Origin of the sequence: Streptococcus infantarius subsp. infantarius ATCC BAA-102 (genome assembly GCF_000154985.1) — a bacterium.
Lineage (GTDB): Bacteria > Bacillota > Bacilli > Lactobacillales > Streptococcaceae > Streptococcus > Streptococcus infantarius.
Map to the genome: position 1 here is coordinate 1 of NZ_DS572690.1, position 57,671 is coordinate 57,671.

The 57,671-nt window shown below is 36.5% G+C and carries 49 protein-coding genes and 6 pseudogenes (1 of these 55 running past the window's edge); 52 read left to right on the plus strand and 3 right to left on the minus strand.

What is annotated here, in order from left to right; translation table 11 throughout:
- Positions 1-40 precede the first annotated feature (40 nt).
- Positions 41-955 (minus strand): UTP--glucose-1-phosphate uridylyltransferase GalU, encoded by a 915-nt coding sequence (gene galU, locus STRINF_RS04130; protein WP_039696218.1) that lies wholly within the window; start codon positions 953-955, stop codon positions 41-43.
- A gap of 65 nt (positions 956-1,020) precedes the next feature.
- Positions 1,021-2,037 (minus strand): NAD(P)H-dependent glycerol-3-phosphate dehydrogenase, encoded by a 1,017-nt coding sequence (locus STRINF_RS04135; RefSeq protein WP_006531761.1) that lies wholly within the window; start codon positions 2,035-2,037, stop codon positions 1,021-1,023.
- A 200-nt stretch (positions 2,038-2,237) separates the two neighbouring features.
- Between STRINF_RS04135 and STRINF_RS04140 the strand changes: the two genes are divergently transcribed.
- The 26 genes and pseudogenes from STRINF_RS04140 (at position 2,238) to STRINF_RS04255 (ending at position 25,375) form a co-directional block, all read left to right on the plus strand.
- Positions 2,238-3,005, plus strand: coding sequence for an epoxyqueuosine reductase QueH (locus STRINF_RS04140; RefSeq protein WP_043878332.1), 768 nt, complete (start codon positions 2,238-2,240; stop codon positions 3,003-3,005).
- Between the two features lie 26 nt (positions 3,006-3,031).
- Positions 3,032-3,478, plus strand: a complete 447-nt coding sequence (locus tag STRINF_RS04145) for a dUTP diphosphatase (protein WP_006531763.1) — start codon at positions 3,032-3,034, stop codon at positions 3,476-3,478.
- Positions 3,479-3,513: 35 nt separating this feature from the next.
- Positions 3,514-4,875 (plus strand): DNA repair protein RadA, encoded by a 1,362-nt coding sequence (radA, locus tag STRINF_RS04150; protein WP_043878333.1) that lies wholly within the window; start codon positions 3,514-3,516, stop codon positions 4,873-4,875.
- Positions 4,876-4,995: 120 nt separating this feature from the next.
- A complete protein-coding gene (locus tag STRINF_RS04155) occupies positions 4,996-5,496 on the plus strand; it encodes a beta-class carbonic anhydrase (protein ID WP_115283788.1) in 501 nt (166 codons plus the stop codon).
- A gap of 27 nt (positions 5,497-5,523) precedes the next feature.
- Positions 5,524-6,450 carry an aldo/keto reductase gene (locus STRINF_RS04160; protein ID WP_006531766.1) on the plus strand — a complete coding sequence of 309 codons (927 nt, stop codon included), beginning with the start codon at positions 5,524-5,526 and terminating at the stop codon, positions 6,448-6,450.
- A 38-nt stretch (positions 6,451-6,488) separates the two neighbouring features.
- Complete coding sequence (locus tag STRINF_RS04165) at positions 6,489-6,986, plus strand: LURP-one-related/scramblase family protein (protein ID WP_006531767.1); 498 nt, start codon at positions 6,489-6,491, stop codon at positions 6,984-6,986.
- A gap of 122 nt (positions 6,987-7,108) precedes the next feature.
- Positions 7,109-8,566 carry a glutamate--tRNA ligase gene (gene gltX / locus STRINF_RS04170; protein ID WP_006531768.1) on the plus strand — a complete coding sequence of 486 codons (1,458 nt, stop codon included), beginning with the start codon at positions 7,109-7,111 and terminating at the stop codon, positions 8,564-8,566.
- Between the two features lie 254 nt (positions 8,567-8,820).
- Positions 8,821-9,987: a CynX/NimT family MFS transporter gene (locus tag STRINF_RS04175; protein WP_006531769.1), complete on the plus strand. Its 1,167-nt coding sequence runs from the start codon at positions 8,821-8,823 to the stop codon at positions 9,985-9,987.
- Positions 9,988-10,207: 220 nt separating this feature from the next.
- Positions 10,208-11,398, plus strand: a complete 1,191-nt coding sequence (locus STRINF_RS04180; RefSeq protein WP_006531770.1) for an argininosuccinate synthase — start codon at positions 10,208-10,210, stop codon at positions 11,396-11,398.
- Positions 11,399-11,746: 348 nt separating this feature from the next.
- Positions 11,747-13,141 carry an argininosuccinate lyase gene (argH, locus tag STRINF_RS04185; RefSeq protein WP_006531771.1) on the plus strand — a complete coding sequence of 465 codons (1,395 nt, stop codon included), beginning with the start codon at positions 11,747-11,749 and terminating at the stop codon, positions 13,139-13,141.
- A 140-nt stretch (positions 13,142-13,281) separates the two neighbouring features.
- A complete protein-coding gene (rnpA, locus tag STRINF_RS04190; RefSeq protein ID WP_006531772.1) occupies positions 13,282-13,641 on the plus strand; it encodes a ribonuclease P protein component in 360 nt (119 codons plus the stop codon).
- Complete coding sequence (locus tag STRINF_RS04195; protein ID WP_006531773.1) at positions 13,625-14,440, plus strand: YidC/Oxa1 family membrane protein insertase; 816 nt, start codon at positions 13,625-13,627, stop codon at positions 14,438-14,440. The genes rnpA and STRINF_RS04195 overlap by 17 nt, the downstream gene beginning before the upstream one ends.
- Before the next feature lie 12 nt (positions 14,441-14,452).
- The gene (gene jag / locus STRINF_RS04200; RefSeq protein WP_006531774.1) at positions 14,453-15,460 is read left to right on the plus strand and encodes an RNA-binding cell elongation regulator Jag/EloR; all 1,008 of its coding nucleotides are present in this window, start codon (positions 14,453-14,455) and stop codon (positions 15,458-15,460) included.
- A gap of 121 nt (positions 15,461-15,581) precedes the next feature.
- Complete coding sequence (locus STRINF_RS04205; protein ID WP_006531775.1) at positions 15,582-16,433, plus strand: ABC transporter ATP-binding protein; 852 nt, start codon at positions 15,582-15,584, stop codon at positions 16,431-16,433.
- Between the two features lies 1 nt (position 16,434).
- Positions 16,435-17,274: an ABC transporter permease gene (locus STRINF_RS04210; protein WP_006531776.1), complete on the plus strand. Its 840-nt coding sequence runs from the start codon at positions 16,435-16,437 to the stop codon at positions 17,272-17,274.
- A 13-nt stretch (positions 17,275-17,287) separates the two neighbouring features.
- Positions 17,288-17,743 carry a LytTR family DNA-binding domain-containing protein gene (locus tag STRINF_RS04215; RefSeq protein ID WP_006531777.1) on the plus strand — a complete coding sequence of 152 codons (456 nt, stop codon included), beginning with the start codon at positions 17,288-17,290 and terminating at the stop codon, positions 17,741-17,743.
- 10 nt (positions 17,744-17,753) lie between these two features.
- A complete protein-coding gene (locus STRINF_RS04220; protein WP_006531778.1) occupies positions 17,754-18,155 on the plus strand; it encodes a DUF3021 domain-containing protein in 402 nt (133 codons plus the stop codon).
- Between the two features lie 182 nt (positions 18,156-18,337).
- Positions 18,338-18,499 carry a hypothetical protein gene (locus STRINF_RS10295; RefSeq protein WP_006531779.1) on the plus strand — a complete coding sequence of 54 codons (162 nt, stop codon included), beginning with the start codon at positions 18,338-18,340 and terminating at the stop codon, positions 18,497-18,499.
- Between the two features lie 100 nt (positions 18,500-18,599).
- Positions 18,600-18,713 (plus strand): annotated as a pseudogene (locus STRINF_RS10460) (replication initiator protein A); the annotation flags it as partial.
- Between the two features lie 230 nt (positions 18,714-18,943).
- A complete protein-coding gene (locus STRINF_RS10465) occupies positions 18,944-19,414 on the plus strand; it encodes a hypothetical protein (protein WP_223903588.1) in 471 nt (156 codons plus the stop codon).
- A complete protein-coding gene (locus STRINF_RS10300) occupies positions 19,407-19,565 on the plus strand; it encodes a hypothetical protein (protein WP_006531782.1) in 159 nt (52 codons plus the stop codon). Before STRINF_RS10465 ends, STRINF_RS10300 begins: the two co-directional genes overlap by 8 nt.
- A 239-nt stretch (positions 19,566-19,804) precedes the next feature.
- Entirely contained in the window at positions 19,805-20,131 is a 327-nt protein-coding gene (locus tag STRINF_RS04235; protein WP_014295381.1) for a hypothetical protein, read from the plus strand.
- Between the two features lie 12 nt (positions 20,132-20,143).
- Entirely contained in the window at positions 20,144-20,953 is an 810-nt protein-coding gene (locus STRINF_RS04240; protein WP_006531784.1) for an LPXTG cell wall anchor domain-containing protein, read from the plus strand.
- A 23-nt stretch (positions 20,954-20,976) separates the two neighbouring features.
- Positions 20,977-24,366, plus strand: a complete 3,390-nt coding sequence (locus STRINF_RS04245) for an SspB-related isopeptide-forming adhesin (protein WP_006531785.1) — start codon at positions 20,977-20,979, stop codon at positions 24,364-24,366.
- 189 nt (positions 24,367-24,555) lie between these two features.
- A complete protein-coding gene (locus tag STRINF_RS04250) occupies positions 24,556-24,783 on the plus strand; it encodes a hypothetical protein (protein ID WP_000379152.1) in 228 nt (75 codons plus the stop codon).
- A 79-nt stretch (positions 24,784-24,862) separates the two neighbouring features.
- Positions 24,863-25,375 carry a hypothetical protein gene (locus STRINF_RS04255; RefSeq protein WP_006531786.1) on the plus strand — a complete coding sequence of 171 codons (513 nt, stop codon included), beginning with the start codon at positions 24,863-24,865 and terminating at the stop codon, positions 25,373-25,375.
- Between the two features lie 21 nt (positions 25,376-25,396).
- Here the strand turns inward: STRINF_RS04255 and STRINF_RS04260 are convergent.
- Positions 25,397-26,646, minus strand: a pseudogene (locus STRINF_RS04260) (ISL3 family transposase).
- 243 nt (positions 26,647-26,889) lie between these two features.
- On the opposite strand from STRINF_RS04260, the gene STRINF_RS04265 reads away from it, so the two are divergent.
- From STRINF_RS04265 to STRINF_RS04390, 26 genes and pseudogenes are all read left to right on the plus strand, one after another.
- Positions 26,890-27,642 carry a hypothetical protein gene (locus tag STRINF_RS04265; protein WP_006531787.1) on the plus strand — a complete coding sequence of 251 codons (753 nt, stop codon included), beginning with the start codon at positions 26,890-26,892 and terminating at the stop codon, positions 27,640-27,642.
- Positions 27,643-27,695: 53 nt separating this feature from the next.
- Entirely contained in the window at positions 27,696-28,052 is a 357-nt protein-coding gene (locus STRINF_RS04270; RefSeq protein WP_006531788.1) for a PrgI family mobile element protein, read from the plus strand.
- Positions 28,027-30,387: a VirB4-like conjugal transfer ATPase, CD1110 family gene (locus STRINF_RS04275; protein WP_006531789.1), complete on the plus strand. Its 2,361-nt coding sequence runs from the start codon at positions 28,027-28,029 to the stop codon at positions 30,385-30,387. Before STRINF_RS04270 ends, STRINF_RS04275 begins: the two co-directional genes overlap by 26 nt.
- 36 nt (positions 30,388-30,423) lie before the next feature.
- On the plus strand, positions 30,424-33,087 hold the full coding sequence (locus tag STRINF_RS04280; protein WP_006531790.1) for a phage tail tip lysozyme: 2,664 nt from the start codon (positions 30,424-30,426) through the stop codon (positions 33,085-33,087).
- Positions 33,088-33,101: 14 nt separating this feature from the next.
- Complete coding sequence (locus STRINF_RS04285) at positions 33,102-33,707, plus strand: hypothetical protein (RefSeq protein ID WP_006531791.1); 606 nt, start codon at positions 33,102-33,104, stop codon at positions 33,705-33,707.
- Positions 33,708-33,719: 12 nt separating this feature from the next.
- The gene (locus STRINF_RS04290) at positions 33,720-34,106 is read left to right on the plus strand and encodes a single-stranded DNA-binding protein (RefSeq protein WP_006531792.1); all 387 of its coding nucleotides are present in this window, start codon (positions 33,720-33,722) and stop codon (positions 34,104-34,106) included.
- Between the two features lie 15 nt (positions 34,107-34,121).
- Positions 34,122-34,397, plus strand: coding sequence for a hypothetical protein (locus tag STRINF_RS04295; RefSeq protein ID WP_006531793.1), 276 nt, complete (start codon positions 34,122-34,124; stop codon positions 34,395-34,397).
- A pseudogene (locus STRINF_RS10870) lies at positions 34,397-35,207 on the plus strand (hypothetical protein). Before STRINF_RS04295 ends, STRINF_RS10870 begins: the two are co-directional and overlap by 1 nt.
- Positions 35,208-35,222: 15 nt before the next feature.
- Entirely contained in the window at positions 35,223-35,714 is a 492-nt protein-coding gene (locus STRINF_RS04305) for a DUF3801 domain-containing protein (RefSeq protein ID WP_006531796.1), read from the plus strand.
- A pseudogene (locus STRINF_RS04310) lies at positions 35,714-37,779 on the plus strand (VirD4-like conjugal transfer protein, CD1115 family). Before STRINF_RS04305 ends, STRINF_RS04310 begins: the two are co-directional and overlap by 1 nt.
- Positions 37,780-37,812: 33 nt before the next feature.
- The gene (locus STRINF_RS10305) at positions 37,813-37,956 is read left to right on the plus strand and encodes a hypothetical protein (protein WP_006531799.1); all 144 of its coding nucleotides are present in this window, start codon (positions 37,813-37,815) and stop codon (positions 37,954-37,956) included.
- Positions 37,957-38,010: 54 nt separating this feature from the next.
- The gene (locus STRINF_RS04315) at positions 38,011-39,747 is read left to right on the plus strand and encodes a DNA topoisomerase (protein WP_006531800.1); all 1,737 of its coding nucleotides are present in this window, start codon (positions 38,011-38,013) and stop codon (positions 39,745-39,747) included.
- 53 nt (positions 39,748-39,800) lie between these two features.
- A pseudogene (locus STRINF_RS10800) lies at positions 39,801-44,120 on the plus strand (PBECR4 domain-containing protein).
- Positions 44,121-44,177: 57 nt separating this feature from the next.
- A complete protein-coding gene (locus STRINF_RS04330; RefSeq protein WP_006531803.1) occupies positions 44,178-44,465 on the plus strand; it encodes a hypothetical protein in 288 nt (95 codons plus the stop codon).
- Positions 44,466-44,784: 319 nt separating this feature from the next.
- Entirely contained in the window at positions 44,785-45,159 is a 375-nt protein-coding gene (locus STRINF_RS04335) for a plasmid mobilization protein (RefSeq protein ID WP_006531804.1), read from the plus strand.
- Positions 45,131-46,759 (plus strand): helical hairpin domain-containing protein, encoded by a 1,629-nt coding sequence (locus STRINF_RS04340; RefSeq protein WP_006531805.1) that lies wholly within the window; start codon positions 45,131-45,133, stop codon positions 46,757-46,759. Before STRINF_RS04335 ends, STRINF_RS04340 begins: the two co-directional genes overlap by 29 nt.
- A gap of 254 nt (positions 46,760-47,013) precedes the next feature.
- Positions 47,014-47,169, plus strand: a complete 156-nt coding sequence (locus STRINF_RS04345; protein ID WP_223903587.1) for a type II toxin-antitoxin system HicA family toxin — start codon at positions 47,014-47,016, stop codon at positions 47,167-47,169.
- A 65-nt stretch (positions 47,170-47,234) separates the two neighbouring features.
- Positions 47,235-47,633 carry a type II toxin-antitoxin system HicB family antitoxin gene (locus tag STRINF_RS04350; RefSeq protein ID WP_006531807.1) on the plus strand — a complete coding sequence of 133 codons (399 nt, stop codon included), beginning with the start codon at positions 47,235-47,237 and terminating at the stop codon, positions 47,631-47,633.
- 149 nt (positions 47,634-47,782) lie between these two features.
- Positions 47,783-48,367 (plus strand): recombinase family protein, encoded by a 585-nt coding sequence (locus STRINF_RS04355; RefSeq protein WP_006531808.1) that lies wholly within the window; start codon positions 47,783-47,785, stop codon positions 48,365-48,367.
- A 120-nt stretch (positions 48,368-48,487) separates the two neighbouring features.
- Entirely contained in the window at positions 48,488-48,853 is a 366-nt protein-coding gene (locus tag STRINF_RS04360; RefSeq protein WP_006531809.1) for a hypothetical protein, read from the plus strand.
- Positions 48,854-48,856: 3 nt separating this feature from the next.
- On the plus strand, positions 48,857-49,654 hold the full coding sequence (locus STRINF_RS04365) for a ParA family protein (protein WP_006531810.1): 798 nt from the start codon (positions 48,857-48,859) through the stop codon (positions 49,652-49,654).
- Positions 49,655-49,704: 50 nt separating this feature from the next.
- Positions 49,705-49,929, plus strand: coding sequence for a hypothetical protein (locus STRINF_RS04370; protein WP_014295357.1), 225 nt, complete (start codon positions 49,705-49,707; stop codon positions 49,927-49,929).
- A 118-nt stretch (positions 49,930-50,047) separates the two neighbouring features.
- Positions 50,048-50,455: pseudogene (locus tag STRINF_RS04375) on the plus strand (hypothetical protein); the annotation flags it as partial.
- Between the two features lie 85 nt (positions 50,456-50,540).
- On the plus strand, positions 50,541-51,509 hold the full coding sequence (locus STRINF_RS04380; RefSeq protein ID WP_006531813.1) for a toll/interleukin-1 receptor domain-containing protein: 969 nt from the start codon (positions 50,541-50,543) through the stop codon (positions 51,507-51,509).
- A gap of 164 nt (positions 51,510-51,673) precedes the next feature.
- A protein-coding gene (locus tag STRINF_RS09860) for an IS3 family transposase (protein ID WP_115283786.1) occupies positions 51,674-52,835 on the plus strand; the annotation gives its coding sequence in 2 pieces (ribosomal slippage) (positions 51,674-51,939 and positions 51,938-52,835; 1,164 coding nt in all).
- Positions 52,836-53,185: 350 nt separating this feature from the next.
- A protein-coding gene (locus STRINF_RS04390) for a putative Ig domain-containing protein (protein WP_043878334.1) crosses the window boundary here: on the plus strand, positions 53,186-57,671 show its 5' portion. 4,892 nt of this gene lie beyond the right edge of the window; only the first 4,486 of its 9,378 coding nucleotides appear in the window; it begins with the start codon at positions 53,186-53,188; the stop codon falls past the right edge of the window.

Genomic DNA, 57,671 nt, shown 5'->3' on the forward strand with positions numbered 1-57,671 from the left:
CTAGACAAAGTCTAGAGGAACTTTTTTATGTTATAGCATATTATTTAGATTCTTTTTTAGTTGATTCAGCTTCCAATTTTTTACCCAAATCGATAAGATATTGTTTCATGTTATCTTTGATTTGTGGGTGTTGAAGCGCATAGTCAATAGAAGTTTTCATGAAGCCGAATTTATCACCGACATCATAGCGATCACCGTTAAATTGACGTGCAAAAACACGTTGTGTTTTGTTCAAAGTGTCGATAGCATCTGTCAATTGGATTTCATTACCAGCTCCAGGTTTTTGTGTTTCAAGAATATTGAAGATTTCTGGAGTAAGAAGATAGCGACCGATGATAGCAAGATCACTAGGTGCATCTTCAGGTGCTGGTTTTTCAACAAATGTTTCAACACTGTAAAGACCGTCTTTTCCTTCGCCTTGAGGTGCGATAACGCCGTAAGATGAAACTTCTTCGTGTGGCACAGGCATAACAGCAATTGTTGATGCATGTGTGTTTTCGTAGTCGTTAATCAATTGTTTTGTAAGTGGTACAGCTTTATCGTTGTTGATATCCATAAGGTCATCACCCAGCATAACGACGAATGGTTCGTTGCCTACAAAAGCTTTAGCTTGAAGGACAGCATCACCAAGTCCACGAGGGTGACTTTGACGGATGAAGTGAAGATTAATGGCTGTAGTGTCATTAACGAGTTTAAGAAGATCAGTTTTCCCTTTGTGTTCCAAATTGTATTCTAATTCGAAGTTTGAGTCAAAGTGGTCTTCGATAGAACGTTTTGATTTACCAGTAACAACCAAGATATCTTCAATACCTGATTTTAAGGCTTCTTCGACGATAAATTGGATGGTTGGTTTATCAACAATTGGAAGCATCTCTTTAGCGAGTGCTTTTGTAGCTGGCAAAAAACGAGTTCCAAGACCAGCTGCGGGAATAACGGCTTTTCTAACTTTTCTCATATTCATACGAGAACTCCTTTTCATAAATAAACTATGCTGAATTAAATTATACTATAGTTCTAATTTTAGTGCCATTCGTTTTCTGAACGGAAGTCATTTGACATCATGCCAAGAATGCTATCACGAACATCAGCACCTTCGTAGATGACTTTGTAGATAGCAGTTGTGATTGGCATGTAGACATCCAATTCTTTAGCTAACTCATAGGCAACTTTAGTTGTTGAAATCCCTTCGATAACCATTCCCATATTTTTCTCGATGTCTTCGAGTTTTTCACCGCGCCCAAGAGCATCACCAGCTCGCCAGTTACGAGAGTGAACAGATGTTCCTGTTACGATAAGGTCACCAACACCAGAAAGACCACTGTAAGTAAGTGGGTTAGCTCCCAATTTAACCCCGAGACGTGTGATTTCAGCAAGTCCACGTGTGATAACGGCTGCTTTAGCATTGTCACCGAAACCAAGACCGTGAAGTGCACCGGCACCAACAGCTATGATGTTTTTAAGTGCACCAGCTGTTTCCACACCAATAACATCAGTATTAGTGTAAAGGCGGAAGTAATTGTTGCTAAAGAGTTTTTGAACGTATTTAGCAGCTTCGTGATCTTTAGAAGCGGCAGTGATCAAGGTAATGTCTCGAACAATTGTTTCTTCAGCATGGCTTGGTCCAGAGACAACGACGATTTCAGAGCGCAATTTGGCAGGAATTTCTTCCTCAAGAATTGTTGAAAGACGTTCGTGTGTTCCAGGTTCAAGACCTTTAGAAGCGTGCATGATAACAGCTTTGTGATCAAGTGTTTCAGCGACTTGTTTTGCAACTAAACGTGTTACTTTTGTTGGGACAACAAATAAGATAGCATCAACGTCTGTAAGTGCTTCTTTCAAGTCAAGTGTCGCTTTGATATCTTCAGAGATTGTGATGTCTTTGAAATAGCGAGTGTTAGTATGTTTCGTATTTAATTCTTCGATTTGTTCTGGGATATTTCCCCATAGACAAACTTCATGTCCATTGTCGTTTAATACTTGTGCAAGAGCGGTTCCCCAAGAACCAGGCCCTAAGACAGCAACTTTTTGTCTTGTCATTTTTACTCCTCTCTTAAACGAGCAAGATTACAATCTCCATTATATCATAAGACGGCTATGTTTGTCTTTGTTTATAAAAAACACGTGATAATTGTCATTTTTTTGCTCTATTTTAATTAGAAATCTTTGTCATTTTTTTGAAAAATAACTTATGGTATAATGGGGTGACCTCATCAGTACTGGAAAGGAAGACTATTTTTGTGATTGATTTAGAAGAGATTTTATCACGAATGAATCCCAATCAAAAAATCAACTATGACCGTGTCATGCAACAAATGGCTAAACGTTGGGCGCAAGAAGAAGTAAGACCTAAAATTCTTGTTCACGTTTGCTGTGCGCCGTGTTCAACTTATACATTAGAATATTTGACGCAATACGCTGATGTGACGGTTTATTTTGCGAATTCTAATATTCATCCAAAGGATGAGTATCTTCGCCGTGCTTATGTGGTGCAAAAATTTATCTCAGAATTTAATGAAAAAGCAGGAAATAAGGTTGATTTCATCGAAGCACCTTATGACCCATCTGAATATTTTCAAAAGGTTCATGGCTTAGAAGACGAACCTGAAGGTGGCGAACGTTGTACGGCTTGTTTTGATTATCGCTTGGATAAAGCTGCTAAAATGGCAGTTGAGCTTGGATATGATTACTTTGCCAGTGCACTAACAATCAGTCCACACAAAAATTCTCAAGTCATCAACAGTGTTGGTATTGAAGTCCAAAAAGTTTATGCGACTAAATATTTGCCAAGTGATTTCAAGAAAAACAATGGCTACCGCCGTTCAGTTGAAATGTGTGAAGAATATGATATCTACCGTCAATGTTATTGTGGCTGTGTCTTTGCAGCAAAAATCCAAGGCGTTGATTTAAATCAAATCAAAAAAGAAGCTAAGGAATTCATGATAGGAAAAGACGGCGAAAAAGAATTCCCACACATTCGATTTACATTTGAAGGAAAAGAAATTTAATACGAATAAGTAATTAAGGAGATAACATGAGTAAAATTAGAGGGTTTGAATTGGTTTCACAATTCACAGATGAAGCATTGCTACCAAAACGCGAAACAGCGCATGCGGCTGGTTATGATTTGAAAGCAGCGGAAACGACAGAAATCGCACCTGGGGAAATCAAATTGGTGCCAACTGGTGTCAAAGCTTACATGCAAGCTGGCGAAGTGCTTTATCTCTTTGACCGTTCATCAAATCCACGTAAAAAAGGTTTGGTTTTGATTAATTCAGTTGGTGTTATCGATGGTGACTACTATGGCAATCCAGCCAATGAAGGTCACATCTTTGCGCAAATGAAAAATATTACAGATGAAACAGTTGTGGTTGAAGCTGGCGAACGCATTGTCCAAGGTGTTTTCATGCCTTTCTTGGTTGCTGATGGTGACGAAGCAGCTGGTGTGCGTACTGGTGGCTTTGGGTCAACAGGAAAATAAGGTTTAGAGTAAAAATATAAGGGAGGTAATGAGCTATCGCTAAGAAGAAAACAACGTTTATTTGTCAGGAGTGTGGCTATCATTCTCCTAAGTATTTAGGGCGTTGCCCAAACTGTTCATCGTGGACATCATTTGTCGAAGAAGTTGAGGTGCAAGAGGTTAAAAATGCGCGTGTCAGCTTGACAGGTGAAAAGAGCAAACCAACTAAGTTAAAAGATGTGAGCTCGATTAACTACTCACGCACGAAGACAGACATGGATGAATTTAACCGTGTGCTTGGTGGCGGTGTGGTGCCAGGCAGTTTGGTGCTTATCGGTGGTGACCCAGGTATCGGAAAATCAACCCTGCTTTTGCAAGTATCGATTCAGCTTGCTGACAAGGGAACGGTTCTTTACGTTTCTGGGGAAGAATCAGCAGAGCAGATTAAACTACGTAGTGAGCGTCTCGGCGACATTGATAATGAATTTTACCTTTATGCTGAGACAAATATGCAAGCCATTCGCACACAGATTGAGCAAATTCAGCCTGATTTCTTGATTATTGACTCGATTCAGACAATTATGAGCCCTGATATTTCTGGGGTTCAAGGGTCGGTATCACAAGTACGTGAAGTGACTGCAGAGTTGATGCAACTGGCTAAGACAAATAATATTGCAACCTTTATCGTTGGTCACGTGACTAAGGAAGGGCAGCTTGCAGGACCGCGCATGCTTGAGCATATGGTGGATACGGTGCTTTATTTTGAAGGGGAACGTCATCACACCTTCCGTATTTTACGTGCTGTGAAAAATCGTTTTGGTTCGACAAATGAAATTGGCATTTTTGAAATGCAATCTGGCGGGCTTGTCGAGGTGCTCAATCCAAGCCAAGTTTTCTTAGAAGAACGTTTGGACGGTGCAACTGGCTCAGCTATCGTGGTTACTATGGAAGGAAGTCGTCCGATTTTAGCGGAAGTCCAAGCTTTGGTAACACCAACGGTCTTTGGAAATGCCAAACGTACAACAACAGGTCTTGATTTCAACCGTGTTAGTTTGATTATGGCGGTGCTTGAAAAACGTTGTGGGCTTTTGTTGCAAAATCAAGATGCTTATCTCAAGTCAGCTGGTGGGGTGAAACTTGATGAACCAGCCATTGACTTAGCAGTTGCGGTAGCGATTGCGTCAAGCTATAAAGAAAAGCCAACAAATCCACAGGAAGCCTTCATCGGTGAAATTGGTTTGACAGGTGAAATTCGTCGTGTGACACGTATTGAGCAACGTATCAACGAAGCGGCAAAACTTGGTTTTACCAAAGTTTATGCTCCTAAAAACTCACTGTCAGGTATTGATATTCCAGACAATATTCAAGTCATTGGTGTGACAACTGTGGGCGAAGTCCTCAAAAAAGTTTTTGCGTAAAAAGTGGGAGAGTATTTCCGCTTTTTTTATTTCCTCATTTAAAGTCATTTTAGGCGACAAGAGGTATGAAAAATGATAATATAAGAAAAACTTTATTAGACAAGTAGTCAAGGAGGACTTTTGATGTCTTATTTTGAAAATTTTTTGAAAACTAACCAAGCTTATGCTGATTTACATGGTACAGAGCATTTGCCACAGAAGCCCAAAACGCATGTTGCTATTGTGACTTGTATGGATTCTCGTTTACATGTGGCACAGGCTTTGGGGTTAGCGCTTGGTGATGCTCATATTTTGCGAAATGCTGGCGGTCGTGTGACTGATGATATTATCCGTTCTTTGGTGATTTCTCAGCAACAATTGGGGACACGTGAAATTGTAGTTCTTCATCACACAGATTGTGGGGCACAAAGTTTTACAAATGAAGCTTTTGCAGCGCAGTTAGAGCGTGATTTGGGTGTGTCAGTTCATGGAAAAGATTTTCTGCCATTTTCTGATGTTGAAGAAAGTGTCCGTGAGGATGTTAGAAAGCTACGCGAGTCGCCGTTGATTCCTGATGATATTGTGATTTCTGGTGCTGTTTATGATGTGAATACTGGTCGCATCAGTGAAGTAACACTCTAGGTGTTTGATTTTGAAAAAGGATAGAAAATGAGATATATCAAATTTGGCGAGCGCCAAAAGGAAGTTTCAGAAGTTGTTTTGGGATTAATGCGCATTTTAGAAATGACGGTTGATCAAGTTGAAGACTTGATTGAGTCTGCTCTGGCGGTTGGAATTAATGCCTTTGATATTGCTGATTGTTATGGTCATGGAAAATGTGAACACATTTTAGGAGAGGTGTTGAAACGTCGTCCTGACTTGCGTGAGAAGATGTGGATTCAATCAAAATGTGGTATCCGCATGGAAGAATTTACTTATTTTGATTTTTCAAAAGAGCATATTTTAGAAGCTGTGGATGGCATTTTAGAGCGTCTTAATGTTGATTACATTGATTCTTTGTTACTTCATCGTCCAGATGCACTTATGGAGCCTGCAGAAATTGCGGAAGCTTTTGATTTGTTGAAGTCACAGGGAAAAGTTATCGATTTTGGTGTCTCAAATCAAAATCCGATGATGATGGCATTGATTCAAAAAGATGTTAACCAACCTTTGGTGGCTAATCAATTGCAACTGAGTGCAGCCTTTACCCCTAGTTTTGACGCTGGTTTTCATGTCAATATGAAACAAGAGGCTGGGATTGTTCGCGACAGCAGTATTTTTGAATATTGTCGCTTGCATGATGTGGTGATTCAAGCTTGGTCAGTACTTCAGTTTGATTATTTTGGCGGTGTTTTCTTGGGTTCTGAGAAATACCCTGAGTTAAATCACGTTTTAAACCGTTTGGCTGAAAAATATCATGTCAGCCCGTCAGCGGTTGCTATTGCTTGGGTGTTGCGATATCCAGCAAAAATGCAAGCTGTGATTGGAACAACCAAAAAAGCTCGTGTTGTTGAAGCAGCTAAGGCGGCAGAAATCCAGTTAACGCGAAAAGAATGGTATGAAATCTACTTGGCTGCGGGCAATGATTTGCCATAAAAATGCCTTTAGGGTTTTGAGTAAATTGGGAGAATTTTATGCGAAAATTTGAAATCAGCCAAAAATTCTGGTCGCTAGCTGGCAAGTTTGACATCTTTGATGAGGATGGCCGTTTGGCTTATCAGGTTCAAGGTTCTTTTCTGAAACTATTTAAGGAATTTACTATTTTTGATGGACAAAGAAAGACTGTCAGTCATATTAAGCAGCAGTTTAGTTTTCCTTTCCAGAAATTTATGGTGACTTTTGCGGATGGTAAGGAAATCACGATTCAAAAACGTTTTTCACTGTTGAAAGCTAAGTATGATATTTCTGATTTTGGTTTAGAAGTAGCTGGGGATATTTGGAATATGACATTTAGCCTTCTTAACCAAGGACGTGAGGTGGCTAAGATTCATCAAGAATGGTTTAAATTTCCTTCAACTTATCGAGTGGAAATTGCTGATGATTCTTTGTCTGACCTTGTCATTTCTTTGGTTATTGCTATTGATTATATCAAGGAAAAAGAGTCAAGTGCAGCTAGTTCAGCATCAAGTTAAAGTTCAATTGTTCTAAATCTTGGATATAGGAAGGAATTCAGCTGATTTCAGCTGAATTTTTTGTTCCAAGACTCAAGATTGTGCTATAATAGAAGCAATTGAAATTTTAACAGGAGACGAAAATGCCTAAGAAAATTCGCGTGCGTTATGCACCAAGTCCAACAGGACTTTTACACATCGGAAATGCGCGTACAGCGCTCTTTAATTATCTTTACGCTCGTCACCACGGTGGTGATTTTGTAATCCGTATCGAAGATACTGACCGTAAACGTCATGTCGAAGACGGTGAACGTTCACAATTGGAAAACCTTAAATGGTTGGGAATGGATTGGGACGAAAGCCCACAAACTCACGAAAAATATCGCCAATCAGAACGTTTGGACATCTACCAAAAATACATCGACCAATTGCTAGCTGAAGGTAAAGCTTATAAATCATACGTTACTGAAGAAGAACTAGCTGCAGAACGTGAACGCCAAGAAGCTGCTGGTGAAACACCTCGTTACATCAACGAATTCCTTGGTATGTCTGAAGAAGAAAAAGCTGCTTATATCGCAGAACGTGAAGCAAAAGGAATCATCCCTACTGTACGTTTGGCCGTTAACGAATCAGGTATCTACAAATGGCATGATATCGTTAAAGGCGACATCGAATTTGAAGGTGGAAACGTCGGTGGTGACTGGGTTATCCAGAAAAAAGATGGTTACCCAACATACAACTTTGCCGTTGTTATCGATGACCACTTGATGGAAATCTCTCACGTTATCCGTGGAGATGACCACATCGCAAACACACCAAAACAATTGATGGTTTACGAAGCACTTGGTTGGGAAGCACCAGAATTCGGTCACATGACATTGATTATCAACTCTGAAACTGGTAAAAAATTGTCAAAACGTGACACTAACACACTTCAATTCATCGAAGATTACCGTAAAAAAGGTTACATGCCAGAAGCAGTATTCAACTTTATCGCTCTTCTTGGTTGGAACCCTGGTGGTGAAGATGAAATCTTCTCACGTGAAGAATTGATTAAACTCTTTGATGAACACCGTTTGAGTAAATCTCCAGCTGCATTTGACCAAAAGAAAATGGACTGGATGAGCAACGAATACATCAAGAATGCAGATTTCGATACAGTCTTTGCAATGGCTAAACCATTCTTGGAAGAAGCTGGTCGTTTGACTGACAAAGCTGAAAAATTGGTTGAACTTTACAAACCACAAATGAAATCTGTTGATGAAATCATTCCATTGACTGATTTGTTCTTTGAAGATTTCCCAGAATTGACAGATGCTGAAAAAGAATTCATGGCTGGTGAAACAGTTCCAACAGTTCTTGAAGCCTTCAAAGCAAAACTTGAAGCTATGAGTGACGAAGATTTCAAATCAGAAAACATCTTCCCACAAATCAAAGCTGTTCAAAAAGAAACTGGCATCAAAGGTAAAAACCTCTTCATGCCAATTCGTATCGCCGTTTCAGGTGAAATGCACGGTCCAGAACTTCCAGATACTATCTACCTTCTTGGTCGTGAAAAATCAATTGAACACATTGATAACATGCTTAAAAACCTGAAATAATAGCTAAAAAAGTCTGAGGTATTCTCAGGCTTTGTATATTTTCCTTTAGACGGTGTGTCAGAAAAAGACGCTGTTATTTTAGAGTAAATCAAGCAAATGTATTAAGTTGTATTTTTATCTAAAATTATGAATTTTTAGAAAGATTTTAATTGCTTGTGAAAAACGTTTTCTTTGCAGCTACCTATTCTAAAGTCATTTACTTCTTGTTATAATAGGCTTTAAAATTTTGTTATTTATAAGTTAAGAGGAGTTACATGAAAAAAGACTATTCTATCTTTTTCGTCCCAGGAATTATTCTTGTGGGCGCTGTTATGCGTATCCCATTTACGACAATTCCGACTGTCCTTAGCTATGTTGCGGATGGTTTAGGAGTTTCAGTCAATTCTTTGGGTGTTTTGACAAGTATTCCGTTGATTATGTTTGCCTTTTGTTCATCTTTGGCACCACGTTTAGCGGATAAATTTGGACTTGAAAAATTATTCACCATGGTTCTGATTGCCATGTTTATCGGTTCAAGCATGCGCGTGCTTAACCTTCCAAGTCTTTACATCGGTACAATGATTATCGGAATCAGCATTGCCATGATGAACGTTTTGTTCCCAAGTATCATTTTGGCAAACCAACCATTCCGTATCGGATTGTTGACAACGATTTATACAACAGCTATGGGGCTTTCTTCATCAGTTGCCACATCAGTTGCTGTTCCAATCGTTAAAGCAACATCTTGGAAAGGGTTGATTCTGATTCTTAGTTTCTTGATTTTGGTAGCTTTGGCAGTTTGGTTTCCAAATACGTTCCACAATCATGTGACTGAAAAGGATGAAGAAAAACGTTCAACATCACTTTGGAAAAATAAAGCCGCTATCGCGCTTCTTGTCTTTGGTGGTTTGCAATCTCTTCTTTTCTACACAGGAATGACATGGTTGCCAACAATGGCTAGCCAAGCTGGTCTTTCAAGCGAAGTAGCAGGTATCTTAGCTTCAATTTATTCATTGATTAGCTTGCCGTTTTCATTGACAATCCCAACTTTGACAACAAATCTTTCAAGTAAAAATCGTAAAATTATGCTTGCGATTGTGTCAGCTTGTGCAATTGTAGGAACAGGTATGCTTTTATTCCAAACAAGCAGCTTTGCTTATTGGTTGACAGTTAATATTTTAATCGGTATTGCTGTTAGTGCTTTGTTCCCATACTTGCTTGTGACATTCTCAATGAAATCACACACACCAAGTCAAACAGCACAATTGTCTGGTATGGTGCAATCAGGTGGTTACTTCCTAGCAGCCTTTGGACCAACACTTTTTGGTTTTAGTTTTAACCTCTTTGGTTCATGGACAGTAGCGGCACTTTGCTTGTTCATCTGTACAATTGTGATGACAGCAGCTTTGTTCTACACAGAACGCTTTGAAAAAATTCAATAATAGATGAAAAACATTAGTTCCCTAGATTTGGCTAGGGAGCTTTTTTTATAAAAAGTGCGGAGTTTTTTGTATATATACTGTATATTTGTTATAAAATCATAAAAAAGTGACTTTTTTTGTAAAAAATAATTCAAAAAATTGTTGACAGGGGTGAAAGGTGTGTGTATAATTATACGCATAAAGTTGATAAAAACACAAAATAAGAAAAGAGAGTAGTCCTATGTCAAAAGAAAAAGTTATCCTTGCATATTCTGGTGGTCTTGATACTTCAGTTGCCATTACTTGGCTTATGAAAGATTATGATGTCCTTGCTGTTTGTATGGACGTCGGCGAAGGTAAAGACCTTGATTTTATTCATGATAAAGCTCTTAAAGTTGGTGCAGTTGAATCTTACGTCCTTGATGTTAAGGATGAATTCGCTGAAGAGTATGTGCTTCCAGCACTTCAAGCTCACGCTTACTACGAGCAAAAATACCCATTGGTATCAGCGCTTAGCCGTCCAGTCATTTCTAAAAAATTAGTTGAAATTGCTCATAAAACAGGTGCGACAACAATCGCTCACGGTTGTACTGGTAAAGGGAATGACCAAGTTCGTTTTGAAGTGGCAATTGCTGCGCTTGACCCAGAATTGAAAGTTATCGCTCCAGTTCGTGAATGGAAATGGTCTCGTGAAGAAGAAATCGAATACGCTAAAGCAAACGGTGTGCCAGTTCCAGCTGACCTAGACAACCCATATTCAGTTGACCAAAACCTTTGGGGTCGTGCAAATGAATGTGGTGTTCTTGAAAATCCATGGAACCAAGCTCCAGAAGATGCTTTTGGTATCACAAATTCTCCAGAAGAAGCTCCTGATACACCAGAATTCATCGACATCGAATTCAAGGAAGGTAAACCAGTTGCTCTTAACGGCAAAGAAATGAAACTAGCTGACCTTATCCAAGAAGTCAATGCTATCGCAGGTAAACACGGTGTTGGACGTATCGACCACGTTGAAAACCGTTTGGTGGGTATCAAATCACGTGAAATTTACGAATGCCCAGGTGCAATCACACTTTTGACAGCTCACAAAGAAATCGAAGACATCACATTGGTACGTGAAGTATCTCACTTCAAACCAATTCTTGAAAATGAATTGTCAAACCTTATCTACAATGCTTTGTGGTTCAGCCCAGCAACAAAAGCAATTATTGCTTACATTAAAGAAACACAAAAAGTGGTTAATGGTACTGCAAAAGTTAAATTGTACAAAGGTTCAGCAAAAGTTGTTGCTCGTAAATCACCAAATTCACTTTACGATGAAAACTTGGCAACATATACATCAGCTGATAGCTTCGACCAAGATGCAGCTGTAGGCTTCATCAAACTTTGGGGACTACCAACTCAAGTTAACTCACAAGTTAACAACAAATAAATCATCTGCTTAAGCAGTTGATTATGAAAAAGAAAAGAAAAACATGAGCGTGAACGAGTCACAGCCAAATAAACAATAAAAGTAAAAAAAGAAAAGAAAATTTCAGATAGAAGGGGACAGGGAGCCCCATCTGAGACTCTTTTCTTATAACTTACCAAACCCTCGTTAATGTCAACAGAGAGTGGCATCGAGCTTAAATAATGATATCCTGTGAGAATCATTTAAGAATTCGCCCCGTGAGGCATCACATCATAAGTCCTTGGTAGCTCCTAGGACTTATTTGTTAATTGAAATAAGAAAAGAGAAAGGCTTTGAACGCCAGCTCTGGTGGTTCATTGTATCAGTGTTATGACAACAGAAAATCATAAATTATGGGGCGGGCGTTTTGAAGCTGGTCTTGAAAAATGGGTTGAAGAATTTGGAGCATCCATTTCTTTTGACCAAAAAATGGCAGAGTTTGACTTGAAAGGCTCAATTGCACATGTGACCATGCTTGGTGAAACAGGTATTATCACAAAAGATGAAGCCAATCAAATCAAAGCTGGTCTTGAAGAATTGCTGGCTGAATACAAAGATGGCAAAATCGAATTTGACGTGTCAAACGAAGACATTCATATGAATATGGAAAGTCTTTTGACCGCTAAAATCGGTCCTGTTGCTGGGAAATTGCACACAGCGCGTTCACGTAATGACCAAGTGGCAACAGATATGCACTTGTATTTGAAAGCCAAGCTTGACGAAGTTATCGCTAAACTTGCGAACTTGCGTAAAACTTTAGTGGATTTGGCTGATGAGCATGTTTATACCATCATGCCAGGTTACACGCATTTGCAACACGCACAGCCAATTTCATTTGGACATCACTTGATGGCTTACTATAACATGTTTACGCGTGATAGTGAACGTTTTGAATTTAATATCAAGCATGCGGATATGTCACCGCTTGGTGCGGCTGCCCTTGCTGGGACAACTTTCCCGATTGACCGTGAAATGACAGCACAGCTCATGGGCTTTGCTAAACCATACAGCAACTCTCTTGATGCTGTGTCTGACCGTGATTTTATCTTGGAATTTTTGTCAAACAGTTCTATTTTGATGATGCACATGAGCCGTATTTGTGAAGAAATCATTAGCTGGTGCTCAAATGAATTTAAGTTTGTGACACTTTCTGATACCTTCTCAACAGGATCATCAATCATGCCACAGAAGAAAAATCCAGATATGGCTGAGTTAATTCGTGGAAAATCTGGTCGTGTTTACGGTAACTTATTTGGCCTTTTGACAGTCATGAAATCTTTACCTTTGGCTTACAATAAAGATTTACAAGAAGATAAAGAAGGCATGTTTGACACTGTTGAAACCATCACGGTAGCTATCGATATTTTAGCTGGTATGCTCAAAACAATGACTGTTAATAAAGCACACATGGCTGAATCAACTGAAAAAGACTTTTCAAATGCGACTGAATTGGCTGACTATCTTGCTAGCAAGGGGCTTCCTTTCCGTCAGGCTCACGAAATTGTAGGTAAATTAGTCCTCGAATGCACGAAAGCTGGTTATTATTTGCAAGATGTGCCATTTGAACGTTATCAAGAAATTTCTGATTTGATTGAGGAAGATATCTATGAAACTCTCAAATCGCATACGGCGGTTGAACGTCGTCACTCTCTTGGCGGAACTGGTTTTGACCAAGTGAAATGGCAAATCGCTTTAGCCAATGAAGACTTGCAAAACTTAGATTAATAGACACTTAGGCTATTCAAGATTTTTAAGCGTATTTTCCAATAAAAATATTTTGAAGATAATGAGCCCAAACTCCTTAGAGGTTAGGGCTTTTTTGAATTTTATGGTATAATAAAAATAATTTAGAATGGAGTCGTACGTTGAAGAAAACCTATCGTGTCAAAAGTGACAAAGATTTTCAGGCGATTTTTAGCAAAGGTACAAGTGTTGCTAACCGAAAATTTGTCCTTTATCATTTAGAAAAAAATCAGAGCCACTATCGTGTAGGGCTTTCTGTAAGCAAAAAACTTGGTAATGCTGTTACTCGCAATAGCATTAAGCGAAAAATTCGTCACGTTATCATGGAATTATCACCAAATTTGCTTAATCAGGACTTTGTCATCATTGCGCGTAAAGGTGTCGAGGAACTTGATTACCATGAAGTGAAGAAAAATTTATTGCATGTGTTAAAACTTGCTAATTTATATCAGGAAGGTCTCAATAGTGAAAAGAAAGATTAAATTATTAGGATTAAGTAGTCTTACTTTAATGCTTTTGGCTGCTTGTGGGCGCAGCGAAGTAACCGCTTCATCAACTAATGGTTGGGAACAAATTGTTTATTTCTTTGCCAAAGCTATTCAATGGCTTTCAATTAATGGTCGTATTGGTGTGGGGATTGTTCTCTTTACTATCATCATTCGTGCCATTATGATGCCGCTTTACAACATGCAAATCAAATCAGGTCAAAAGATGCAAAATTTGCAGCCAGAGCTTAAAAAATTACAAGAAAAATATCCTGGCCGTGATACAGACAGCCGCATGAAATTGACTGAAGAAAGCCAAGCACTTTATAAAGAATATGGTGTTAACCCATATGCAACAATGCTTCCATTGGTTGTGCAATTGCCAATTTTGATGGCTTTGTACCAAGCATTGACTCGTGTTGCTTTCTTGAAAACAGGAACTTTCTTGTGGATTGAATTGTCGCAACCAGATCCATATTATATCTTGCCTGTTTTGGCAGCTCTATTTACATTCCTTTCAACTTGGTTGACTAATAAGGCTGCGCGTGAGAAAAATTTCGCGATGACGCTTATGACCTACGTGATGCCAATCATTATCTTCTTCTTTGGTTTCCGTTTGGCGTCAGGGGTTGTGCTTTATTGGACAGTATCAAATGCCTTCCAAGTGTTCCAAATCCTTTTGTTAAATAATCCATTTAAGATTATTGCAGAACGTGAAGCTAAGGAACGTGCTGAAAAAGAACATGCGGCTAAGATTCGTCGTGCTAAAAAGAAAGCGCAAAAGAGAAGAAAGTAAGAGGATAAAACTATGGTAATATTCACAGGTCGAACTGTTGAAGATGCTATTGAAAAGGGCTTGAAAGAGTTAAATTTGTCACGTCTTAAAGCCCATATTAAGGTTGTTTCTCGTGAGAAAAAAGGTTTCTTTGGCTTTGGTAAGAAACCAGCTCAAGTAGATATTGAAGGGATTAATGAAGTCACTGCTCACCGTGCTAACCAAAAAGCAGTTAAAGGTGTGCCAGAAGAAGTTAATCAAAAAAATGAGCCTGTATCATCAAAATTTGAAGATACTATGGAGCTTCGTAAAGTAGCCAGCATCATTAAAAAAATGGAAGAACGTGGCGAAGTCATCGATGATTCTGTCAAGGAAGACATCGTCATGCACAAGAAAAAAACACAAACCATTCTTGAAGAATCTGGACATACAGAAGTTTTAGAAGCGCTCGGAAAAACAGACGATGTTAACGAAGCAGTTGTAGAGCCAAAAGAAGTTTCAGACACACTAAAACCTGTTAACACAGACCAAAGTTTTGAAGAATTTGTGGCTAGCGAATTTCCAGCTCAACGTGAATTGAGTAAAGATATCGAAAAAGCGACAGAAGAAGTGGCTGATTATGTTAAAAAAATCATCTACGAAATGGATATTGAGGCAACTGTGGAAACAAGCCACAATCGCCGTCAAATCAATTTGCAAATTGAAACACCAGAAGCTGGTCGTGTGATTGGCTATCACGGAAAAGTGTTGAAATCACTTCAACTACTTTCACAAAATTTCCTACATGACCGTTATTCAAAGAATTTCTCTGTGATTTTGAATGTTCATGATTACGTGGAACACCGTACAGAGACATTGATTGAATTTACCCGCAAAGCCGCAAGCCGTGTGCTTGAAACTGGTAAAGATTATGTCATGGACCCAATGAGTAATAGTGAACGCAAAATTGTTCATAAAACTATCACAAGCATCGAAGGTGTTGATAGTTATTCTGAAGGTAACGACCCAAATCGCTACGTGGTCGTAACGCTTGTTCAATAAGACTTAAAAGCCCGTCAGGGCTTTTTTTAATACCATTTACCGCTTATTTTTAACCGCTTACCAAAAAAGGCTTTATTTCAAGCTTTTTTTGATAAAATAATGTCAAAAGGGAGGGTTAATTATGCTAATTAGAACAAAAGATTTAATCAAGACCTTCGGAGATAAAACGGTGATTGAGCACTTGAATTTGGAAGTGGAAGAAGGGAAATTGCTAGCTTATATTGGGACAAATGGTGCTGGGAAATCAACAACTATGAAGATGTTAACGGGGCTCTTAAAACCAACGTCAGGTGAGATTGAATTGGCAGCAGATTTGAAGATTGGAATGGTTTTTCAAGAGAGTGTTCTTGATGAGGAATTGACGGTTTTAGATAATCTGAAAAGTCGCCAAGCGCTTTACCGTAAACAGGATAAAGCTTGGTTAGAAAAACTTATTCAGCTGACAGGTTTGGATGCTTTTTTGAACCAAACGTATGGCACGTTATCAGGTGGTCAACGTCGTCGTGTTGATATCGTTCGTGCCCTTTTGAATAAGCCTAACTTACTTTTCTTAGATGAACCAATGACAGGACTTGATATCCAGACACGTCGCGCGATTTGGGAGATTTTACATCGCTTACAACGTGAAGAAAACTTGACTATCTTTTTGACCACTCATTACCTTGAAGAGGCTGAGAATGCGGATATGGCCTATATTATTGACCACGGGAAGGTTTTAGCTAAAGGCTCTGCTAAGGAACTGAAAGAAACTTATTCAAAACCATATTTATTGGTTGAAACAAGTGACGTAGCTGCTTTCTCAGACCTTGACTGTAAGCGTTTGGGAGATGGTCGTTTGAAAATTATTGTTGAAGATTCTGCAAAAGCTTTGGCCATTTTATCAGATAAACGTACAGTTATTAATGATTTTGATTATGTTAAAGCAAATATCAATGATGTCTTTTTGAACATTACGGGAAGGGAGATGGCGTAAGATGTGGGCAATGACAAAACGAAACTTAAAACTTTATTTTTCAAATAAGGCTAGTGTCTTTTTCTCATTACTTGGAGCCTTGATTGCTTTTATTCTTTATGTGATTTTCTTGCAGAAAAATATGCAGGATTCATTTGCAGGAACACCGAATTTGGAAGAACTTCTTGATAATTGGGTTCTAGGTGGAACGTTAGCTGTTACGAGTATTACAACAACTTGGACTGGGGTTACGCGATTGGTTCAGGATAAGGTAAGCCATAAATTGGAAGACTTTTTATTAACAGATATTTCTCGTTTAAAACTTTATCTTGGCTATTTAATTTCTTCTAGTGTGATTGGTTTTATCATGCAATTAATTATGTTAGCCATTATGAAATTGTACTTCTACTGGCAAGATGAGGTCAGCTTTGATTTAGATTATTTACCACAAATCCTTTTAGTCATGCTTCTAAGTTCTATTATGGGATCAGGAATTGCTTTGTTTGTCTTGCAATTCATTAAAACCTTATCAACAAGTGAAGCTTTGGCGACAATTGTTGGAACTGTTTCAGGTTTTCTTGTTGGGGTTTATATGCCGATTGGTGCTTTGCCTGATTTTGCACAAAAAGTGGTCAAATTAACACCTGCAGCCTACGTATCAGCTGCTTATCGTCAGATTTTGATTGCAAAAGACGCTGTAAACGCAGATGCCAAGGAATTTTTAGGAATTGGTTTGAAATTAAAAACCTTAACAACCTTGAATCAAGAAATACTTTTAGTGAGTCTTGTCATTTGTGGCATCGTCGTTCTTTTGGCACTAAGCTTATATCTTGAGCGATTTTCATTGACTAAACATAAATAAGAGGAGTTGAAGGGTGCATTACCAGTTTGAAGAGGATAGCAGTTTACCAAAAGAGGCTATTGAAGTTTTGGTACGAAGTGGAAAATACGACCAAGCTGTCCAAGATGTTTTAGATTATTTAGCGAAATTTGAGCAGGGCAGGATGGAGATTTTGCCAGTAAAAACGGCTGTTCGTACAGAGTTATTACGCGTGTCAGATTTGATTCTTGTGGATGTTGATGGGACTTCTTTGATTTTGGAGACGACCAATGGAAGACTTATCACTACGGATCGCTTGTACAAGTTTCGTGAGCGTCTAGCTAATCCTGACTTTGTACAGATCTCAAAGCATGCTCTGATTAATATTAATCATTTAAAATCCTTAGAAAATAGCTTCTCAGGAAATATGTTGGCCATGCTTACAAATGACGTGACGACAAATGTTAGCAGACGTTATTTGTCAGATTTGGAAAAAGCTTTGGGATTGTGAGGTGGACGTGATGAAATATATTAAAGGTGCGGTTATCTATATTTTAATTGGAATAGGCTTTGGTGGTCTTTGCTATCTCTATTTCTTGTGGCAAAGTGGTGCTGAAACCCAGACAGTTCAACAAATTGCTAATGTTATTTTCACAAGTGGGTTGATAGGTTTGGTTAGTATGATTTTTGCGGTTGAAACTATTCCAATGATATGGAAAATTATAATTCATTTTTGTTTAGTTTACAGTATTAATAGCTGGTTAAATTTATTGAATGGTATTACGACAACTTTCATTTGGTCATGGGATTTTTTGGTAGAATTTACCTTGATTTACCTAGTGATTTGGCTTGTGCTTTATATTAATTTTAATCATCGTGTAAAAAATATTAACCAGAAACTACAAGAAAAAACTAAAAAATAAATTTTAACTTATTATTGCCAGGATTCAGGACTTTTTCTTCTATCAGACGCTCAAAAGAAAGTCTTTGAAATTAAACAAAAAGTAAGTGTCTAGAGTTTTGAGAATTAATAAAATAAATCTATAAGTCAAGAGAGCAATGAAAATTGTTCTCTTTTTCTGTACTAAAAAGAAAGGATACAAACATGACTTCTAATGAACTACATTCGCGTGAAATACTCATTGAATTTTTGATGTTTGAGTTAAAAATTTCACGTAAAGAAAGTCAAAGTCAACTTGCTGAATTAGAAAAATTTGGTCTTATTGAAATAAAACCAAATGGTCAGCTTTATTTTAAAATGGTATAGATTTATGGTTTTTAATGCAATAACTGTAGAACAGTATGAAACGTCTGAACAATATTTTAAACTTCCAAAACTTTTATTTGAAAGTCCTCGTTATGAAGATATGCGATTAGATTCAAAAGTATCTTATTCAATCTTAAAAGATAGACTAAGCCTTTCCCTAAGAAATAATTGGGTTGATGAAGAGGGACGAATTTATCTAGTTTATTCAAATACAAGTTTGATGAAAATTCTTAAAGTATCAAAGTCAACTTTGTTAAGGATAAAAAAACAATTAGCTGAATACGATTTAATTAAGGAAGTTCAACAGTCAACTAGTAGTAAAGGAAACCTTGCTAATCGTATTTATCTTGGAAACTTGATTGTTGATGATTTTGACGCTAACGATGATGAATTACCCGGGGTGTCAAATTTAGACCAGGGGGGTGTCAAAATAATACGGGGGTGGTGTCAAATTCAGCCCCTAATGAGACTGAATATAACGAGACTAATTATAGTGATCATATTAGTTCTAGAAAGACTGAGAAAAATTCTAATGAATTTTCACAGTCAACTGAAACTAATCAGTCATTATCACAAAATCAATCAACTCCATTCGTTGAACCAAAGTATTATTCTCTCTTGCAAATAATTGCTGATAAATACAATGAGCAGATGTTTGGGTTTCCTGATGTTTTAACAATGACTCATAACCAGAAAATGAAAATCGGACAATATTTAGCAAGTGGCTATGTAACAAGCGCTGAAGTATTAAACATGATTGAACGTATTCCGAAAGATAGCACTTCTCCATTAGCGTATTTGCTGAAATCACTAGAAAACTTAAAACAAGAACGACTGTATGAGCAAAAAAGTATAGCACATTTAAATGCTGAAAATTACTACAACATGAAAAAAGAAGGTGAGGAAAATGTTTAATGTCGTATTCGTAGTCATAAGTTTTATAGCTATCATAGGAATTACCTTAGTTATTGTTGAAGCTCATAATGCTCCATTATTAGCTGATGATGAAATGACAGTAATATCATCTCCAAAGCATGATAATCACAAATTACATCACGAAGCCTAATAAAAGTAGTTGACCCGAGCAAGTCACAAAACTACTTGTGACCTTTGATAATTAAACACCAACACCGATCTGATCAGCAAGCCTATGGAATAACAATGAATAAGGAAGGCGGTGTTACAGCCTGCTAAAGTAGTAGGCACGTCCTGGCTTAACTCCTGTTTAGGAGTTGTGAGTATTACTCATGCGTTTGTTTATTGCGGATAGAATTATATTCTACAAAAGCAAGAAAGGAGTTTGCTATGCCAAACTTACAAAAAGTATTTGATAGACCAGAAATGACTCTATCAGACTTACGTCTTCTTGGACAACAAGGTGAAGCTATTCTTTACCTTGTTGACGGAAGGCAAGCCATTGTCAGACCAAAGTTTGCAGTAGTGCAAGAAAAACGAATGGTTAATGGCAATTGGCAAGTTGTTAGTGAAGAGATTCTCCGTTTTCACGAGATCTACTCAGCAATTCTAACCGTCAAGCGAAAACACTTTATCATTGCTGAGAGAATTAATCGAAACGGAGATAATCTTCTTGTGTTAACAGGAGTTGGCTATCATCGCCAACGAAATGAATAAAGGAGGAAACCAATGAAAAAGATTAAAGCAGTCGCTTTATTTTCAACAGCTATTTTAGCAACGGCTTCAACAGGAGTTTATGCGGATGAATTGATTTCAGATGGCACCACTTCTCCCTCAACAGAGCAAGTGACACCATCAACAGCTCCCTCATCAGAGGTTGTTATCCCTGATGAGGGGTCAACCACCCCGTCAACAGACACAGGTTCTACAACGGAACCAACCGTCCCTGTTGATCCAACGAATCCTTCTTCAGACGTTACAGAGGTAACCGATGATAATGGTGTGACAACAGATCACACAGGTGATAGCGATACCCAAACGGAAAGTAATACAGATCCGAGTGAAGAGGTTCCTAATGTGGATGATGCAGGCGGTGTGGCAACAAATCATACCGTTCCAACAACGGATGGTGGGACAGCAACAGTCACTCCAGACACATCTGTACCTACCAACAATCCAAATATCTCAGCTGAAACAGCAGCTAATGCTGGTGCATCTCAAGTTGGTACAACCTCAACGGTTACAGGCCAAATCGTGCAAAACGTAACGACAGACTCACCAGTCTACACCAACACAGGCGCTACGATTGTGAGCACCCAAAATGGCTCAGTCGTATTGGCTGATGGCACGATTACCAGTCCTGAATCAATCGGAGCAACGACAAACAGTGATGGGACTATCTCAGTCACAACCGCAACTGGTGAAAGCACCACATTACCGATGACAGGTGATGAAAATACAACACTTTTAAGTATCTTAGGAAGTGCCTTAGCCGCTATTGGTGGTTTATTCTTTAAGAAACGCCAATACTTTAATTAAAAAATAGGATAGGAGAAAAACAAATGAATCAGAAAGAACAATTACAAGGACATGGTTATTTTCGGAAGAAAAAATGGGCAAAAGGGTTAGCTTCAGGTATTGCCCTAGGAGCTGCTGTCATTACCTTTGCAGGTGCAACAGGTGTTTCTGCCGATGAAACAACAGCGGCTACAGATAACACGACAGAAGTTGTGACGAGTCAACCCGAAAGCATCAATGATAACAATGTTTATGCAGAAAATGCTAATACTTCTGAAGGGACACTAGCAGTAGATATTGATAACAGTAATGTGGAAGCTGCTGCGACAGAAGCTAGCAACGTTGGTGTTGACGTGACAAAAGAAGCTGCTAAAGACTATGGAACAGATACAACAACTGATGGATTAAATGATACAAAATCAGAAATTGCTAACGACCAAGAAAAACAAGTCGACTCACTAGAACAAGCAACAGCAACACAAAACGCTAATAATACAGCGTATGCAGATGCGCAAGCTGCTATTGATGCCAATAACGATTATGTTAATAATGCTAAAGATACTTACGGTTCAGAAACAACTGTAACAGTGACAAATGATTCATCAACAGCTACTGACGGTACAACTAGTGCCAATAACGAAGCTAAAACAAAAGCTGAACAAACCTTAGCTGATAACAAAGAAGCAGTTGCTGAATATGTAGAAGCTAAAGCTAACTATGATGCCACTGTTTCAAAAGCAGAAGAGCTAAATGCAGCGGTTGAAGCAGCAGCTAACGAATTGAAGAATAAAGGTGTTACGGTAACAACATCAAGTCAAGTTGTCAACTCTGTAGCTGATGTTGAAGCCTTGCAAGCGCAAAATGATGCCACTATTGCCCAAGCCAATAGCGAAAAAGCTGCTGTTGATGCGCTTTTGGCACAATATGCAGCTGATTTAGCTGCATTTAACAATGGGACAAACGTTTCTGTCTCTGCAGGTGTTAAGACACAAGATGTTGATAATTTGACGTATGGTAATTCGTTCATGAATGGTACAATCAACGCTGATGGTACCTTTACTTTCACTCATGATATGAACGATGGCTTGAATGATACTTATGGCACACTTGGTACAGGTACGCTAACAGGAAAACTTAATTACCATGTAGAATCTCAAGGTAATGGTAATATTACCGTCTATTTGGATAGCGTTGAGCTCTATACTTACTCTTATACAGCTTATCGACCAAACTATGCGGTTAATCAAAATCTAAACTTCCATGTTTATACGCTTGGCGGTACTGAAATTTACAGTACTTATCATACTGGTAATGATTCCTTTACAGATACCATTAATCGCTCAACAACTTTAACTTATGAACACGGTGTTTCTGTCGGTGATACCTTGGCTAATGTTGGTTTCTTGAATATTGATGATAACTGGATCTACAACACACATGGTCAAGCCGTTATTAGCTTTACGAATACCAATAAAGCTCCAGATCCTGTAAATCCACCTGAGGTCAAAGCGAATTTGGTAACGGCTGTCAATCCAAAAAAACCAAGTTTGGCATTGACAAGTTTGTCAGACACAACAAATCAAACTATTAAAGCAAGTTACCATGACTACAAGCTTAACTACAGCCCAATGGTTGAAAAAGATCGCGCCAATAGTGATGGTGTTGATATGGATGGTAAGACTGCTGTTAAAGGTGATGTCTTAACAGATACACTTGATATTTCAAATCTCTATGCTAACCTTAACGTTGGTGATACCGTTACGATTATCGATCCACTCGAAGCAGGGGAATACTACAACGTTGATGACAATATTGCTGCGGCAGTTGCGAATGGTTGGGAAGTCAGCTACGATGCTGCAACAGAAACGTTCACTTATAAAACAACTTATACAGGTGAAAAATTAGTTGTGCCAACGGTTGATTGGGCGCCTGCCTATGATGCTGCTTATTACGATAACACTTATAAAGTGCTTGTTAATGACAACCTTTATCAAGTTTATTCAAATACAGTAAAAACACCAACGCCAGAAGCGCCTCAACCAACGAAGGAAATCACAGATACTCATGGTAACGACATTGATGGGTCAACAACTTTCGATAAAAACGTTGTTTTCCACCTCAATACTGATTACACACCTTATACAGATGTAACAGCTTCAACAGATGCTATTTCTAAAGGGTTTGCTATCTTAGATGACGTTGAAGATGGCTTGTTTACTGTTAATGAAGACGGTATTGTTATCCGTTTGACTGATGATAATGGCGAAACAACAACGCTTTCTACTGACATTGCAGATGTTACAGAAGCAGGCGGCGTATCAACTAACCATACAGGTGATAACGATAGCGAAGAAACAACTGCTGTTAATAAGTTGAATGACCTCTTTACAATGTATCATGTTCTATCAGATGAAACTATTTCAAATGAAGTTCAAGCTATTTTGGATCAATCAGGTTTATCACCAGTTGGTGAATTCTATCTTTGGGTAGCTAAAGACCCTGCAAGTTTCTATACAAACTATGTTAAGGCAGGTAAGAACGTTACCATTGACCTTCCTGCCTATCTCACAGCAGATGCAGGCACTGTTGTTCCTAATGATTTCTATCAAATTGACTTCGGAAATGCTTATCAATCAAATCTTGTAACGGTTCAAGTTCCAGATGTTTCACCAGAAAAACACGCTATTAGCAAAGATGGTACTGTTCTTGATGGTCAAGAAGTCGGACTTAATCAAGTCTTTAATTACAAACTTGATGGTGTAACTGTTCAGAAAGATCATGATACACTTTGGCAATATGATGGTAAAGATAAACTAGATGTTGAACATGACCGCTATACAGGAAACTGGAAGGGTGTCATCACTGGTACTGAATACACTGCTAAAGAAGATATGACTTTACCTTATGATGTGATTGCTGAAGATGGTAGTCTTATCAAAGCAGGTGATTTCATCAAGGCTGGAATCAATTATCGTTTTATCTTTGAGTTTAATCAAGATACTAATGATGATTTCATTAATAAAATTGTTAAGGTTACTTGGGATGCTCAAAAAGGTGAATGGGCTTATAGCATTGATGAAGATTTCCTTAACTCACTAGGTATTGAAGGTACTTTCGATGCTGACTTCTGGATTGAAGTGGAACGTATTAAAGATGGTGAAGTTGAAAACACCTTCATCAACACTGTCAATGGTCGTGAGTTAGTTGCTAAAGTAACAACTCATACACCAACTCCTGAAACGCCAGGTGAACCAGAAAAACCAACAAAAACAGTTGAAGAAGTCCCAGTTGAAGAAGTCCCAGTTGTTAAAACTGCAGCACTTCCAATGACTGGTGAGAAAACAACACCAATGAATGTTTTTGCAACATTCATTGGTCTAATTCTGACTACTGGTGCAGCTTTTGGTCTTCGCAAAAAAGAAAAACATAACTAATTTATATTAAGGACAGGCGGTGCCTGTTCCTAGAAGGATTCTATCTTGCCTAAATAATTGTTACGTCTAAATCTCCTGATAGTATCCTTCTAGGAGCAGGTAACTGCCTTCTTATTTCAGACTGTAAAAATAACTGATAAGACAATTTACAGTCTTTTTTTTTATTACACTTAAAAGGAGAAATTTATTATGGATACAGCAGTTCGTGTAGTTACAGCTTTAGGAGCAATTCTTTCAATCGTAGGTCTTGGGTGGGTATTAACAGGAGCCTTTGACTATTTTTCGGGACGTAAAAATGGTAATCCAGCTATGATGGACCAAGGCATGACTTCAATGGTTTCAGGTGGAGCTATTGCAGTTATTTCAGCAGGTGTTGCGGCAGCAATTGTTGCGGCTATGCGCTCAATCTCATTCTAATAACTTACATACATGTAAGATAATCAGTTGAAAAAGTGGTATAATAACGGTAAGTAAAAGGGTTACAAGGAGAATAAGAATGAGTAAGGAATTTGATTATGTAGCTTTTGCAAAAAACTTTGAAGCCACTAATGGACGTCCACCAACAGCGGATGAACTTGATAATGCTAAATGGGAACATTTTGGTATTAGATGGCATACACCAGAAGAGTCACAAGCTGAGTTGGAACGCATTAACGCATCTTATAAGCCAACATTGGGCGAACACTTAAAGGATGCTTTAGGCTTTCTAGGACGTTTTTTTTGTCAAGCCATACTCTTCTTAATTAAGTCTCCTATTTACTTAACTTTATTTTTCTTTAACATGATAAAATCTGCAATTGCTGTTGCAGTTATGCTTATTGTCACAAAAGGAATTGTCGGTGTTATAATTGCAGAAATTCTTGATGGAAAGAATATTTCTAACTTATCTGAGGCGCCAGCTGTTCTTAGGTTTTTTGCACAAGATTTTATGACTAATTCGTTGGAACCAATTTACGTTACTGGAGTCGACATAGTTATTTGTATTATTTTGGCTCTTTGTCAACTGTAGTGGGTGACGAAAAGCTAACATCTAGAGAGGACCGGATAGGTCCTCTTTTTATGTATGTTCAGTGTGATGAAGACACGTTTCTTAAAGTTGATGAAGTTTCTAAAACCGAAGCCCAAGCGTTTAATGTCTTTAATTAACTTATTAGTCGCTTCAAGTTTTGCGTTTGAATAGTCTGTTTCTAGTGCATTTTGGATGTATTGCTTGTGTCTAAGAAAAGTCCTAAAGACCGTTTGAAAATAGTGATTGACCTTGCTTCTATTTTCCTCTATCAGGTCAAAGAACTCACCTACTCTCTTCTCCTGAAAGTGAAAAAGCAAAAGCTGATAAAGTGTATAGTAGTCAGTAAGCTCTTTTGAAAAGACTAGTGTCTTCTTAACAACTTCATGTGGTGCTAAAGTTTGGCGGAAAGTCTTTGAATAGAAAGAGTTGAGAGATAACTTACAGCTGTCCTTTTGGAAGAGTCGCCAGTGATTTTTCAAGGCTCGATAGGGTAGTGACTTCTTATCGAACTGGTTCATAATTGCAATTCTAGTCTTTAAAAAGGCACGTCCAAGGTGCTGGATGATGTGGAAACGATCAAGAACGATTTTTGCGTTTGGAAAGAGCTTGCGAGCCAGTGGAATATAAGCTCCAGACATATCCATCGTGATAAACTGTACCTGTTGCCGGACTTTCAATGGATACTTCAAAAAGTAGTTTCGTATAGTAGTTTGGCGGCGATTATCAAGGATGGTTATGAGTTGGTTTGTCTCATAATTCTGCGCCACAAAAGCCAATTCCCCTTTCTTGAACCCAAACTCATCCCAGGACATAACAGCAGGGAGTTTGTCATAATGTTCCTTGAAAGTGAACTGATCAAGCTTACGATAGACAGTGGACGTCGACACGCGAAGTCTTCTTGCAATATCAGTTAGTGACACCTTCTCAGTTAGAAGCTGTGTAACTTTTTGTCGGACTAGATTGGAGATTTGGCAGTTTTTCTCAACGATAGATGTCTCAGCTACCGTGACTCTTCTACAACTTTTACACTGGAAACGACGTTTTTTCAGACGTAGTAGAGTTGGCGTTCCCGCTTGCTCGAGAAGAGGGATTTTAGAAGGCTTTTGAAAGTCGTACTTGATCATCTTTCCATGGCAGTGAGGACATGATGGTGCAGGGTAATCGAGTTTTGCTTGAATCTCGATATGAGTATCAGTTTCAAAAACAAGTGAAATCTTGATATTTTGGTCTTTAATTCCGATTAATTCTGTGGTATTCTTAATAGGTCTCATAAGTTCTTCCTAATGGTAGTTTTGTCACTTTTCATTATAGTTCTTATGGGACTTTTAGTGTACACTCAAAAAGCTCTATAATCTCTACAGTAGTTTTACCCACTACAGAAATTATAGAGCCATTATTTTTATGTTTCTTTTTGCAACCATAATGACATTCTCTTCAGTTGAATAGTGACAACCATTAATATTACACGAAGAACCAATTATGGTTCTTTTTTATTTTTATTAGAAAGGAGCCCAATGAAAGATATACTTACCGAGTTAACAAAAACTTTAGGTGGTTATAATAAAACTGTTAACTCTTCAATTAATTCCATTAATAAGTCTTTGATGGCAATTGGTTATATATTGGTTTCGGTTTTATTTTTAATTGAAATGCTTTCTTGGTATCGTTTTATTCGAAATCAAGGTGGTGAGATGACTTGGAAGCTTTTTTTAGAAGTAGCAGTTAAATATTTTATTGCTTACTTTCTAGTTGCACAATCAGGAGCAATTTTAAATGCCATTATGTGGTTTACAAATGGTGTTACTAAACTGATTGGTGTTGATTTAAGTGGAAATAATCTATTTGAATTTAAAGCAATTAAAAAAGGTGCTTATGGTATTAGAACGGGTCTTAATCTTCTTGCATTTCTTATTGGAGCTGCAGCGCAACTATCTGTGAAAGTGATGGTCTTATTGCGTTTTATTGAACTATATTTCTTTAAAGCGATAGCACCAGTCATTGTTGCTTTTTGGATGAGTGACAACACACGTCATATTGCTGTTAACTTTTTAAAAATGTTTGGAGCAATAGCGCTTCAAGGGGCTGTTATTATTTTAACGCTTGTTATTTGGCAAGCGTTTAAAATTGATACAGCTGTAACAATCGATGAAAATGGGTGGTTAGGAAGTTATGCGCCAGCCATTAGCTACATAGGTAAATGTGTAGTGTTCTTGATTTTATTGATTGGTTCCCAACGTAAAGCTAAACAATTGTTGAATGTATCTTAATAAAAAGCATCTCTAATAAGAGGTGCTTTTTGGTATTGGTAGAAAGGAGAAAAATGAACAAATTAGGTTCTGAGTTTTTTAAAGCAATTGACCAGTTTGAACGAAGTGTCGTTGGTGGTTTTACTTGGCGTCAGCTTGTCATGCTATTTGGAATTATCTTTGGTGTTGCTTTAGCAACATTGATTTCTTTTTTGAAATTACCGGATATTTTGTTCTATCTAGCACTAGCTTTGACAGTTCCGCCATCATTCGTTTATGGCATAAAAAAAGATGAACAAATTAAAGAAGTTCTGACGTTTAAATTTACAGTACAAGAACGTGCTTATCAAACAGATTTTGAAAGTGAGGATATGAATGGTACGTTTATTCAACAAAAGGGTGTCCATGAATGGAACGACACCTTTGACTAAAGAAGATAAAGAACGAGCAAAACAGCTCAAAAAAGCTTTGAAAGCTAGTACTCAAAACACAATTAAATACACGTCTTTATTTGAAGATGGATTAATGCATATTGTTGATGAAGAATACTCTAAAACTTGGGAGTTGGGCGATACTAACTATATCACAGCTGATGAGGATGAAAAGCTTGATATTATTGATTATTATGTTGAAGCTTTAAACGGCTTAGATAGTGATAATACTTATCAATTACTAATTATTAATCGTCCTGTTCCGTCAACACTTTTAAGCCAAATTACCTATGAACTTGAAAGTGATGACCGTGATGTTTATCGTCAAGAATATAATGATATGATTACGTCACGTTTTGCAACTGACCAAAATAATTTTAAGGTTGAAAAATTTATCACTGTTTCAACGTCTGCACGAGATCGCAAACAAGCATACCGTAAATTGAATGATGTTGAAAACAACTTTTCAAAACAATTTCAAGTGATTGATATTCCTTTTACGCCTTTGACAGGAACAGAGCGATTAAATATTTTTGCTGATTTGTTACGTGGCAATCCTTATTTGAATGTTGATTATAAAGATGTACGTATTAGTGGTTTAACAACAAAATCTTTTGTTGCTCCTGGTCGGATTTGGTTTCAACAGGATCAATTTATGATGGATAAAAAGTACTGCAAAGTTCTTTTTGCTAGAAGTTTTCCAGCTTTTCTAAATGACCGTCTAATCAAATCAATCACTGATATTGGGATTGAATTAGCCATTACGATTCACGCTAAACCGTATGATGTTGCTGAAGCTGTTAAAAAAATTAATACTGCTGAAGCAAGTGTGAAAATGGATATGATTAAGTCCCAAAAAGTTGCTGCTGACAAAGGCATTTCAGGAAATTTAGCAGTATCAGGTGTAGCTCAAGCTACAGCTGAAGAAGCTGCTAAGTGGAGCACTGAAATTAACGATAATGACCAAAAAATGTTTTCAGGTATTTTTGCAGTCATGCTAAAAGCAGATACACCTGAAGAACTTGCTGATTATACAAACCGTGTCAAGCAAGCTGGACGTAAGCATGTGGTTGATTTTGAGGAAACTTACTATCACCAAGAAGAAGCGCTTAATACCATGTTGCCAATTGGAAAAACTTATTTGGATGTGAAACGTCGATTTATGCGTGATATGACAACAACCAATATCGCCACACAAATTCCATTTACGAATACTGACTTGCAAAGTAGTAGTCCGATGGCTATTTACTATGGACAAAATCAGATTTCAAATAACATTATTACACTTGACCGTCAACGTGATTTGAATACGTCTTCTGGTGTTATCCTAGGTTCTGCAGGTTCTGGTAAGTCTGTTTTTGTTAAGACTAGTGAAGTTATTCCAACCATTTTAAGATATCCTGATGACCGTATTATCATTGTTGACCCTGAAGATGAATATTCCGATATCGGACGTGCATTTGATGCTCAATTAATTGATATTTTCCCAGGTTCACAAACCCACTTGAATTTGATGGATTTACCAGATGAAGAAAATCTATCGGCTGAAGATGCTGACCCAATTGGTGAAAAATCATCGCTTATTATGGGACTTTTTGAAAATATTCTTCAAGAAGTTACTGATGAAGACTTTTCAATTATTGACCGTGTCACACGTTTATGTTATGAACAAATCACTGATAGGACACCGACTTTAAAAGATTGGTACAACATTCTGTTGGAACAACCTGAAGATGTAGCTCAAGATTTGGCTTTGAAGTCAGAATCATATACGAATGGTTCTCAAGATATTTTTGCTCATGAAACGAATGTCAATTTGAATAATCAAGTGGTTATTTTCAACTTGAAAAAACTTGATGGTAAATTAAAACCATTTGCCTTAATGGTTGTACAAGATTATATCTGGAACCAGGTCGTTAATAATCAAGGTAAGCTAACAACTCGTATCTACTTTGATGAAATGCAAAATCAATTCTTAACAGATAATCAAGCAGAGTTCTTTACTAACCTTTACGCCCGTGTTCGTAAGTATGGTGCTATTCCAACAGGCATCACTCAAAACGTTGAAACTTTGTTGAATCGTACTGAAGGACGTAAGTTGATTTCAAACAGTGAATTTATTGTTTTGTTGAAGCAAAAGAAAACAGACTTAGCTTATCTAACTCAAACTATCAATTTGACAGATGCACTTATTCGTTATGTTGAAAAACCGAAAGCAAAAGGAACTGGTTTAATTATTGCAGGTCAAACAACAGTACCGTTTGAAAATCCAATTCCTAAAAATACTGAACTATTCCGCTTAGTTGCAACGGATGCTTATCGTCAAATTGATTAATTGCTTTATCAGAATAAATAAGAGAGGGGGTGAATCATGTCCAACAAAGATGATTTAAGGAAGCGTGTAGTCAGAAAGCGTCATATTAAAGAAAGTGTTCAACGTCACAATCAGTTATCAGCTAAGAAAGCTCAAAACGCTGCTAAAAAGGAGCATCATGAAGCTAAGATTAAGGTGAAACATGCTAGAGCAGCTTTAAGGAGAGCTGAGAAAGGCATTGATAAAGATGTTGACGGTGAAAAGATTGTAGACGACTTAGAGAAAGCGCTAGCTGAAAAGAAAGCTACTAAGAAAATCAAAAAGAAAGTCAGAAAGACTAATCCAACCATTGGTCAGAAAGCTAGACGAACTGGTAAAAATATAGCGCTGAATGCTAGTCATCAGATAAAAACAACTGCGATGGATCAAGATGATACTTTGTCAGATTTACAAAATTTACAGTATCGAACGAGACAGTCAAAAGCAGTTGCAAAACAAGCTGGTAAAGTGACTTGGCGAGGTGCTAAACTAGCCTATCGAAAAAGTAAAGGCATGGTTAAAGTTAGTCGAGGAGCTTATAAAAGCACAAAAGCAGGAGCTAAGTTTGCAACTAAAACAACAGCAAAAGCTGCTACAAAAGTAGCACAAGCAACTGCTTCAGCTGTAAAAACGGCAGCAAGTGTAGCAGCAACGTTATTAGCTAACCCCATTACATGGATTATCAGTGCTGTTCTTGCTTTTATCTTGTTTTTGGTAATCATTGTGTCCTCAATTTTTTCAAGTAATGTCATTCAACAAAATGATTTCACGCTTAATCAGTCCTGGCTTCATATTTCACAAGTTGACCGCCAAAAATCATCTGACCAAGTTGAATATTACACGGATATTGATTCTATCTTGCTTTACATGAATTTTCGTTATGGTGGTGATTGGGAACCTGATGCCAACTGGAACGATGGAACTGGTGGGAAATTAACAGGTGCCCTTGGCTTTAATCATTTTTCAGATGCGCTGGATGATATTTGGAAAGAAGAAAATAGCGATATTGATAACCTAAAAACTATGTCTGAGCTTTATACTAACGGTAAAGCTTGGATGAAGTTGGATAAAGATGACTTAGCAGATTATAAAGAAATTCTTGAGAGTCAATCCGAAACAGGAAAATACTTAGCTACTCAAGAATTAATTAATCCTTTTTATTCTGCGGATGATGCCAAAAGCGAAACAGATTATCTAACTGTTTCAAAGCGATGTGGATATACGTCTAAAGATAAAATTGATCCAACGACAACGCTTCAGGCTCAATCAGGTCAAAAGCTTTATGCAGTCATGGATGGTAAGGTTACGGTGACAACAAAAGATTTAAAAGGTAACGAAACGAAAACAACTAACTTAATTATTTCAGATAGTGATGCACGTTTCATTTATTATGGTGTTTCAGCTATTCGAGTTAAGACAGGTGATAAAGTTGAAGCAGGAGCCGAGCTTGGAACCGTTTCTGGTGGTTCACAAAAGATTGCCTATGCCAAAAACTATGGTGAAGTCGATGCTAAAGATTCTCAGTGGTTGCAAGACATAAAAAATAAAGATGTTTCATATGGTTATACGGAGCAGACAAAGAAAAATAAGACAAACGTTTGGGTGTTAGTTAATCCTGGTTTTTATTTCCCGTTTGTTAAGTACGCTCAAACAACTGTCGTTATGCGAACATCATCTGAATTGAGTGGACGTGCTAAACAATTTTATGACTTAATGAAGAAGTTTTATCCAAGTGCCACTGATAATGGGATTGCTGCTGTTGTTGGAAACTTTGCTGTTGAGTCGTCTATTACAGCAAAGCGTGCTGAAGGTGATTATTTAAGTCCACCTGTTGGTGCATCTGATGGACGTTGGGATGATGCAAATTGGTTAAACATGGGTGGTACAGCTATTTATGGTGGTGGTTATCCTAATATCCTTCGTCGTGGGCTTGGACTTGGTCAATGGACTGATACCACTGATGGTGCTACTCGTCACACAATGCTAATTAATTATGCTAACTCAATTGGTAAAAAATGGTACGAATTAGAAACACAAATACGCTTCATGCTAGAAGGTGATTCACCTTACTATCAAAATATTTTAAAAAGTGTGTTAACCTCTAATTCTGATACAGATAGTCTTACCAAAACCTTCTTAACAAAATGGGAAGGTATCAACAACGGAACACTTTCGCAACGTCAAAGTTATGCTAAACAAGCATTATCCTGGTTCCATCAATCAATTGCAGGTGGTGGAACAATGGCTTCCTCTTGGAATTTTCCTGAGGAGTATCGAGATAAAATTAAAAGCATGCCGACTGGTGTCAGCATGACAACACAACCTGGTAACGGTTATCCTGCAGGTCAATGTACTTGGTATGCTTATAATCGTCTGGTTGAACTAGGTGAAATTACGGATTTATCAGGAAGTTATGGTCATCTCGGTGATGGTAAAAATTGGGTAGGAAATCTTGTCGCTAAAGGTTGGAAGTTTAGTACAATGCCAACGGTTGGCGCTGTTTGCTCAACGGCTGGTGGATTTGATAGTACCTATCCGCAATATGGACACGTTATGATCGTTGAAGCGGTCAATGCTGATGGTAGTTTTTTGGTATCTGAATGTAATTATGCAGGCAATCAAAGTCAAATTCACTGGCGTGTTTGTCGTAACGCCCCATATTATACATTCGCAACCCCTTAAAGAAAGGAAAAATAATGATAGATGAATTTAAAGTGACCTTTTTTAAGCGTGTCATGATGATTGTAGGGATTATTATTATCTTTCTCATTGGCTTAGGTTTTGGGTCAATGAGCAAGAAAACAGATAATCAATCTTCAAGTCATACAACTTTAACCAAAAAGGTTAAAGAAGGTCATCAGTTGACTGAAGGTTGGGTTAAGCAGTTTTTGATTGCTTATTACACTAAAAAAGATCTTGAAGAAAATCGTAACAGATACAAAGATTATATGACTGATGGCATGTATAATGCTACTGTTTCTGAAGAAGAGACAGCACAAAATCAAGCTTATAAAGGCTTTGTTGTCAATTTTGAATTTAAAGATGCTCAAATTTATATTGATAAAACCAATGATAAAGTTATTTGCTATGTTAATTACACAAATGATTTGCTTCAGAAAAAGAATTCAACTGAAGGTGCTCAAACAGGCGTAGATAATAACACTATTATTCAATTAACTTACAATAAAGTTGATGGCAAATATCTCGTAAATAACATGAGTACACTTTTAATTACAAATTCTCAAGATCCGACAGCTTCACAAGATTCTTATGGAGATGTTGTTGCAAGTAATGATGAATAGGAGAATAAAACGATGTTGAACCAAAGTATTATTACAGGACGTCTGACGAAAGATGTAGAACTAAAAAAGGTGAATGACCGTTCAGTGGTCTCTTTTACGCTTGCTTCAAGCAGAGATTATAAAACAGAGGATGGTTCTTATCCAGCTGATTTTATTGACTGTGTCTTGTGGGGAGCACCTGCTGAAAACTTTAACACGTTAACAGCTAAAGGTGACACTCTTCAGGTAACAGGACGACTACAAACTAGAACTTATAAAGATAAAAAAGAAGTTACTCATAAAGTAACTGAAGTTCAAGTTGATAAATGGTATATTGTTGCCGTTAATCAAAATCAAGGTGACTATCCTGTTAAAGAAAAAACTATTGTTAACGATAGTTTAGATAATTTATCACTATAGAAGGGGAACTAGACAATGAATGAAACGACTTTTGAAACAAATAATCACACTGCTAAATCAGCACGCCGTCAAAAATCAACAAGTGATCGCTTAAAAGATAAATTGAAACAACTCAATAAAGCAAAAGCATCTCTTGAAGCGGCTCAAAAGAAAATTAAACAACTGGAAGCCGATATTAAAGAACTTGAAGCTAAACGCCAACAAGAAATTCTCAAAGAATATGGTATGAGTCTATCGGACTTAGAAGCCTTTTTAGCTGATAACAAGGGTAAACTTGGGGGTGATGCGTAATGTTTCGCATTACAAACCTAAGTAATGGTCAACAGCGCGATTTTCAAAATCGAGAAGAGTTAGAATTTTTCTTGGAAGGTGAAGAAAATCGTTGCTTGCAGCTAAATACAACAGCCACTTTTCAACTTTTTCATCTTGATAAAAATGAAGAGCTGCTAGAGTCAATGGAACTCACTATTCCATCTTCTGGGGAACAAGACGTTAAAGAGCTTTTAGGTGACTTTGGACTAAAAAAGACCAAGAAATTCTTCTTCAGCCGTGGGACTAAGCAAGAAAAAAACTCAAAGAGTTCAAAAGAAAAAACATGAATTATCAACCGCAAACGAAAATATGAGCAAATCAAAGCCATCTGTTAAAACAACTCCCAAGTCTTCTAATCGCTTTTGGGTAGTGATAGCATTATTATTTTCAATTTTTAGTTTAGCGATTTCTCTTACTAATCACTACAACAATAAAGTTGAAGATAAACCTAAAGTGGAACAAACTCAAACTACCATTGATCAAGGAGCTGATGTTTTTTGTCGCTATTTCATCAGCAATTATTTTGCAAACTCATCAGCTCGTGAGGATTTTATTTCTAATTCGCTTGATTTAAAACAGTTTGATACTGACAAAGCAACAACAGTTAGTGTCTTGTTAGAAAAAGAAGTGATGACTAAAAAAGTAACGACTTTAACCTATGTTATTAATTGTCGCTATGACGATAATTCAACCGCTAACAAACGTTTGACACTAACCGTAAAACAAAACAAAGAAGCTAAATACGGCTATTTAGTCTCAAAAGCTCCTAAACTAACTGCTTATCCATAAAAGGGGGGAGTAAATATGGAACAAGAACAAATTCTTGATAGAGGTGCACGTGTTACACTTGAAACAGGTAAACAACTGTTTCAATTTTTAGCTTATGCAGCGCAGCAACTATATAAAACCTATGATGAACAGAAACAACTTGGTCAACAATCTTGGAAAAATTTTAATCAATCATCTTTAACAAAAGATCATATTGATTTTTTAGAAGCAGATGTTAACCTTAAAAAGTTTACTGATGAATTGAAAAAATCAGGTGTCCGTTTTGCTTTTAAAGACCTCGGTGATGGTACAAAACAAGTCTGGTTTGAAGCTCCTAATAGGGAAGTTATTGCGGATGCTCTGAGACACACTCTTAATGAAATCGTTAATGACCCTAAAAAAGCTAAAGAAAAATATATGAAATCAGAAAACGAGTTAACACCAAAAGAGCAGATTAACAAAATCAAGAAAGCAACTAAGGAAAAACTTGATACTGTTAAAACTAAGAAGAAAGGAAAGAGTATCTGATGAAACTTCAAAAGAAACCTCTTATCCCTTATCTAATCATTAGTCTGGTTTTAGCTTTTTTAACTCACAGAGCTTATGCATTATATAGCATAGCTCCTGAACCAGATATGACAAATTTATTTAGCCAGTATACTTTTGTTCTGGAAAAATATGTTGAACCACCATACTTTTATCCTAACTTCAGTCCATTTGCTATTTTAGCTGCAATGGTTGGTTTCTTTATTGGGATGATGTTTTTTTAAAAATTAAACCTGCTGAAACTCTTCGTCATGGTGAAGAAGCAGGTTCAGCAAGGTTTGCGACTGCTCAAGAATTATCTGGCTTTAAGGACTCAGAACCAACTAATAATATGATTTTCACAAAGAATGCTCAGATGGGCTTATTTAATAAGAACCTTCCATTTCAATGGCAACTTAACAAAAACGTTCTTGTGGTTGGGCTTCCTGGTGATGGTAAAACATTTACTTATGTTAAACCAAATTTAATGCAAATGAATTCAAGCTTTATTGTTACCGACCCAAAAGGACTTTTAGTTCGTGAAACTGGTAAGATGCTTGAAGAACATGGCTACCAGGTTAAAGTATTTGACCTGGTCAATTTAACTAATTCAGATATGTTCAATCCTTTCAACTATATGAAATCTGAACTAGATATTGACCGTATTACTGAAGCGTTGGTTGAAGGTGCTTCTGAAAATGCACATAAAGGAGAACCTTTTTGGGATAAAGCTCAATTACTTTTAAATCGTGCTCTGATTGGTTATCTATATTTTGACAGCAAAACTAGAGATTATACGGCTAATCTTTCTATGGTTGCTGAATTGCTTCGTAACATAAGGCGTCCAAATGATAAAGAACCTAGTACAGTTGAAAAGATGTTTGTGGAACTTGAAGAGTCAATGCCTGGTAATTATGCTTGCAAGCAATGGAATTTGTTCAACGATAACTTTGACGCTGAAACAAGAACTAGTGTGCTAGCGATTGTTGCTACACAATATTCGATCTTCGATCACCAAGCTGTCACCAATTTGATTATGGCTGACACTATGGAGATGGATACCTGGAACACTGAAAAGACAGCAGTTTTTGTTGCCATTTCAGAAACTAATAAAGCTTACAGTTTCCTAGCATCTACTTTGTTTACAGTCATGTTTGACCAATTAACACACAACGCCGATGCTATTATTCAGGGAAAGAAAGATGGTTACACAGCTGATGATTTGGTGCATGTTCAATTTATTTTTGATGAGTTTGCCAATGTTGGTAAAATACCTCATTTCAATGAAGTTTTAGCATCTATTCGTAGTCGTGAAATGTCTGTTAAAATCATCATTCAAGCGATTAGTCAGCTTGATACGATTTATGGTGATAAAGCAAGAAAATCTATGGTCAATAATTGTGCAACTTTATTATTTTTGGGGACTAACGATGAAGACACCATGCGTTACTTCTCGATGCGGGCTGGTAAACAAACTATTACTCAAAAAAGTTATTCTGAACAACGTGGTCAACGTGTATCAGGATCTACAAGTACGCAAGCCCATCAACGTGATTTGATGACACCTGATGAAATTGCTCGTATTGGCGTTGATGAGGCATTAGTATTTATTTCAAAACAAAACGTTTTTCGTGATAAAAAAGCGATGGTGACAGACCATCCTATGAAAGACGAATTATCTAATAATCCAAATGATGGAAAATGGTATAATTATATCCGTTTCATGGTTGAAGATCCAGAACTATTTAATAATGCACGCGATGGAAAAATTGACCCTAAAAATATCTGGTATCCAGATATGAAAGGTTATGATCAGTTTGTTAAAGATAATGATGTTGATACTTCAAAACCAACTGAAGTTGAAGCAGCACAAGCTGATGAAGCAAGCACGCAAGCCACAGAAGAGCCCGTCTATGAACAAGTACCTGTTCAATTGCCTGAAATGAGCGTAGAAAGCCAATCTCAGACACCACCAACTCACTTAAGGACAGTAGATCTTGAAACAGGTGAACTCTTTGAATTACCACCTGAAGACGAGGACGAAACTGATTATTATGGTGAAATTTGATAAATTTAAGTATAATAATCCCAGGAGGTTTTTATGGCGAAGTCGAAACCAAGTGCATTTTTTAAGACACATGGGATTTCAGAAGAAAAACTAATTAATTATCTAAAGGAACATCCAGATGATCCTTTAGTCACCAAACTAGAGCAGCTATTGTTAAATTTATCAGATAAAAAATGAGTTACATCGTTAAACGGTGTAGCTTTTGTTATTATGAAGGGAAGTGAGAAATAGATGAAATACTTACTTTTAGCAGAAAAGCCAGATCAAGCTAAAAAATATGCGAACGCTTTAGGAAATCCTAAAAGTGATAAAGGTGTTTGGCATGTTCAATCGTCTGTATTGAATGCTGAAGTGACTGTCGCTCCAGCTGTCGGTCACTTGGTTGAACGAATTAATCCTTATAGTAATTTTGAAAACTGGGAGATGACTAATCTACCAGCTTTGCCTGAAGGCTTTTCTTATGAGCCTAAAAAGGATACCATTAAACGTTTTAACGCTATTAAAAAAGCTGTTAAAGAAGTTGATGCTATTATCATTGGTACTGACCCTGACCGTGAAGGCGAAGCGATTGCTTATCGGATTTTAGAATTAATCCCAGGAGCTTTAAAGAAGATTAAATACCGTTTATGGGCAAACTCTTTAACCAAAAAGGGATTAGAACAAGCCTACTCGAGTCTTAAAAATCCAAAGGATTCTGTTGACTACTTTCATGAAGCCGATGCAAGAGGAGATGCCGATTGGCTGGTTGGCTTCAATTTAAGTCCTTTTGTAACCATCAAAATGAAAGAAGAGGGTTACTTGGATAAAAAAGAACATTCGATGTCAGTTGGACGTGTTCAAACCCCTATTGTTAGTCTAGTCGTTAGAAATGATGAAGCCATTGAAAACTTTAAACCAAGTCCTTATTGGCAACTAAAGCTTATTGACCCTGAAGCTAAAGTTACATTTGGTAATGATATTAAATATCAATCAAAATCCGAAGCAGAACAAATACTGCAACAATTAACCAATACAGCTGTTGTCAAGACGGTTACGAGTGAAGAAAAGGCACAAGAAGCACCTAAACTTTATAATCTGACTAATTTTCAATCAGAAATGAGTAAGCTGTATCATTTTGATGCCACTAAAACCAAAGAATTGGTTCAAAGTCTTTATCAAAAAGGATACCTCTCTTATCCACGTACTGATTCGACCTTGATTACTACCAAAGAATTTGCTTATCTGGTTGATCATATCGAAAAGTATCAAAAAGCTATTAATAAACAACTAGAGACCCCTAATCGCTCACCAAGAAAGAGTTACGTGAATGATAAGAAGGTAGTAGAGCACTATGCTATTATTCCAACGGAAACCATTCCAGATTTGAATGAATTAAGTGATGATGAAAAACTCATTTATCAAAAAGTGGTCTTTAGAACTTTGCTGATGTTTACGCCTGATTACCGTTATCAATCAACAAGTGTTATTCTTGACAATCATGGGCTTGAATTTAAAGCAACTGGTGCTGTAACTAAGGATAAAGGTTGGCGTAACTATTTTTCGGTAAAAAAAGAAGATAAAGAGCTACCTCACTACCAGGAAGGGCAAAAGATTACTGTTGAATGCAAAGTCTTAGAAGAAGTGACCAAGCCACCAACACGAATTACCGAGCAAATTCTACTAAAGAAATTATTACCAAAATACCATTTAGGTACGTCCGCAACTCGTGATGGGATGATTGATCTCATCCAAGATAAAGGTTATGTTACTAAGAATAAGAAAACAGGACAATTTTTCCCAACAGAAAGAGGGAAGTTACTTATTCATTATCTTGACCAATTAGAGATTGCTTATACTAATCCTGAAACAACAGGAAAATGGGAAGAAGTCTTAGCTCAAATCGGACAAGGTAAAATTCAAAAAGAAGCTTTCGTTGACAAAATCAAGTGGGCGATAACGAAACAAATTGAAAAAGGAAAACAATTATAAGCGCTACTATTATGTATAAATAGTGGCGCTTTTCTGATGGAAAGGAGATTATTATGGCAAATATGCAAGAATTACTTTCACAACGTTTTGAAGCACAAAAACAAAAACTCGTTAGCATGGATATTGTGGCAGTTGCTGAATCATTAGGAATGACACTAAAACCAGGTTCAAGTGGTATCTATTATTGGGAAGAACACGATAGTTTTCATATTTATCCCAATACAAATACTTTTAGATGGTGGTCAAGAGGTGTTGGAACTAATACCATTGATTTGGTTCAAGTTGTCCAAGAAGAGATGACAGGTCACAAACCAACTTTTAGAGAGACGACAAGTTTTCTTGAGACAGGGCAGTTTAATAATGTGACCGTTCAACCAATTGTGAAAGAACCCTTTGAGTATTATCTAGAGCGCTATGAGCACCCTGATTTTAATATTGGGAGACAGTATCTGAAAGAAGAACGTGGTTTGTCTGATGAAACAATTGATACATTCTTAACTTCAGGAAACTTAGCAACTGCGACTCGAAAAAAAGGGGATTATTTTGAGCCTGTTATTGTATTTAAAAGCCGTGACAATGACGGTAAAATGATTGGTGCTAGCCTTCAAGGAATTGTTGAAAATCGAGTACAGCATCCTGAACGTGGACGTCTTAAACAGATTATGAAGAACTCAGATGGAACTGCAGGTTTTAGCTTAGATATTGGAAATCCAAAACGTTTAGTCTTTGCGGAAGCTCCAATCGATCTGATGTCTTACTACGAACTACACAAAGACGAGTTACAAGATGTTAAACTTGTGGCTATGGATGGACTTAAAAAGAGCGTTATTAGTCGCTATGTCGCTGATATGCTAACAGATGGTAAATACTCTCAAACCATGTCAACTGAGCAAATTAGAGGGGTTTTAGATGCCTTAAATAAGACAACAAACATTTTAGAAGAGCATCCAGATATGATTACGCTAGCGGTTGATAATGATGAGGCAGGTCAAAACTTTGTTAAAGGGCTGCAAGAGGAAGGTATTCCTGTAGTAGCAGATTTAGCACCTCGTCAATCTCAACAAAAGAAAATGGACTGGAACGATTATCTCAAACAGGAAACTAAGACTAAAGAAAGTACTGTTGATGAGACTTGGAATATTGATGATATTCAAGAACAACTGTCTCAAGAAAGTGATTTAGTTGGCACTCAAGCGGTTGATGTTGTTTATATGAATGAGGCTTATTTAAACCAGGGCTATAGTCTTTCATTAGCTATTCATAGCAACGAAGAGGTAGAAAATCTAACAGACGTTGCAGCACCTTGGACGCTTGAAGTCATAAAGAATGGTCAATCACTTGGTTATTTAGCTTATGGTGAAGATTGGGGCAATGACTTTGATATTGAAGATGAGCTCGTTAATCTTGAAAATTGGGTTAAAGATAATCAAGTCACTAATCATTTATATAGTCAAAAAGATATTAATGCGTTTTTAGCTACTACGCAAGCAGTTGAACCAAAAAGAGGTGAGTTCGTTCTTAAAGGTGGTGGTATCTATGATTTTGGAGAAAGTCAAAAAGAAGGGGAAGAATTACGTCAACGTGCACTTGATTGGATGATTGCTGATATTACCGAGGGTGAAACCTACTATCTTTGGCACGATGAAGAACTAGAAAAGCTAAATGCACCTGACGAAGCCTTCTTAAATTTCCATTACCACTTACAAGATATTCAATACAGCCAAAATGATATTCATCTTTATGTTGAAGAGTCATCAACTGATGGTGTTACAGGTTATCTTTCACTAGACGGAAATTCCCTTGATAGCGATAGTATTGAAGAATATCTAGCTGATCAAGATTGGACGTTTGATCAAAAGGTATAGTTTCTTAAGAATTTAAAAACTGCCGTTGATGAAACCTGGGATAAAGTTACTGATCACTATAACGAACAATTTGAAGCGATTGTTGCTCAATATGGACTATCCAATAAAAAAGAAAAATCTCTTGAGAAAATTCAAGAGATGATAACTTCTAATTCAGAGCAACAAAAAAAGGTTGAGAACCCAATCGGGGATTTCCCTGAGGAAAGTCAGGAGGCAGCACCTCTACCTAGTACTCATGAAGAGTACTCTTTGAATGAGTCGTCACCGACTCAAACTCAGTCTCAACCTTTACTTCATTTTACAATTTCTGACCCTGAGAAGTCAATTTATAAGCTTGGCTATCACCCAGTCAATAAGAAGGAATTAAATAAATTAAACCGCTATGCAGCACAAATCCAAGAAAATGCAACCTGGTATAAAAACGAATTGGCTGATAGTAATGTCACTTATTTTTATAAAAATAACGATAATTTAGAAGCTTTAAAGGTTACTTTTAAAGCAGAACAATATTCACATCTAGTTGGTATCTTTGCCATAGATGATGACCAAAGTGCAAGTAAAACCTTAGATGATTTAGCATCTGGGAAAGGTGATTATCAAAATATTATGGTTGCTAACCGAGGGGCTACCTTTAGTAAAATTCAAGTATTACCTGATTTTAAAGCTGTTATTGATTCAAATAGTTTTATTTTTGATGATTTATCAGAAGTAGAACGTATGAATCGTCTTGATTTAGCAAAGGCTATCCGAACAGAGGATAAGGATGTTTTGATTGCTTTTAGAAATGTTGATAATGAGTATCTTCCTGCATCTCTTATGAAAGTTACTAATAAGCTTGAGTCAGAGTTGTCAATTGCAAATAATAAAGACGTTTTAGGTATTGTTGGTGAGAAAGATGGAGAGTTTAAAGTTCTTTCAGTCAATGAAGAAATTATCAAAGATGGTGGTGAAAAAATGTTATCAATTGTAAAAAATAACCAATTTAAAAATCTTTCTAAAGCAGAAGTGACTGCTGAAGACTTTACTAAAGTTTTAGATGCTGTTTACAATGTTGGTGCTCAAGTTGGTAAAGACAACAGGGCTAATATTCCAGAAGAATTGTATCTAGCTTGGGATAAATACTATGAATACGCTGAAAGATATGATAACAATTTTGATGTTATTGTTAAAGCAGCAAGAGCAGATAATCTCTTTGATGAAAATTCTAATTTTTATAAAGATGTCTGGCTTCGAAAAATTCAAGAAGAAAATCAAAAAGTAAAAGATTCTGATGGTGATGGTCTAACAAATGATGAAGAAATTGCACTAGGTACTAATCCATACAGTCCAGATACGGATGGAGATGGTATTTTAGATAGCGTTGAAAAAGCTAGTGGTACGGATGCCACTAATCCATCAGATACACCAGACAGTCGAAAAGAAGAAATGAATAAACGTGACTTAACATTATCAGAAATGATTAAAGCTAAAAATACAGCAGCACTCAATCAACATTTACAAGAAGGAATTAAAGATTATTTTGATAGTGACAACTATAAGAACTTTCTTGAAGGGATATCACACTTTAATAACTATTCCGTAAGAAACATTCAATTAATCAAAGCTCAATTACCAGAAGCAAGTATGGTAGCTTCTTTCAATGAGTGGAAGAAAAGAAATGGTCATGTTAACAAAGGTGAAAAAGCTCTTTACGTTCAAGCTCCAGTCACTATTATTAAAAAAGATGCTGACGGTAAACCTGTCATTAATGCCGATACTGGTGAAAAAGAAACTTTCACTTACTTTAAACCAGTTCCTGTTTTTGATATTAGTCAAGTCTCACCTGTCGAAGGTAAAGAATTAGATTTACCTAAAATGGGTGGGGCTATTCCTAGCCAAATTAATAAAGAGTATTATCAAAATGTTTACCGCTCATTAAGAGATATTTCACAAAAAGAAAATGGTATTCCAATTCGTTTTAGAGAACTTGAAAAATCAGATGGTTTTTATAGTCCAAAAACAAATGAAATTACAATTAAGAAAGGAATGACTTATGAACAAACCCTTTCAACACTCATTCATGAAATGGCACATTCTGAATTACACAATAAGAAGAGTTTAACAGAACGTTTTGAAGGCAAATTGACTCGCTCATCAAAAGAACTACAAGCTGAGTCAGTTGCTTACGTTGTGTCTAACCATTTAGGTTTTGATACTAGTAATGATTCGTTTGCTTATCTTGCTTCTTGGTCACAAGAACCAGATGGACTAGAAAATCTAAAAGCTCAACTTGAAATTGTTCAAGAAGAAGCAAGCTCTCTAATGAAACGTATTGATAAGCATTTAGAAAAATATCAAAACTTAACAGTTTCAAAAGATGAAACATTAACCGCAAATCAAAAACGTGAATTGTCAAAAGCGACAAATCCATTTTATCAAAGTTTGCAAAAAGCTAAGGAGGAAAGCAAACAGGTAGCACCTGCTAATGAAGAACAAACAAAAAAAGTCAATCGACCTACCAAGCAATAACGCAACGTAGGTCGCATAAAAAAGAGATAACTTTAACAGTAGAAGGAGAAACAAGTTATGATAACAGAAGAAATGATGATGACAACTGAAACACTCTTGATGAGTTATTATTTTGATATGAGTGAATGGCTTAAAGGAATTAAAAGAGTTAATATTGACATTATTCAAAAATCAAAAGATGAGTTATTGGATATGTTAAAATCTGATTTTGAAGAATTGTCTACAGAAGATAACAATGATTATCTTGATGAGCTTTCAGTTAGCATTGCTACATTGGAAGAATTATCAGAAGACAATTATCAAAAGATAAAAACAGAAGTTTTCTCTTGGGAACCAAAGAAGTAAAAACTAAAAATAACACAAGAGGGAATGCTGACAATTTGAAAATTGTCAGTTTTTCTTCTCGTGCATTTTATCAAAATGCAATTATCAAAAGTTGTCAATTTAAAAAAATGCACGAAGTGCCAAATAGGGGATTGGGGATTTCCCCAAAGTGTAAAAAGTTAAAAGTCTGTTTGTGGGGGTGACCTACAAATAGGCTATTTTGCTTTTTATTTTCGCAAGTGGGTACCACTTGCTATGCTTGCCAGTATGAAAGCAGCCCTCTCTCAGAGGGGTAGTAAAATCCTACATTTTATCAGATTTTTAGAAAGGGAGTCCTGACATGGCAAATAAAAAACGAAAACGTTCTGTTGAATTTAAATTAAGAGCTACTGAAGATGAAGCTAATATAATTCGTCAACGTTTTTCTCACGCCAACAAAAAAACATTTCAAGCATATGCTTTAGAAATGTTAATTGAAGGAAAAATTGAAACATATGATTATTCAGAATTGCAGAAGTTACGAATTGAAGTTAATCGTATTGGTCAAAACGTCAATCAGTTAGTTCGTTATGTTAACACTTTTGATGAGATTGATAATGAACTTTTTAAAGCTTTGCAATCTGAACTTGATGACATGAAGAAGTTACTTTTTGATGAATTTAAAACGAAAGGACATGCTAAATTAAATGGTAGTGACAAAAGTTCTTCAGATTAAACACACTAATAAATTGAGACAAGCAATTAATTATATTACTCGTGATAGTGCAACTTTAAAATTAGATACAGAACATTTGGAGGGAGATGAAAATTATTCTTTTGAAATTGTCAATGGTCAAGTGATGAAGCGATTAGTATCTGGTCATGATTTGACAGATATATCTGATCCACAAACGATTTATGAAGATTTTGCTTTGTTAAAAAAATCTGTTGATGTTTTGTACAATAATGATGAATTATCTGATTTAAAAAATGATAAACGTGTTTTAGCACATCATATCATTCAGTCTTTTTCACCAGAAGATGGTCTAACACCAGAAGAGGTTAACGAGATTGGACGAAAAACCGCTTTAGAGTTAACTGGTGGTGATTATCAATTTGTTGTTGCAACGCACATGGATAAAGGTCACTTACACAACCATATTATTTTTAACACAACGAATGAAGTGACTTTGAAAAAGTTTCGTTGGCAAAAAGGAACTAAAAAAAGTTTGGAGCATATTTCAGATAAGTACGCTGAGTTGTATGGTGCTAAAATTTTAGAACCCAAACTTAGAAATTCTCACACAGAATATGCTGCATGGCGGCGAAAAAATAATTTTCGTTTTGAGATTAAAGAACGTTTGAATTTCTTGTTAAAGCACTCTGTAGATATGAATGACTTTTTACAAAAAGCGAAAGCTTTAAATTTACAAATTGATACAAGTGGTAAGTACGTTAAATATATGTTAATGGATCAACCACAAGAGCGTTTTGTTCGTGATCGTACGTTATCAAAAAAAGGAAAGTTCTCACTTGAAAAAATTAAAGAACAGATTGCAACAAATGAAGTAGTCTATGATTTAAATGTTCTAAAAGAAAAATATGATGCTGAACAGGAAAGCAAACAAGATGACTTTGAGTTACAAATTAAAATTGAACCGTGGCAAGTGCAACAACTGACGAGTCAGTCTATTTATGTTCCGATCACTTTTGGCTTAGATCGAAAAGGGACTGTTTCTATTCCTGCAAGAATGCTTGACCAAAACGAAGATGGAACATTTACAGCTTTTGTTAAAAAGAATGATTTCTTTTATTTCTTGAATGCCGACCATTCTGAACAAAATCGTTTTATCAATGGGACAACCTTAATCAAACAATTATCTGCTCAAAATGGTGAGATGATTTTAACTAAAAACAAAAATATTACAAACTTAGACAGGTTAGTTGATGAATTTAACTTTTTGGCAGTCAACAAAGTTAATAATTCAAAACAATTTGAAGAGCTACAAACTCAATTTTTAGAACAATTGGATGAGACAGATAAAACTTTAGATGTTTTAGATGAAAAGATGGTTTATCTTAATAAATTGATGGGAGCTTTATCTGACTATCAAAACAATATTGTACCTTCTGAAGTGACTCTTGAACTTCTTGAAAAAGGTAAAATTGATAAAACTACAAAACTAGAAGAGTTACAAAAAGAAATCAAAGAGCTACAAATTGAACGTGATACGCTCAAAAAGCACAGAGATAAGATTGTAAAAGATTATGACTTTGCTAAAGAGATGAAAGAAGAGCATGAAGAAATGACGTATAAAAATAGCAAGAGCTTATGATGTCTTTCGCTTGATTAGATTAATGTATTTAAGCCTAATTGAGGTTAGTAGTTTGTTTTTTACAAGGTATAGACTATACTCATCTTTTCTAGAAAAAAGTTAGTGAATAGTAGCTATAAAATATACGAGAATTCTTTTATGTTTAGTGTCGATTGACACGTATTTTAATACGTGCTATAATACAGAGTGTAAGAAGGAGTGTTATCATAAAAAAAAATATGAAAACACGAAAATATACGTTAGTCGTTAAAACCATGAAAAAGAATGGCTGGTTCAAAGTAAGAACCGAAGGAAGCCATGAAATTTACCGTCATAATGATGGACGGATATGTCCTATTAAATGTACTAAGAAGGACATTCCTAGTGGGACAATGACTAATATTGCTCGTATTACAGGACTGGACTTTTAAAGTCTTTTCCTGTAATACTATTTTTATGTGATACTCTTTTTTAAAACAATAACAGAGGAATAATAATGGTTGAAAAATTTTTCTATCCATGTGTAATAACAGAAGAAGAAGGAATCTATTATATCAATTTTCCAGATTTTAAAGCCTGTTTTACTGATGGTGAGACTATGGAAGAAGCATTAGATAATGCTAAAGCTGTGTTGACAGCTGTTTTGATTGAAATGACTAAGTACAATGAAGAACTCCCTAAACCAAGTAGACCTAAAGCTGATGAAAGCAATTGGGTAGTTGTTATTGATGTTGTTAAAAATTATGTTCTTTCTAAAGCGAACAATCAATCAGTTAAAAAGACGTTGACAATTCCTAAATGGTTAAATGACTTAGCTCTTGAACAAAATATTAATTTTAGTCAAGTCTTGCAAGAAGCATTGAAAGATAAGTTACAAATACAGCAAAAACACTAGTTTCAAATCAGACTATAGATAGAATTATTTAATTTATATCATATTCGAAAAAGGACAGATAAGTATACCTTATTGTCCTTTTTGTTTTACCTTGATTTTAAAGGATTCTCGAATAGGACAGTAGAGTTAGGCAAAATAGAGGAGAAAAAATGGCGAAAATCGGTTATGCAAGGGTCAGTTCAGCTGACCAAAATTTAGATAGGCAGTTAAAACAATTAAATAACGTTGAAAAGATTTTTAAAGAGTCTATCAGTGGAGCAAGTAGAGAGCGTCCTCAGTTGATTGCAATGCTGGATTATATTCGTGATGGTGATATAGTCGTTGTAACTGAATTGGAGCGACTAGGAAGAAATAACAAAGAATTAACCGAAGTTATGGATGAGATAAAATTAAAAGGTGCAACCTTGGAAGTTCTTAATCTCCCCACCCTTAGAGGGATTGAAGATGATAATCTAAGACGTCTATTAAATAATTTGATATTGGAATTATATAAGTATCAGGCGCAAGCTGAAAGAGAACGTATTAAAGAGCGTCAGGCACAAGGAATTGCCATTGCAAAAGCCCAGGGTAAATATAAGGGACGTAGGGCACTGTTTTCAGCTGATGACAGCAGATTGCAGCATGCTTTTGGCTTGTTTCTTTCAGGAAAATCAGATAGAGATGTTGCAGAACTGACGGGGATTAATGAGCGAACGTTTAGACGTTATCGAAAAAAATATGGTATTCATAGATAGTATAGAAACATTATATATAATGATGTTTACAAACATATTTACAATTATATATATAAATATATTTACAAATATATATAAAAATGCTATAATATATTTAGAAAATGAAACGAGGTGTAATAAATGACAAGAACACAAATAAAGTTTGAGGTAGTAGGTTCAATGAATTTAGAGGATTTACAAAGCTTGCTAAAATCTATTTCAAGACGATATCAATTAATTCATTTGTATTTAGCTGATTTTAATCAAAGAACTAACGATTGTGAAATAACACTTGTCATTTCCTCGCAAGATAATAACGTTAAAAATTTTAGTGACTTACAAGACTTATTAAGACAATGTCTAAAAGGTACAAGCGAATTAGATCAAATTGAAGATGATTTTGATAATCAAAATATTAAAACACTTCAAGAAGCTTGGAAAATAATTATCAATGATTTAGCAGAAAATATCATTGAATGGATTGAAGAAGAATTTGAAGGAGAATAAAAAATGAAAATTATTACATTTGCAGCTATTAAAGGCGGTGTAGGAAAAACAACTTTAGCATATAATTATGCTGAATGGTTAGCTGAGCAAAACTATCAGGTACTTTTAATTGATTTAGATCATCAATGTAATCTAACTCAAACGTATGATGTTTTTGAAAGTGAGGGGACTGTTGCTAATATCTTTAAACGAAAAGGTGACGTTGCTATTCATCATCTTAAAGATAATATTGATTTAATCCCAGGGTATATCCGCTTAGATAGTCTTGAGAAAGAACTTGAAACTAAAAATTACAAAGATATGTTGCTTTACATGTGGTTAGAAGACAATTATGAGCCTAAAAATCTTGGTAAATATGACTTTATTTTAATTGATTGTCATCCTGATTTTTCAACGGCAACACGTAATGCTGTCGTAGTAAGTCACGCTGTTTTAAGTCCTGTTGTTCCGTCAAAATTTGGCTATTCAGCAACATTCAATATTCAAGAACGTCTTGAAGAATTTAAAGCTGAAACATTCGATTTTAAAACTCGCAAAAGTTATGTTACAGCTGATTTATACTTTTTAGGAAATATGATCAAGCACAATACCAATTCTTCAAGAGAACTTGTAGAACAGCTTCAAGGCAATGATAATGTTCTATCAACTATTCCTTATAGAGAGTTGTTCAATCGCTCAACATTAGATAAAGTGTCTCTTTCAGAGATGAAGGAAGATAAAGTACTATATCAAAAACATAAAAAATTCTTTGATAGTATTGACTGTACATTCAAAATAATTACTGATAAAATAGCAATGTAAATATATTTATATTGGTGTATATAATTATATTGAGTATAGAGGAGAAAAATATGGCATTTGATAATAACCAAGACAAAATTAGCAATCTTTTAAAATCAACTGACAACACAACTAAACATAACACTAATTCAAATTTTGAGTTTGAAAGAACTAAACAATTTATGTTTTCGTTACAACCATCTGTACGAGAAAAAATTACACAAATTGCTCATAATCGTGGTTATCGATCTGCATCATCATTTCTAAATGATTATTTTAAAAACTTCGAGTTATAAATATTGTTATATTTACAATTATATATAAAATGATATAGATAGTTATAAATATATTTACACATATATTTATATTGAATGTTATAAATATGAATATACTGCCCATTAAAGGAGAATAATCATGGATTTAATTACAAGACTTAAAGTTGAACGAGATGGCAGGGTTCATGGTGGCATTTATGATATTACTCAGAAGCATTTTGCTTATAATTCAAATAAAATTGAAGGCAATCGTCTAACTGAAGAGCAAACTAGTTTCATTTATGAAACAAAAACAATCGCAAATATTGGTGGAACAGGCATCAAAATTGATGATTTGGTTGAAACTAACAATCATTTTAAATGTTTTGACTATATCATTAATACAGTTGATGAGCAGCTAACAGAAGACTATGTTAAAAAACTACATAGCATTTTAAAAGCTGGAACAAGTTCAGAATATAATGAATATGCACCAGTTGGGCGTTATAAGGTGTTTGAAAATGAAGTAGGGCAGATTGCCACAGCGGCTGTTGACCAAGTTGAAGAAACTGACCTAGTCAAGCATTTTTGTAACACTAGTGTATAAAAATGCTTGACTAGGTCATGGGTTAGTTAAGTTGCGAGGAAAATTTATGAAGAAAAAAATTTTTATTTCTTATGCTTGGGAAGAAAATAGTGAAAAAGATAAAAAAGTAAAAATGTTCACCCAATGGTTAGCGGTTTATTTAAAAAAATGGGATTTTGAAGTACTTCTTGATGTATATGAGAATCATCCCGGAACAAAATTAGATTCATTCATGTTAGAGGGAGTCAATACTTCAAGATTTGTATTATGTATTTGTACAGAAACATATACTAAAAAGATGACAAAAATCGGTACAGGTGTAAATACTGAGTTCACACTATTACAAGAAAATGCCGACAGCAAATTTATTATTCCAATTATAGAAAAAGGTAAATTTGTCAATTTACCATCATTTTTTCGTGGTAAATTTGTTAGTGAGTTAAATTTTTCTGAGCCATATTCTCAAGATAATAGAAACAATATTTTTGAACTTATTAGTACATTAAGAGATGAAGCACTATCAGTAAAGGGTGTAGAGCCAAAAAAGAGAATAGAAAATTATTATAATAATGTAGAAAAATTCAAGTTATTAGCTGATACAATAGATTTGATGAATTTTGAATGTCAACCAGAAGGGATAGTTTCATTTCAATATTTATTAAATGAAGGAGATTTTGAGATAGGTTTACCACCAATGAATTTTACAACCCATTGGTCTACTAGTGGGGTACAAAATATACATTCTTATAATAAAGTCCAGAAGACATTTCGTATTCATAACTTTACACTTTTTGAAAAAGTCAGAAAGACCTCTGATATTCCAGTTGATGACCTATTTCATTTTAAGTGGTCTACAACTCTTGAGATCGGTGATGGTATTGTGTGGGTGAATAAAAACAATTTTGTTGCTATTGGTAAAATTCTGAATATAGACATGAATAGTAAGGATGAAGTAAAAAGCAAGGTAACTCTTCAATATCGAATATTAAATCCCATTAATATTACTGATGATTTCATTCAAAGTAAAAACAACTAATAAAATAATAAAGTGATTGTCTCGTAGATTTTGTTATTAAACAGCTTAATTTGTATAGGTTTAGTGCGTTTTATAATTCATATATATAAGTTTAACTAGCGATACATTGACCTGATATAATTAAGTTGTAACACCTGTGTATAGTTTGGTAAAATACATACATAATCCAAGGAGATGTTACAAAGACAAACAATCGTTACGAGCCTGAGCTCAAACAAAAGGTTCTTCGCCTCTATCTGGAAGAGGGACGAACCAAGAAAAGCCTGACCGAAGAATATAATCTTGGACAAGGCACGCTGACATACTGGTTACAGCAATACCGCAAAGAATGCGATAACAGCCCAACAAAACGGGAAGAATCTGATTCATACGAAGTTGCAAAAAAGCTACGCAAAGAAATTGAAGAACTCAAAAAGGAAAATGATTTTTAAAAAAAGCGGCAGCATTCTTTGCGAAGGAAATCGATTAGCTCAGTACCAGTTCATCCAGAAATATCAACAGACATTTGGGGTCAGATGGCTTCTTAGAAGAATGAACATCTGTTCAAATGCTTACTATAATTATCTTAAAAACAAAAAACATGCTTATCGTCAGGAAAAGGCAGAGATTCAACGTAAAATTGTTGAAATCTACCACCGCGAAAATGGAGTTCCTGGATACCGAATGATGAACGATTATCTTAAGGGTATCGGAAGCATTCGTTCAGATCTGACAATACATCATTTTATGAATGAATTGGGCTTACGTTCCATCACACGTCGAAAGAAACCAAACTATGTAAAAGGAACTGCCAATAAAATCTTTCCAAACCTTCTGAATAGGGAATTTGATGTAAAAGAACCCAATAAAATATGGTGTACTGATTTTACATATTTAACTCGTCCAGATGGAACAATGCGTTACAATTGCACGATTATAGACCTTTGCGGTCGTGAAGTGGTTGCATCATTAAACAGCAGTCATATCGATACTGAGTTGGCAAAGGAAACCTTGAAAATCGCACTAGAACGTCGAAAACCAGCAAAAGGAATTATCCTGCATTCTGATCAAGGGCGTCAATTTACCGCAAAAGAATTCAATAAATTTTGTGATAAAAACTATGTCCAACAAAGTATGAGCAAAGCAGGCTGTCCATATGACAATGCCGTTATGGAAAGATTCTACAATACGCTCAAACACGAATTCTATTATCTCTACAAGTTTGATTCAAATGACATTCTTGACCAAAAGCTCTATGAATTCGTTTATGGGAAATATAATCACGTAAGACCACATCGTGCAAACGGTGGACTTACACCTTATGCTGCACGATGTCGTGCAGCGTAAGAAATTTTATACACTAGTGTTACAAAAATGCTTGACTAGGTCAATGAATTAATAAAAAGAAGAATGGCTAATCATCACTTTAAAAATTTTAATACTTATGATGGTATTTTTAATAATTACCTTCAGTCCAGAATTTACTTTAGGTGATTTAATTGATTTTTGAGGAGCTTTTTGAGGAGTAATTGGAGCATTTTTGTGATATAATTGTAATCTATTAATAGTTTACACAAATGCAATTCTTACTGATTGTTAACGCAGACACGAGAAGTGAGGGTATCTGATGTGAAAAACATTAGAAATATGTAATTATTTATGCTAACAATTTGCAAATAGGATATTTGGAGGATCTTATGGAATTTTGGAATAAAAGGCAACGCTTTTCTATCCGAAAACTCAATAATGGAATTGCGTCGGTATTGATTGGTATTGCATTGGTGGGGGTTCTTGGAACAAACACTGTTAAGGCAGAGACACCAGCGACTGGTACTGAAGTGACTGCCACGGGAGGAGAAGCAGCTTCAGGTAATGAGGCTGCCTCTGGCACGGGAGCAGCGTCTGGTACTGAAGCAACTTTAGGCACGGGAGCAGCGTCTGGTACTGAAGCAACTTCAGGCACGGTAGCAGCCTCTGGCACCGAAGCAACTTCAGGCACTGAGACGACTGGAACTCCTGAGTCAGGAAAGACGCCGGCAGCTGCAGAAAAAGCAACTCGTCAGGCAACGATTAATTATGTCGTTGTCTACAAAGATGCGAGTGGCAAAGAACTTTACCGTGTCCAACGGACCACGACCACAGAAACAACTGAACAAAGTTCCGCTTCCGCGACTATTCCGGTAAATGCTACTGATATGACAAGCGCATCTGAGTTGGCAAACTATGAATTGGCTGAATCGGATAGCAAAGAGGCAACGGTAACAGAAGGTGCCAATACAGAGGTAACTTTTTCCGTTAAACCGAAACAGAGTCAAGTGGCGATTAAGTACTTTGTTGTCTATAAAGACGGAGACGGCAAAGAAATCTATCGTCGTGAAGAGACTCAGACTGTTGAAAACGTTCCTGCAGGTACAACAGCTTCAGCAAAAGTAACGGTGGATGCAACAGATATGGTATCGGTTGCCGACCTTTCGTCATATCGTTTGGAGGGAGAAACGTCTCAACAAGCAGAAGTGACCGATGGTGGTGCTAACGAAATTGTTTTCAAAGTGTCTCGTCGTACACGTAAGGTAATTATCAAGTATTCCGTTGTCTATAAGAATGAAAACGGAGATGCAGTTTATCGAGAAGACAAAGAAAAAGAAGTTGAAGCAACTGATGAAGTTGCAACAGCGACAGTAGAAGAAGCACCGGTAGATATTGAGACAACGACGGCTTTAAATGGTTATAAATTATTAGAGCCTGTGGCTAATCAAACGATGCTTATCACTGAAGGTGCGACTAATGAAATCACTTTCAATGTAGAGGATGCTACACCAGCAGATACAGGTACTGAAGGTACGGATATCACAGCTGTTGAGTTCTATAGCAATGATGAGCTCTTGGGAACTCAGTATGTTCGTATCGGAGAAACCTTGCGTGAACCAAGCCTTCCTTCCTCAGGGGAAGATGTATTCTTGGGATGGTATATCGAAGGTGAGGATACCAAAGTTGACTTTACAACACCGACGAGTTTCAAAAAAGATACTACCGTTGGTGGAGACAACAAAGAGTTGGTGCGTATTGTAGCGCGCTATAATAATAGCCGTCGGGTTGTCTTTAAAGATGATGAGGGTGTCATTATTCGTGTTAAAGAAGTGCAGGCTGGTAAAACGGTAACTGATAAAGATGTCGTCTTCCTATCGCCAAAAGATTCAACCGTCTTTTCTCATTGGTCAACAACAGCTAACGGTGCGCAAGCGTATGACTTTAGCACACCTGTTACGAACGACTTAGAACTTCATGCGGTTGTTAAAAATCAGAAAATCATCAACTTTGATTCTGCGGGTGGTACTGAAGTTGACAATATGTATGTTGATAATGGTTCTTTAGCCAGCAACTCCCCTGGAGGGAAGTTACCGACTCCAGAACGTAAAGGTTATGATTTTGTTCAATGGTTGGATAAGTCTACAAATAAGGCAGTAGATATTAATGCCGAAGTAACACGTAATTACAATCTTAAGGCGCAATGGCAACCACGTACAGATACACCGTATAAAGTTGTTCACCTTGTAGAAACACCTAGTGGAACACGGACATTTGCTGGTATTAATTATGCTGTTAGCTCTGTTGAAGAATTGACAGGTACGACAGAGGCTATTATCACATCTACCATGCCGAGTGCTCTAGTGGCTGAGTATGTTCTGTCAAGTAACCAAGAACCATCTGTTACGATTAATGGAGACGGTGAGTCTGTTTTAAATGTTTACTATGAACGCAAAAAAACACAGTTGACTGTTACTTATGCAAAGCGTAATTCACAAGGTTACATTATGTTAACAGATGGGACTGTAACCCAATATAAAAACTCAGTTCCATCAAAGGCAGTAAGTTTTACTGAAAGTGACGTTGCGTTTTTGACGATAACAGCAAATGTTAAATGGGGCGAACCCTTAACTCAATATCTTGGTCAGCCTAATGTTGTTGGTTGGAAAAATGAAACGCGTAATATCTATTATAGTCGTCCAATCTTGCCTAAATATAATTTTGATGAAACCATTAAAGAGGATGTGTTTAGGCAAATTAATGCAACGCCTACCGTAAAAATGGTGGACATTGATACAAATAAGGAGTTTGCTTCTTTCAAAATCAATGGGGTTGCTGGTAACCTATATATTTACTCCCCTATGGAAGGTTACGATTTTGTTAAGTTCCAAAATGAGGCTGAAGGTGTTGCCAGAACCAAGCTGACTACAGAAGATATGGTAGTTTACTATCGTAAAAAGCGTTATGATGTTAAGTTTGTTTCCAATGATGCAAACGGAACGGTCAAGACTGAAAACTTAGCCTACCTAGACTCAGTAAGTCCGGTTGTTCCGTCGGATTATAAGCAGTATGTTACGAAGAAAACGGATGTTTTCGGTGTAACTTATCTCTTCAAAGGGTGGTATGATACCGAAAACGGCTTAGGCGATCCAGTTGATTTTTCTAACATTAAAATGCCGGCTGGTGGACTGGTTTACTATGGTATCTGGGAAAAAGAGTTTATTCCTGTTATCGTCCATAATGAAACCGTTCTTGATACGAGTGTTTCGAATGATAAATACGTGCTCTTGGTTGATCCAGGTAAAACAATAACTGATAAAGGAGCAGTATTCTACGGTGTTCTCGATAGCGATGGTTCTGTTAAAGTTGATCCAAACGGAACTCCGATTGTAGATACTAGCCGTACCTTCGATGGCACACTTACTGTGAATGACAAGCTTAACTATGATGGCACTACCTTGCAACCAGAATGGTATAGACTTGTTAATGGCCGTTTGGAAAGTGTAAACCCATCTACGCTACAAATTTCTAAGCACGGTACCATCTATGTACCTGTTTGGAACTACCCAACCAAAACCCTTAACTATAATGCCAATGGTGGTGCAAATCCTCCAACAACTTCAGACTTGAAGTTCAAAGAAAATATCGCGATTGCTGATCCAGGCGCTATGACACCACCGAAAGAGGGGCTTGTCTTCGTCGGTTGGAACACAAAAGCAGATGGAAAAGGAACGCGCTATTTACCTAAGCATGAGCTTCAATTCAACGATTTTGCAGGAAGTAGTTTGGAGCTTTTTGCAGAGTGGGTTACTGATCCTACGACTGATAAAGTGACTGTGACCTTTGATCCAAATGGAGGAAATGGTCGTGTTATCAATACAGAATATCGTAAGAATCAAGCTTTCTACGTTCGTAATCAAGGATACAACCGTCCGGGATATAATTTGATTGGATGGACCACGGACCAAACATCAACGACTAGTCAGTATAAGACAGGGCAAAAAATCTCGGCTGATCACATGACCTTGTATGCGCTCTGGGCGGAAAAACTAAGTGCAAAAGTAGAGACCTCAAATGTTTTTATTGATAAAGCAAAAGTTGACTCAGATAAAGTCGTCGTTACCCCTAATTATACAGAAGCCAAACTAACTTCAAGTGCAATTTATGGCTTATCTGTTGATGCCAATGGTGTCATTGTGGGAACACCTAAGGCTCCAAGCTGGTACGGTGTAACTGATGAGACCCGTGATGTTAAGATTCCTGTCCGCGTTTCCTTGAGTGTTAGCCGACCAACTGGTAATTCAACCTCTGAAGTTGTCACAGTTTATGTTCCGGTTACAATTCAACGTGACACGGACGGCGATGGCGATCCAGATGTGACGGATCCGGATGATGACAACGATGGTATTCCAGATGGAGAAGACAGCACACAAAAAGTCTTCACCAAATTAACAGCAACAGGAAAAACAATCACTTCGATGGAGGGTGTTGCGGTTCCTGCTACTCAAGCGGTTACGATTAACAAAAAACCATCTGATGTGACTTCAGTGACTTGGCCTACAGGCTTAACAGGACTTGACATTGACTCAACTGGTCAATTAACAGGTACTCCTGTAGTGGCAGACTGGGGAACTCTTGAAACTAAAAGCTTTGTTGTTCCTGTTGAAGTAGCATTTAATAATCCTGAAACAGGACTTATCGAAACAGCTAAGACAAATGTTACTATTATTGTAGATCGCGACACAGACCGTGATGGCATTCCAGATAAAACAGATTCTGATGATGACAATGACGGTATTCCAGATAGACAAGATAGCACATCAAAAGTCTTTACAGATTTGACAGCAACTGGAAAAACCAAAACAGTTACTGAAAAAG

Excerpts from the sequence above, each read along its gene's own strand:
- STRINF_RS04285 (WP_006531791.1), top strand. The coding sequence starts at position 33,102 with ATGATAGATGAATTTAAAGTGACCTTTTTTAAGCGTGTCATGATGATT.
- jag (WP_006531774.1), top strand. The coding sequence starts at position 14,453 with ATGGTAATATTCACAGGTCGAACTGTTGAAGATGCTATTGAAAAGGGC.
- STRINF_RS10305 (WP_006531799.1), top strand. The coding sequence starts at position 37,813 with ATGGCGAAGTCGAAACCAAGTGCATTTTTTAAGACACATGGGATTTCA.
- STRINF_RS04220 (WP_006531778.1), top strand. The coding sequence starts at position 17,754 with ATGAAATATATTAAAGGTGCGGTTATCTATATTTTAATTGGAATAGGC.
- STRINF_RS04245 (WP_006531785.1), top strand. The coding sequence starts at position 20,977 with ATGAATCAGAAAGAACAATTACAAGGACATGGTTATTTTCGGAAGAAA.
- STRINF_RS04290 (WP_006531792.1), top strand. The coding sequence starts at position 33,720 with ATGTTGAACCAAAGTATTATTACAGGACGTCTGACGAAAGATGTAGAA.
- STRINF_RS04240 (WP_006531784.1), top strand. The coding sequence starts at position 20,144 with ATGAAAAAGATTAAAGCAGTCGCTTTATTTTCAACAGCTATTTTAGCA.
- STRINF_RS04275 (WP_006531789.1), top strand. The coding sequence starts at position 28,027 with ATGAATGGAACGACACCTTTGACTAAAGAAGATAAAGAACGAGCAAAA.
- STRINF_RS04265 (WP_006531787.1), top strand. The coding sequence starts at position 26,890 with ATGAAAGATATACTTACCGAGTTAACAAAAACTTTAGGTGGTTATAAT.
- galU (WP_039696218.1), bottom strand. The coding sequence starts at position 955 with ATGAGAAAAGTTAGAAAAGCCGTTATTCCCGCAGCTGGTCTTGGAACT.
- STRINF_RS04315 (WP_006531800.1), top strand. The coding sequence starts at position 38,011 with ATGAAATACTTACTTTTAGCAGAAAAGCCAGATCAAGCTAAAAAATAT.
- STRINF_RS04145 (WP_006531763.1), top strand. The coding sequence starts at position 3,032 with ATGAGTAAAATTAGAGGGTTTGAATTGGTTTCACAATTCACAGATGAA.
- STRINF_RS04210 (WP_006531776.1), top strand. The coding sequence starts at position 16,435 with ATGTGGGCAATGACAAAACGAAACTTAAAACTTTATTTTTCAAATAAG.
- STRINF_RS04345 (WP_223903587.1), top strand. The coding sequence starts at position 47,014 with ATGAAAAAGAATGGCTGGTTCAAAGTAAGAACCGAAGGAAGCCATGAA.
- STRINF_RS04250 (WP_000379152.1), top strand. The coding sequence starts at position 24,556 with ATGGATACAGCAGTTCGTGTAGTTACAGCTTTAGGAGCAATTCTTTCA.
- STRINF_RS04180 (WP_006531770.1), top strand. The coding sequence starts at position 10,208 with ATGTCAAAAGAAAAAGTTATCCTTGCATATTCTGGTGGTCTTGATACT.
- argH (WP_006531771.1), top strand. The coding sequence starts at position 11,747 with ATGACAACAGAAAATCATAAATTATGGGGCGGGCGTTTTGAAGCTGGT.
- STRINF_RS04360 (WP_006531809.1), top strand. The coding sequence starts at position 48,488 with ATGACAAGAACACAAATAAAGTTTGAGGTAGTAGGTTCAATGAATTTA.
- STRINF_RS04335 (WP_006531804.1), top strand. The coding sequence starts at position 44,785 with ATGGCAAATAAAAAACGAAAACGTTCTGTTGAATTTAAATTAAGAGCT.
- STRINF_RS04205 (WP_006531775.1), top strand. The coding sequence starts at position 15,582 with ATGCTAATTAGAACAAAAGATTTAATCAAGACCTTCGGAGATAAAACG.
- STRINF_RS04340 (WP_006531805.1), top strand. The coding sequence starts at position 45,131 with ATGGTAGTGACAAAAGTTCTTCAGATTAAACACACTAATAAATTGAGA.
- STRINF_RS04365 (WP_006531810.1), top strand. The coding sequence starts at position 48,857 with ATGAAAATTATTACATTTGCAGCTATTAAAGGCGGTGTAGGAAAAACA.
- STRINF_RS04175 (WP_006531769.1), top strand. The coding sequence starts at position 8,821 with ATGAAAAAAGACTATTCTATCTTTTTCGTCCCAGGAATTATTCTTGTG.
- STRINF_RS10300 (WP_006531782.1), top strand. The coding sequence starts at position 19,407 with ATGTTTAATGTCGTATTCGTAGTCATAAGTTTTATAGCTATCATAGGA.
- STRINF_RS04165 (WP_006531767.1), top strand. The coding sequence starts at position 6,489 with ATGCGAAAATTTGAAATCAGCCAAAAATTCTGGTCGCTAGCTGGCAAG.
- STRINF_RS04330 (WP_006531803.1), top strand. The coding sequence starts at position 44,178 with ATGATAACAGAAGAAATGATGATGACAACTGAAACACTCTTGATGAGT.
- STRINF_RS10295 (WP_006531779.1), top strand. The coding sequence starts at position 18,338 with ATGACTTCTAATGAACTACATTCGCGTGAAATACTCATTGAATTTTTG.
- STRINF_RS04355 (WP_006531808.1), top strand. The coding sequence starts at position 47,783 with ATGGCGAAAATCGGTTATGCAAGGGTCAGTTCAGCTGACCAAAATTTA.
- STRINF_RS04370 (WP_014295357.1), top strand. The coding sequence starts at position 49,705 with ATGGCATTTGATAATAACCAAGACAAAATTAGCAATCTTTTAAAATCA.
- STRINF_RS04280 (WP_006531790.1), top strand. The coding sequence starts at position 30,424 with ATGTCCAACAAAGATGATTTAAGGAAGCGTGTAGTCAGAAAGCGTCAT.
- STRINF_RS04270 (WP_006531788.1), top strand. The coding sequence starts at position 27,696 with ATGAACAAATTAGGTTCTGAGTTTTTTAAAGCAATTGACCAGTTTGAA.
- STRINF_RS04380 (WP_006531813.1), top strand. The coding sequence starts at position 50,541 with ATGAAGAAAAAAATTTTTATTTCTTATGCTTGGGAAGAAAATAGTGAA.
- STRINF_RS04160 (WP_006531766.1), top strand. The coding sequence starts at position 5,524 with ATGAGATATATCAAATTTGGCGAGCGCCAAAAGGAAGTTTCAGAAGTT.
- STRINF_RS04295 (WP_006531793.1), top strand. The coding sequence starts at position 34,122 with ATGAATGAAACGACTTTTGAAACAAATAATCACACTGCTAAATCAGCA.
- STRINF_RS04255 (WP_006531786.1), top strand. The coding sequence starts at position 24,863 with ATGAGTAAGGAATTTGATTATGTAGCTTTTGCAAAAAACTTTGAAGCC.
- STRINF_RS04235 (WP_014295381.1), top strand. The coding sequence starts at position 19,805 with ATGCCAAACTTACAAAAAGTATTTGATAGACCAGAAATGACTCTATCA.
- STRINF_RS04135 (WP_006531761.1), bottom strand. The coding sequence starts at position 2,037 with ATGACAAGACAAAAAGTTGCTGTCTTAGGGCCTGGTTCTTGGGGAACC.
- STRINF_RS04305 (WP_006531796.1), top strand. The coding sequence starts at position 35,223 with ATGGAACAAGAACAAATTCTTGATAGAGGTGCACGTGTTACACTTGAA.
- gltX (WP_006531768.1), top strand. The coding sequence starts at position 7,109 with ATGCCTAAGAAAATTCGCGTGCGTTATGCACCAAGTCCAACAGGACTT.
- STRINF_RS04350 (WP_006531807.1), top strand. The coding sequence starts at position 47,235 with ATGGTTGAAAAATTTTTCTATCCATGTGTAATAACAGAAGAAGAAGGA.